The following is a 57671-nucleotide window of genomic DNA, read 5'->3' as shown; positions in this document are numbered from 1 at the left end:
TAGGCAACAACCTGGTCGAAGATGCTTTCCGCATCACGCATGGAGCCGTCGCCCTTTTTTGCGATGATGTAGAGCGCTCCCTCGGCGGCCGTTATCCCTTCCTGCGAACAGATCATGGCGAGCTGCCGCACGATGTTTTCGACGCTGATACGCTTGAAATCGTAGCGCTGGCAGCGTGAAAGCACTGTGGGCAGGAGATTGTGCGGTTCCGTGGTCGCGAAGATGAACAGCGCGTGTTTCGGCGGTTCCTCGAGCGTTTTCAGCAACGCGTTGAATGCGTTGTCGGTCAACATGTGCACTTCGTCGATCACGTAGAGTTTGTACTTGTCGCGCGCGGGCATAAAACGCACCGATTCGCGCAGCACACGGGCGTGGTCCACACCCGTGTTTGACGCTCCATCGATCTCCTGCACATCGATGTCGCGACCTTCAGCGATTTCCACGCAGGTATCGCAGGTGTTGCACGGTTCGCCGTCCTGCGCATTCGGGCAGTTGAGCGCCTTGGCAAAAATGCGGGCCATTGTCGTTTTCCCAACACCTCGCGGACCGCAGAACAGGTAGGCATGTGCGATTCGGTTCATTCGGATCGAATTCAGGAGCGGCTGGACCACATGCTCCTGCGCGATGATCTGATTGAACGACGATGGTCGGTATTTACGTGCGGTAACGAGAAACGACATGGACTTCCGATTAAGAACAAACCGCAAGATAGATACGGGGGATGTGGGGATCAAATGGGTGGTCCGAGTTCCCAGAACCGCCGGGGATTCGTATATTTCCCAATTATTCTCAAAGGAGTTGGAAATGGACATCAAGAAAATCTACCTGCTGATCGCCGCGGTTATTGTGGCGGGAGTGGCCATCGTGTTTTTATTGGGTGATTCGGAACCTTCCGCCGACGAACTCGCATCGCAATTGCCGCCGGGGCACCCGAATGTATCGGAGACGGAGCAGGGACAGGCGGCGCCCGGCGGGCCCGACAAAAGCAACGTCCGCGCCGATGTCATGGAACGCCTCGCCCAGATGCAGGCCCGCGTGGATGCGGCCCCGGAGAAGGACACCACCGACGTACTCACACTTGCGCAGATGCTCTACTTCTCGCATCGCATCGAGGAAGCGGTGAAGTATTTCGAGCGTTATCTCAAGGCCATGCCGGGGAACACCGACGCTATGTTCGATCTGGCGGTGGCATATTACGATCTGGGCCAGCACCCGAAGGCGTTCGCGATCACCGAAAAAATCCTCCAGAAGGAACCCTCGAACACAAAGGCGCTGTACAATATCGGCGCCATTCACGCGACGATGGGTGACAAGGTCAAAGCTCGCGCCGCGTGGGACAAGCTGAGAAAAATTGCTCCGGGGTCCGAAGATGCCAAGCGGGCGGAGGAAAGCGCGAAGCAGCTCTGAGCCTGCGGACCTCCCACGGTGAACAGCGAGCCGCATGTACTCGTCTTTCGCACCGACCGCATCGGCGACCTGATTCTGAGCCTGCCCCTTGCGGAGGCGGTAAAACGCGCGGTTCCCGCGGCACGTGTCACGTACTGTGTCCAGCGTCCGCTCGAGGCCCTGGCGCGTATGTCGCCCTTCGTCGATGGCACCATAACGATCGGCGGACGAGACCTCGATCCCGCGGACGGCAATTTTCGTGACGTGCTCGGCACTCTGCAGCCGGACATCGCCTTATTCGCCTATCCCCGCCCGAAGCTCGCCTTCGCCGTGGCGCGTGCGCACGTTCGTATCCGTGTGGGCACGGCTTACCGTTGGTACTCGCCGCTGTTTACACACAAGGTGAGGGAGCACAGGAAAAAAGCGACCCGGCACGAACGAGATTACACGCTCGCTTTAGCGGAGCGGCTCGGCATACCGGTGCGGCCGCTCCCTGATCCGAAGCTCGTGGTGCCTCCGGACGCGTCCGCGTCGGCCGAGGTGTTTCTGGAGGAACACGGCATAGGCACTGAAACCCGATTCGTTGTTGTACACCCCGGCAGCGGAGGTTCGGCCAAGGACTGGAACGCCGAAAACTTCGGGCTTCTGGCTCGCGAGCTCTCAGCACAGGATCCACGGCTCGTCGTGCTCGTCAGCGGCGTCGAGTCGGAAAAACAGCTCATGACACGCGCAGCCGCTGCTGCGGGGAATGCCCGCATCTTCCAGCGGCAACTTACACTCCCAGAATTGGCGGCAGTGTATGCGCGGGCGTCCTTATTCGCCGCCAATTCCACCGGTCCGCTGCATCTTGCCGCCGCGGTCGGCACGCCGGTACTCGGACTCTATCCCTTCGAGCGTGTCTGCAACCCGCGGAGATGGGGCCCGTTGGGGACACGCGCTCGCGTACTGACACCCGACATGGAGCGCGGGTGCGCGGCCTGCAGGGCTGAATCCTGCGGGCGGCACGATGTCATGGCGCGTATCACCGTGGACCGGGCTATCGAGGCGGCGGTGTCACTGCTTGGGTGAACTTTTGGCATGGAAATGGCGTAGTATTGGAATGAACGCACTCATTTCGGGCAGAAGAGGCAGAATTACCATGTTTACACGCGCATTGCACACAACACTCGTCCTTCTTTTAGGACTCGGTGTCCTTATCCCTGCCGCCGCGCAGAAACTGGGCGAGGGAGGCGAACCGGAATCCCCGGGTTCAAAAATTCCCTATCGTAAGATCGAACACAACGCCTTTGCCGTGGGCGAGGAATTGGTGTACGACGTGAATTACGGATTTATCACTGCCGGAACGGCGAAGATGTCGATTCCGCGCATGAGCACAATGGGTGGTCGCCCGTGTTATGCGGTGGAGTTCACCGTCACATCGAAACCCTTCTTCGACGCATTCTACAAGGTGCGCGATCGCTACGAATCCCACATCGATGTCGACGGCCTCTATTCATGGAAGTTCATTCAGCAGATCCGCGAAGGGGGGTACAAACGCGACTATCATGCGGGCTTCGACTATTGGCGCATGAAGGCCGTGACCCCGAACGGCGAATTCCCCGTCGAGCCGTTCACGCAGGACATACTCTCGGCGTTTTATTTCATGCGGACGTACGACTATTCGGGCTTCCGTCCAGGGCAGAAGGTGCAGCTCCGCAATTTCTACAAGGACAGCACCTACGGTCTTACAGTTAAATATCTCGGGAAGCAGACCGTCTCGGTTGAGGCGGGTGAGTTTCGCTGCATCCTGCTCGAGCCGATCATGAAAGAAGGCGGCCTGTTCAAGTCGTCGGGACGCATCATCGTGTGGGTTACGGACGACGACCGGAAAATCCCGGTGCAGGTCGAGGCGGAAATCCCGATCGGTTCGATCACCTCCGAGCTGCTGTCGTATAAAGGAGTCAAAGGTCCGATTCCATCAAAGGTGAAATAACGCGCGTCCCGCACCCGGGCCGGTGCGGACGCCGACGGTGTCGCGCCGTTCCTCCATGCGGGGAACGGCGCGGTTGCTTTCCAACCGGTGCATGCGCAATTTGCCCGTATGATTCTCCATACACTGGGCGGGGCGCATGTTTCCGCAGCTTGATTTTACGGGCATACAGACGCGTTCGGTTGCCGAACGGAGCAACAAGGTCACGCGGGAGTCGCTTGCGCGCGCAACCGGCGGTGGCGCCTCGTTCGAGGAGTTTGTGGACAACCTGCCGCGCATCCTGAAGGCCGGGGATCTTCGGATTCTTGCCGAGTCCGTCGCCAACGCGCGTCGCGCGGGTGCGCCCGTGATTTGGATGATGGGCGCGCACGTCGTGAAGGTGGGTCTGGCGCCTGTGCTTATCGACTTGATGGAACGGGGTTTCGTCACCGCCGTTGCCATGAACAGCGCCGCGGCAATCCACGATTCCGAATCAGCATTATACGGTGCAACCTCCGAGGATGTGGCCTCGAATCTGCGCGACGGAAGCTTCGGTATGTGGCGCGAGACGGGCGACTTCATCAACGGCACACTCAATGCAGCCGCGGCCGGAACGGCGATGGGTTATGGCGAGGCCCTGGGCGCGGCCCTTCACGAGAAGGGCGCGCCGCACATCGACAACTCTATCCTTGCGGCGGGTGTGCGCCTGGACCTTCCCGTATCGGTTCATGCCGCGATCGGCACCGATATCGTACATCAGCAGCCGGGTATGGACGGTGGCGCGACGGGCGAAATGTCGTTCCGCGATTTCCGTGTGCTTGCGCATGCCATTAAGGATCTGCGCGAGGGCGCGGTCGTGTTGAACATCGGATCGGCCGTGCTGCTTCCCGAGGTGTTTCTCAAGGCGCTCACGGTGGTCCGCAATCTCGGTTTTCCGGCCCACAACTTCATTGCCGCGAATTTTGACATGATACAGCATTACCGGCCCAATGTGAACGTTGTGTCGCGGCCCACACAGGGCGGAGGGCGCGGGTACACGTTCACCGGACATCACGAGCTCATGATCCCGTTGCTTGCCGCGATGATACGTCTCGCGGCGGGGAGGGCGGCGCAATGATTCCTTCGGAGCATATCGACGACATGGATGAAGGCGCATCCGCGGCAATGCCCGGCACCGCCTCCTCCGACACGCTCCCGCGTACCGAAGAACCCCGTTCAGACACACCGCTCCCGATTGCGCCGTGGCTTGCGGGCATTCTGTTTCTGGGCGCGATCTTTATTTCGTATCAGCTCATCGGCAGCGTCATCACCGTTCTCCTGATCGGGACATCGATCACACCCGACAATGTCAACGCCATGCGCATCGCCACGGTGTTCGCGCAGGTGGTCTTTCTGGCCGGCCCCGTGTTCGTCTTCACGCGGGTCTTCCGGTGGAATGTGCGCGCAGGCCTGCGCCTGCATCCCGTCTCGTGGCGTCCGGCGCTGGCGGTGATTCTCGCCGTTGTGGCGTTGCAGTTCGTACTGCAGGGGTACATGACCGCGCAGGAACACATACTCCGCACATACATTCTCACTCCGTCCTTGGAGAAGTTGTACGACGCCATCGAGAAGCTGATTGCGGGCGCATATAAAAGTCTGCTCCTGATGCAGTCGCCCTGGGAACTCGGCTTCGTATGGATCGTGGTCGCGTTCACACCCGCCCTGTGCGAGGAACTCGTGTTCCGGGGAGTCGTACAGCGTGCCTTCGAAAAGAGCATGCGGGCGCGATGGGCCATACTCCTCAACGCGGCGATCTTCGCGATGTTCCATCTGTACCCGACGCAGTTTGTGGCGCTCACGAGCGTCGGTCTGCTCCTCGGCTACGTCGTCTGGCGCGGCAATTCCCTGTATTACGGGATGATAGCACATGCGACGAACAACACGATCTCGGTGCTCAGCGTGTATTTTCTCGGCTACGAGGCGGCGTCACAGGAAGTTGCAGCGGCGGGCGCGGCACAGGACACGGCATATCTGGCGGGAGCCGGACTCGTCGTGTTGGTCGCCGCCCTGTTCGCGTTCCGTCGTTTCACCATGCACCGCGACACGACCTCCCCCCCGTTCACCATCGCATAGAGGTGTACCATGTCGTACTGTCCGCAGTGTTTCACCGAATACGTGGAAGGTGTTGCCGAGTGCAGCGATTGCCACGTGCCTCTTGAAGACGGCCCCCTCGTCCATTGCAAGAAATGTGAGGAACCGGTGCCCGCCACCGACACGTTCTGCGATCATTGCGGCGTTCTGCTGCTTGACGCGGAAACGGACGAGACACCTGAATGCGCCGAACATCCCGATTCACCCGCGATGGCGGGCTGCATCATGTGCGGCAAACCCGTGTGTTCCGAATGCGCGAACGAAATCGAAGGCAAGTACTTCTGCAACAACGACACGCACTATACCCTGCATCAGGATTACGCGGTGGTGTACCGTTCATCCGCGGAATATGAAGCCGAGATGATCCGTGCCAATCTCGAGAGCGCCGGTATCGACACGCAGCTATTTGATCAGCACGGCCACGTCTACTTCGTCGATATCGGAGAGATGGCGCTGGTGAGCGTGTACGTGCGTAAGGATGAGATCGAGCGGGCCGGAGAGATCGTGCAGGCGATACTGAATTCCCCGCCCTTGGAAGATGATGTGGATCCGACGGGAGCGCCCGCGTGAGCAACCTCTCCGCGCGTCTTCTCGTCGCAGCAGTCGCCATTCCAGTCATCGTGCTTCTCGCTTGGCTGGGAGGATATTTCTGGTTGTTTTTTGTCGGCGCTGTGCTGGTCGCCGCCATGCGTGAATTTTCAGACTTTGCCCGTGCGAAGGGTGCGGCGCCACAGACCGCGCTAATGACGGCGGCCGGGCTGGCGCTTCTTCTGGCTTTTATGCACGAACGGCTTGGCGCTGATATCGCGGCACTGTCGGGCGGTACGCTCCCGTATCCGCTGCATTGGCAGGCGGTAGTATGGATCGTCCTGCTGTTTGTCATTGTGGCGCCGCTCATCGAACTCTTCCGCAACCGCGGTTCAGCGCTCATGAACACCGCATTCAGTTTTCTCGGCTTTTTCTACATCGGTCTCTGCCTCGCCACGGTGGTGGGCATACGGGAGATCTTTTCCGTCGCGGAATTCCCCGTGGGCAGTGTGTTCGGTACTGCCGTGCTGAATGCAGCCCAGGCGGCGCAGCTCTCGGCATGGGGCGGCGCCACCGTCATCGCACTGCTCGCCACGATATGGATTTGTGACACCGCCGCGTACTTCGGCGGACGCACGATGGGAAAACACAAATTGTTCGAACGTGTCAGTCCCAATAAAACCTGGGAAGGTGCGGTCTGGGGATTTCTCGGAGCACTCGGCGCGATGGCCGGCGCAAAATACCTTGCGCTCGAATACCTGCCTCTGCACCATGCGCTCGTGATCGGCGCCTTTGTCGGCTCCGTGGGACAGATCGGCGATCTCGTGGAATCACTGTTCAAGCGTGATGCGGGTGTGAAGGATTCGTCGGCGCTTCTGCCCGGACACGGCGGAGTCTTCGACCGGTTCGACAGTCTGATCTTTGTCTCCCCCGTGGTGTTCCTGTATCTGGATTTTATCGTCTTCGCATAAGCCGCCCGCGCATCCGGTGCCCGGAAACGCGCATGTGACTCTGCCTTTTTTTGTGTATTATCGGACGGTTCCGTACGCCCGGCAGCACTTCACGCCGGGTGCTCCCTCCCATTCGTCCCACCGCCCAATCATCCGGAGAATCGTCCGTGTCCAGCGCGCGAAACACCAAATACGTGTTCATCACCGGCGGCGTCGTCTCGTCGCTCGGGAAAGGTATCGCTGCCGCATCGCTCGGCATGCTTCTGCAGTCGCGCGGCTTGCGCGTCACGATTCAGAAGTTCGATCCATACATCAATATCGATCCGGGCACGATGAGTCCGTATCAGCACGGTGAAGTGTATGTGACGGACGATGGCGCGGAGACAGATCTCGATCTGGGACACTACGAACGTTTCCTCGCCACGAGCATGACACGCGAGAACAACACGACGACGGGACAGATCTACAATACCGTGATTCAGAAGGAGCGTCGCGGCGACTATCTCGGCGCCACCGTGCAGGTGATTCCGCACATCACCGACGAGATCAAGCGCCATTTTGTGCGGCTCGCGCAACGCGAGTCCTACGACGTGATCATCACCGAAATTGGCGGCACGGTGGGCGACATCGAAAGTCTGCCCTTCCTCGAGGCAATGCGCCAGTTCATGATGTCGGTCGGGAAAAAGAACGCCATCAACATTCATCTCACGCTGGTGCCGTACATCAAATCCGCCGGTGAGTTGAAGACAAAACCCACGCAGCATTCCGTGAAGATGCTTCTCGAGCTGGGGATTCAGCCCGATATGCTGCTGTGCCGCTCCGACCGTCCGCTGCCTCTCAGCATCAGACAGAAAATTGGCCTGTTCTGCAACGTGCCTCCCGAGTACGTCATAGAGGCACGCGACGTATCCACGATTTATGAGTGCCCGATCGAATTTGCGCGGGAACGTTTCGACGAACGTGTGATCAAGCTCCTCAAACTGCGCACACAGCCGCCGGATCTCGAGCGGTGGACGAAGTTTCTCAAACGCGTGAAGGAGCCTCGGCACGAGGTCGAGATCGGCCTTGTGGGCAAGTACGCCGAGTATCACGACGCATACAAGAGCATCATCGAGGCCTTTGTGCATGCGGGCGCCGAAAACAACGCGCGCGTGAATCTGAACTGGATACACTCGGAGGACATCGAGAAGCACGGACCTGCCAAGTACCTGCGCAACATCGACGGCCTTCTTGTTGCGCCCGGTTTTGGGGAACGCGGTGTGGAGGGCAAGATCAAGGCGGTGCAGTACGTGCGCGAGAACGGCATCCCGTTTTTCGGAATCTGTCTCGGCATGCAGTGCGCCGTGATCGAATATGCGCGCAATGTGTGCGGGCTGAAGGACGCGAACAGCGCGGAGTTCGACGACACCGCGACGAACGTGATCGATCTCATGCTCGAACAGAAGAGCATACAGACCAAGGGCGGCACGATGCGGCTAGGCGCGTACCCCTGTGTACTCAAGCGCGGCAGCAAGGCCGCGGAGGCATACGGGCGCAGACAGATCGACGAGCGGCACAGGCACAGGTACGAAGTGAACAACCAGTACAGGTCCGTGCTCGAGGAGCACGGCCTCGTGTTCAGCGGCACGTCGCCCGATGAGATGCTGATGGAGATGATCGAACTTCCCGAGCATCCCTGGTTTGTGGGATGCCAGTTCCATCCTGAACTCAAATCGCGGGCAATCGATCCGCACCCACTGTTCCGCAATTTTGTGCGTGCCGCCGTGCTGCGGCACGAGGTGCGCGAACAGCAGGAACGCGAAACGTCCGCAGGAGCGTAAATCCCATGCCACGCCTGATCGGATCGACCGTGGTCCACTCCGCACTGCTTGTGGTTTTGTGCGCGGCCGTGCTGTGCTGCGTGCCGCGCGAACTCGCGGCGCAGCAGGACACGCTGCGCTACGACGGCATCGCCCTCCCCGCCGAGGGCCAGCTCTTCGCCTTCACCACGTTTCCGGGCGAACTCGACGTTGTGTACAACGTGCGCTTCACACCGACCGAACGCTGTATACTCGAGGGTGTGGAATTGGGATTCAGCGTGGTCAAATTTGAACCCGAGAGTGGCAGCGACACCCTCGTGGTGTGGGTGTATGAGAGCAGCGCCGTTCCTCCCGTGCCCGTGAATGTGGGGAAGACGTTCCTGTTCGATCTCGGCAACCAGGGCGTACCGGCCGGGAACATCGCAGTGCAGAATCCCCTCGCCTCGGGAGCGCGCGAGCTGCGTTTTCTGCCATTTAATCCGCCTCTCGTATTTGCGCCGAAGCGCGACTTCCTGATTGGAGTGAAGCTGCGGTCGAAACAGCGCTACGCGATAGACGCGGGACTCTGGAACGGTTTTGCCCTGCTCGTGCGACGTGACATCGCGGAGTTCGATCGTTACCGCCGCCTGATGATCACCGCCGATCCGGCGGGCGCGCGGAATCTGCCCTTTGCTGGTCAGAACAACGCCAGCATGTGCCTGCGCGCCATAGTGCGGTACGATGCGGGGCTGCCCGACACAAAACTCACCGGCACATCCGCCGTGCCCGAGCACGCGGCGCTTTCGATCGGAAGCACATATCCCGAGCCCGTGCGTGATGTCTGCACCATTACATTTTCCGCGCCCGCATCGAGCGCGGTGCGGCTCGCCGTGTACGACATCTTCGGCCGCGAGGCCGCGCTGCTCGCGGAGGGCCGGACGGAAAACGACGTGCGGTACGCGCGTTTCGATGCGGCGGGAGCGGGACTCGTGCCGGGACTGTATTTTCTCCGCCTTTCCTCGGACGCCGGAGTTGTGACGCGTCCGATCATCGTTTCCCGATGAGGATTCCGGAACACAAGATCGAAGAGGTTCGAGCGTCGGCGGACATCGTCGATGTGATCAGTGGTTTCGTGCGATTAAAAAAGGCGGGTCGCAATTTTATCGGACTCTGCCCCTTCCACCAGGAAAAGACTCCCTCGTTCAACGTCAATCCCGAACGAGCGATATACAAGTGTTTCGGCTGCGGGCGCGGCGGCAATGTGTTCTCGTTTCTCATGGAGACCGAGCGGATTTCGTTTGTCGAGGCCGTGACGGAACTTGCGGAGCGTTATCATATAACGATCGTGCCCGAAACTGGGCACACATCGACCGCGGCTGCGGACACGGAAGTATTGTATGAGACGACGCGGCAGGCGGCCCGCTTTTTCTACGACACCCTGCTGAAGCCGGAAGGCGCACCGGGCGCGGAGTACTTCAAACGGCGCGGTTGGACGACGGAAACACAGACGCGATTCGGCCTCGGGTACGCGTCGGATTCCTGGGACGCCTTCCTGCGCTTCGCGCGCGAGCGCGGCCTGTCCGACGACATTCTCGAAACCACCGGGCTCATCGTACGCCGCGAAGGCGGCCGGGTGTACGACCGCTTCCGCGGGCGCGTGATCTTCCCGATTTTTTCCGCGTCGCGCAAGGTGATCGGTTTCGGCGCGCGCACTCTCGCCGCGGGCGAAGAGCCGAAGTATCTGAATTCGCCCGAGACGCCGATTTACAACAAGAGCCGTGTGCTCTACGGTCTCTCGCATGCGATTCCGGCCATCCGCGCGCAGGACGCGGTGGTCATCGTGGAAGGATACGCCGATGTGCTGTCGATGAGCCAGGCCGGCATCACCCATGTTGTCGCAACCAGCGGCACGGCGCTGACGCCCGAACAGGTGCGCATGCTCACGCGCTACACGCGAAACTTCTTCTTCCTGTACGACGCGGATTCCGCCGGGTTTGCCGCCATGGAACGCGGTATCGATCTGATGCTGGAACAGGACTGCGATCCGCGCATCGTGACGTTGCCGCAGGGCGAAGATCCGGACTCCTACGTCCGAAAATACGGAGCCGACGGCGTCGGTGCGCGTCTGGCAGAGGCCGTGTCCTTTGTGGATTTCATCACGTCGCGTTATGAGCGCCAGGGGAAACTCGAGACGCCCGAAGGGAAGACCGAGGCCGTGCGACATGTCGTGGGATTGCTTGCAAAGATGGAAGACCGCATCCGTCGCGAATTGTACGTGCATCATCTCGCGGAAAAATATCGGATATACGAATCCGTTTTATATGACGAACTGGACACGCTGCTCCGGCGGCGCAAGGGCGACAGGTCCTCGTCGCAGCGGCCCGCGCGGCGTCCGGACATCGTGCCCGATGTCACAGGCCTCGCCGCCGAGCTTCCGCGGGCGGAGAAGGAATTCCTCGGGCAGCTTTTCCAGACTCCGTCCGAGGTTCAGCGCGAAGCGCTGCACTGTGTGCTGCCCGACGCCTTCACCGATCCGCGCAGCCGCGCGCTTGTCGGACTGCTCATCGAGATGGAGGAGGTGGAAGGTTCGGTGTCGCTCGGAGAAGTGCAGGCCCGGCTTGGCGACGACCTCTCGCTGCACGCGGCGTTGGCCGATGTGTTGCTCACGCCCGACACGAGTCCACGATGGACCGATGTACAGACTGTGAAACCGCGGGACTTTGCGCGCGGCCTCGTGCAGTCGTACGCATCGGTGCTCGTGCGCAGCATCGATGTCACACTGAAACGTCTCGAGACACTTTTCCGCTTGACACCTGACGACATCACGATGGCTGGCGACAAGGTGCAGCTCGAGAAACTCAGGAACGCGTTGATGCAATCCGAGGCGCTGGATTTTTCCGACATCGCGCGTTTTCAGACGGTGTTGTTCGACACCTGGGGCGCACCGCAGGCGGGGCCTTCCGCTCCGGGTCAAGTTTCATGACGATTGCGCCGGGCGTACCTTAACACGCGAGAGAACGGAGAAGACCATGAAGACATACACGGATCAGGAAGTGTCCACCCTCTGCGCAGAGCGCGCAGGATGGTCCGGCAACAGCGCGGGCATTACGCGCACCTACGAATTTCCCACGTTTCACAGAGCCGTCGCATTTATCGTGCAGGCGGGCATGATCGCGGACGTCGCCGATCATCATCCCGACATGACGATCAGGTACTCGCGTGTACGTGTCGATCTTTGCACACACAGCGCCGGCGGTGTGACAGGGAAGGACTTCGCACTGGCCGACGCGCTCGACGCGGCCGCGGGGAGTTGACGCCGATGCCCACGCGACGCGAAGCACTCGAGGCCTTCCTCGCCGCGGATCCGGACGATGCGTTCACCCGCTACGCCCTCGCACTGGAATACGCGTCAGCCGGCGAGACAAGTCGCGCCATCACGTGCCTGAACGACACCATCGCGCGCGACCCGCACTACGTGCCCGCGTATCACCAGCTCGGACGCCTGTATGCCGAGACCGGACGAGACGCGGACGCCGCAGACGCCTACACGCGAGGCATTGCGGAGGCGCGGCTGCAGAAGGACAATCATGCCGCATCAGAAATGACACAGGAACTCGAATCACTTTCGGAAGACAGATCATGACACTCACACCCGACACCGCACTCGACCTTTTCCGCGCCGCGGGCGCATTCCTCGAAGGGCACTTTATTCTGACGTCCGGACTGCACAGTCCGCACTACGTCGAAAAATTCCGCGTGTTGGAACACCCCGACATCACGGCGCGCCTGTGCGGGCAGATCGCGGAGAACTTCCGTGAGACATCGCCGACCGTGGTGATAGGCCCCGCAACGGGCGGCATCATTCTCGCGCACGAGACGGCGAAACATCTCGGCATCCGCGCGATGTTCACCGAACGTGTCGACGGCCGCATGCTGCTGCGCCGCGGATTCAGCATCGGTGCGCAGGACCGCGTGCTGTTGGTCGAGGACGTGGTGACGACTGGCGGTAGCATCCTCGAAGTGGTGGATGTGGTCCGCGCGACGGGTGCATCCATCGTCGGTCTGGGGTATCTTGTGGACCGCAGCGGCGGCCGTGCCGATTTTGGTGTGCCGGCCACGCCACTGATCACATTGGACGTCGTGACCTATCAGCCCGAGAGCTGTCCGCTCTGCGCGGGCGGTTCACCGGCGATCAAGCCGGGGAGCACGGGCAAGACCGCCTGAATCCGCGCTTGCGGCGCCGCGTTTCAGTACGCGAGCGCCGCGGTTACGGCGTCGTGCGACAGGTCCGAAAGCGGCAGTATGCCGTGGAACGCGCATGTCTCATCACGGAGCGATTCGGGATTGCCGTCGGTGGCGACACCCAGTATCGGACTGGTGGCGAGCTGTTCCATCAGGGCGAAACGCAGGGCCGCTGCGAGCGAATCGGTCGATGCGGCGTCGTGTTCGATGCATACGAGTCCGGGCGGGTTGCCGTCGGCGACGAGCGCAAGCGAGGCGCGGTTTTGCAGGTCGAACGACGTCACCTCCGCGTGCGGAAAGCGGCGTCGCAGCTCGTCGGCGAAAGCCGGCGAACGTCCAATCGCCGCCAGCCGGTCGAACGATGGTGACGGCACGGGCCTGTCCCGCAGGCCGAGACGTGTCAGGCGTTGCGCGCATTCGATCACGTCTTCGCGCATGACGGGCTTCTGCAGATAATCCGACGCGCCGCGCTCGTATCCCACAAGACGGTTCGGAAGCACCGTGATGAGTACCACGGGAATGCGCCGCGTTCTCTCGTCGGCCTTGAGCGTGTTGAGCACCTCGAGACCGTCCATGCTGGGCATCCACACGTCAAGTGTGATCAGATCGGGCACGTGTGTGCGTGCCTCCTCGATGCCCGATTCGCCATTGTACGCGTGCAGCGTCTGGAAGCCGGCGTGGTTCAAGTAGTATTCGAGCAGCGTGCCGATGGGAACAACATCCTCGATGACGAGCACAAGCGGGACCTTCCGTTCCACCTGCGCCATCATGCCGTAATCGTGTATGTACACGTTGAGACGGGCGATGAGGGGATCCTGGTCGAGCCACACTTTCATGCCGTGCGCGGCCGCCGTTTTTTGTGCGAGAGTGTAGAGGACAATATTGTCCGACATCGAAAGTATGCCCGCGGGTGTCGGTCGTTTTTCGATGATTCCCGGCGTGGTCTGAAACGTCAGATGCACGGCGGGACTCGGCGGAAAGTTGAACGCGACGTGTGTGCCGGTTGGAAGCGCGCGGGCCGTGATGCGGACGCGCTCGCCGTTGCGGACCGTTTCGAGACTGAGCCGTCCCAGCCACGAGAGAATGCGGCGCAGTGTGTCGGGGTTGCCGAATGCGCGCGGAAGAGACGGATCGGACTCGATGTCCAAACCGGTTTCCCTCGCGCGTGCAGCGTCCCCGTGCTGCGACACCACCTCGTCGAGCAAAGGTTTCAGGTCGAAATATGAACCGGGTTCATTGACGGACATTGAGAATACGGCGCTGGTGATGGTACGATTGTGGTGTGCCCCTGGCACCGGGATCAGGAATAAGGCCCCGTGTAGTAGAGCCGAAAGATAGTGAAGTTCAATCCTGAATTGCATCAGGTTTCTGGAATTTCATTGCAGTTTCTTCACGATATCAGGGCTGGCGGGCGCGGACGCGGGTGCTTGCATCTCCGTCTGCGCGATGATATTTTCTCTCGATATTCTCCGAATTCGGCAACTCTTGCGGGATGGTCCATGAGCCTTGCAGTACAGTTCACGACGATCGTGGAAATGTTCCACCACCTGTTCACGAAGTACGCCTCCCGCGAGCAACCGTATTTGATGCACAAAAAAAATGGCGCGTACGTCGGCATAACCTATTCCGAAGCACAGGACATGGTGACGCGATTTGCGTTCGGGATGATGGAGCTGGGCATCGAGGAACACGACCGTGTCGCGATCCTGTCGGAGAACCGCCCCGAGTGGGTCATCGCCGATGTCGCGTCGCTTGCGTTGCGCTGTGTCGACGTGCCCATTTTCCCTTCGCAGACCGCCAAACAGATCGAATTCATTCTCAACGACAGCGGTGCGCGCGCGATCATCGTATCGAATCAATTCCAGCTTGGAAAGGTGTTAAAGATCCGGGAGAGCGTTCCGTCGCTCCGGCATGTGATCGTGATGAACGAGAAGGTGGACAACGCTCCCGACGACGTGCTGCATTTCTCACGGGTGATGGAACTCGGAACCGCCTCCGTGCAGTTCGATCCGCATATGCTCTCAAAGGCGGCGCGTGCCGTGCGCCCCGAGGACCTGTGCACGATCATCTACACTTCGGGAACCACGGGCAACCCCAAAGGCGTGATGCTTTCGCACAGCAATTTTGTATCGAACATCACGGCCTCATCGCAGGTGCTGCCCATCACTCCTGACGATCTTCTGCTGTCGTTTCTCCCGCTCTGTCATGTGTTCGAGCGCATGGCGGGATACTACACCGCGATGGCCTGCGGCGCCGCGACCGCGTACGCGGAATCGATCGAGACCGTCGCCGACAACCTGCTGGAAGTGCATCCGACCATCGTGTGTGCGGTGCCGCGGCTCTTCGAGCGTATCCACACGCGCATCCTGCGCAAGGTGGAGAAGGATCCCGCATCGCGGCGCAAGATTTTCGCCTGGGCCGTATCCGTCGGCCGCGCCTATGCCAAGGCGCGCCGCGCGGGCCGCATATCCGCGGGGCTGCGCGCGCGTCATGCGCTGGCGGACCGCCTCGTCTTCAGCAAACTGAAAGCACGGGTCGGCGGACGCATCAAGTTTTTTGTGTCGGGCGGCGCGGCGCTGCCGCGTGAACTCGGCGAGTTCTTCGAGGCCGTGGGAGTGCTGATCATCGAAGGATACGGCCTCACGGAAAGTTCGCCCGTGATCGCCGCGAATCGTCCCGAGGCCTACCGCTTCGGCACTGTGGGTCATCCGATCCCAGGCGTCGAGGTGCGCATCGCCGAGGACGGCGAGATCCTGACGCGCGGGCCGCATGTCATGATGGGGTATTACAACAATCCCGAAGCAACGGCCGAGTCGATCGACAGCGACGGCTGGCTGCACACGGGTGACATCGGGACGATAGACTCCGAAGGGTACATCTCCATCACGGACCGGAAAAAGCACCTGTTTGTCAGTTCCGGCGGAAAAAACATCGCCCCGCAGCCGATCGAGAACCTTTTCTCCGGCACGGAATTCATCGAGCAGTTTGTGCTTATCGGTGATAAACGCATGTTTCTCAGCGCGCTCATAGTGCCCGACTACGACGCGCTGGCCGATTACGCCCGTGCACACGGCATCGCCTTCGGTGAAAAGAGCGAACTGGCCCAGAATCCCGAAATCCAGCGCCTGATCGAGGAGCGGATACAGGGCGCGCAGAAGGATCTTGCGAGCTTCGAACGTGTGCGACGTTTCACCCTTCTCGAAGAACCGCTGACAATCGAAAACGGCGGTTTGACACCCACGCTGAAGGTGAAACGCAAGGATGTCGAGGCCCGGTACAAGGACGTGATCGAGACCATGTACAAGACCTAGGCCCCGATCATCTTGGTTCGGTGTCCGAATTTCCCTACATTCGAAAGATAGCCGCAGCACATCCACTGACTCATGCTCGAAGCGTACATTCCCATCTTTCTCATCCTCGCAGTCGCCGTCATTTTCGGCGTCGTTTCCGCGAACCTCTCATGGCTGCTCGGACCGCAACGCCCGAACCGCGAGAAACACTCCACGTATGAAAGCGGCATGGAGCCCGTGCGTTCGGCGCACGAGCGCTTTTCCGTCAAATATTACATGGTGGCCGTACTGTTCATCCTCTTCGATATCGAAGTGGTGTTTATGTATCCCTGGGCAGTGCAGTACCGGAACCTGGGGCTGTTCGGTTTCGTTGAAATGATTGTATTCATAACCATCCTTATGGTTGGCTACGTGTACATTCTGAAGAAAGGAGCCCTGAGATGGGACTAGAATCCGCACTTGGTGAGGGATATATCACCACAAAAATAGATGCATTGGCAGCATGGGCGCGAAAAAACTCGCTGTGGCCGATGCCGATGGGAATTTCGTGCTGCGCCATCGAACTCATGTCGGCAGGAGATCCGCGCCACGATATTTCGCGTTTCGGCATGGAGGTCATGCGTTTTTCGCCGCGCCAATCCGACGTGATGATTGTGGCCGGCACCGTGACATACAAGATGGCGAAGGTTGTGCGAAAGATTTACGACCAGATGGCCGAACCGCGGTGGGTGATCGCGATGGGCGCCTGCGCCTCGTCGGGCGGCATGTTCCGTTCTTATTCCGTGGTGCAGGGCATCGACCAGTTTCTTCCCGTCGATGTTTTTGTATCCGGATGTCCGCCGCGCCCCGACAACCTCTTCCACGCGCTTATCGAACTGCAGAAGAAAGTGGGTGCGAGCAGCGTGCTCGACTACATGAACAGCGAGGAGACGAAGGCCGCCTGACCGGGCGGTTGTTCGCCTTGCACGATACAGCCCCGCAAGTCTCTCATGAAACCCATACTCGAAACAGTGATCGCGGGCCTGCGCGAAAGCTTCGGTGAGCGCATTCTCGACGTGAGTGAATTCCGCGACGACGTGACCGTGCACATCGAGAAAAGCGCCATCGCCGAAGTGGCCCTCTGGCTGCGCGACAACAGCGCCTGCCCGTTCCCGCTCTGTGAGGACATGTTCGCGATGGACGCCTTCACACGGCGCAACCGCTTTGAAGTGAAGTATCACTTCTTTTCGGTTCGCGAGAAGGTGCGCATTCATGTAAAGACGGCGGTGGATGAGAAGGACGCGCAATTGCCGTCCATCACGCCCATATTTCCCTCGGCCAATTTCGCCGAACGCGAGGCCTACGACATGATCGGCGTGCAGTTCACAGGCCATCCGGATCTTCGCCGCATGTACATGCCGGAGGACTACGAGTATTACCCGCTGCGGAAAGATTTCCCGCTGATGGGCGTCCCCGGTTCCATTCCTCTGCCGAAACGTTAACACCCCGACATGAGCATCGCGTCCGATCTCGACTTCAACGCTCCCATAAGCACCGCGGCGCTGCCCGCGCGCGAGAAGCGCTCGAAAATTCTGCAGGCGCTTCTTGACGCCGACCCCAATCTGTCGTTCGAGGATCCGCTCGAAAACGACATGGTGCTGAACATGGGGCCGTCGCATCCCGCCACACACGGGGTACTTCGCCTGCTTCTCCGTCTCGACGGCGAGACCGTCGTGCATTGTGTACCCGAACTGGGTTACCTGCACCGCGGGTACGAAAAGATCGCGGAGAACGAATCGTACCACGAGTTCATTCCGCACACCGACCGGCTCGACTATCTGCAGCCGATGCACAACAATGTGGCGTACATCCTTGCCGTCGAAAAACTTCTCGGCATCGAGGCGCCGCCGCGCGCGCAGTGGGTACGCACGCTGGTGTCGGAACTGGCGCGCATCTCGTCGCATCTTGTGGCCCTGGGCGTCATGGCGATGGACGTGGGCGCGATGACGCTGCTGCTGTGGTGTTTCCGCGAACGAGAAAAGTTGTACGACATTTTCGACCTCATTGCCGGAGCGCGTTTCACCACGAGTTACACACGTATCGGCGGAGTCGCCCAGGACGTCGACGACGAGGCCCTCGCCGCGATACGCGTCTTCCTCGATCAGTTCCCCGAGCGAGTGCGCGAATGTGAACGTCTGCTCAATCGCAACAGGATTTTTGTGGACCGTTGCCGCAATCTGGGTGTGATTTCCGGCGCCGACGCACTCGCCGCAGGATTCACCGGTCCGAACCTCCGCGGCTCGGGCATTGCGATGGATCTGCGCCGCGACACGCCGTACCTCGTATACGACCAGCTCGATTTCAAGGTGATCACCGAGGACGAATGCGACGCCCTCTCGCGCTACTACGTGCGCCTCTACGAGCTGTACGAAAGCGCCTCGATTGTGCGGCAGTGCCTCGACAAGATGCCTGCGGGTCCGGTGCACGCGCATGAACCCAAGAAGGTGCTTCCGCGCAAGGAGCGCATTTACACCCGCATGGAAGAGCTGATCCACGATTTTATGATCGTCAACTTCGGCGTAAATCCTCCCGCGGGCGAGGTGTATCACGCGGTCGAATCCTCGAAGGGGCAGCTCGGATTCCACATCGTCAGCCGCGGCGACGGACATCCCTGGCGCCTGAAAATCCGCTCCCCGTCATTTTACAACATCAGCGTTGTGCCGCGGCTCGTAAAGGGGCACCTGCTGTCCGATATCGTCGCCGTCGTCGGGAGCATCGATCCCGTGATGGGTGAAGCCGACAAGTAATCACATGGATGCCATGTTCACTCCGGAAGACCTCGCCAAAGTCGCAGAGATACGATCCCACTACCCCACCGGCCTCGCGGCGTTGATGGGTGTGCTGCATTTGTACCAGGATCGGCACGGCTGGGTTTCGGATGAAGGCGCCGCGTACGTGGCATCGCTGCTGGATGTGCCGGTCGAATCGGTGCTGGGCGTTGTTTCGTTCTACGAGATGTACCACCAGCACCCGCTTGGCAAGTACAACCTGCAGGTGTGCACGAACGTGTCGTGTCTGCTGTGCGGATCCGATACGGTGCTTGCCGTCCTGAAGGACAAGCTCGGCATCGGTCCCGGCGAAACCACGGCCGACGGCCTGTTCACCATTCACGAGGCGGAATGCCTCGGCTCCTGCGGCACAGCGCCGATGATGTCGGTGAACAAGGATTATTACGAGAAGCTCACGCCTGCAAACGTGGTCGAGGTCATAGACCGCCTCGCGGCGAAGGGCTGATGCCCGCGACACCGGAAGCGACAATTCAGAATACAGAATCCAGAATACGATGATTTGCCCGGCTGCCGCGTCTCTGGCCGGGTGAGACACGAGACACGGAAACAATGACGACCTACGAGCCCATCCTTCTGCCGCCGATCGAGAACCTGCACGACATCGCCGTGTACGAGGCGCACCGCGGATACCAGCATGCGCGCAAGGCGTTTCTGCTGGCGCCGGAGAACGTGACGGCGGAAGTGAAGGCCTCGGGCCTGCGCGGGCGCGGCGGCGCCGCGTTTCCCACCGGGCTGAAGTGGACGTTCATGCCCAAACAGACCGACAAGCCGAAATACCTCTGCATCAACGGCGACGAGAGCGAGCCCGGGTCGTTCAAGGACAGGCAGATCTTCGAATTCAATCCCCATCTGCTCATCGAGGGCATACTCATCGCCGGCTGGGCCATGGGCATACAGACCGCCTACATCTACATCCGCGGCGAGTACGAGAAGTGGGCACGCCTGATGGAAGAGGCGCTGGCGCAGGCGTACAACAAAGGATATGTCGGTCCGAAAATGCGCGAGACGTTCGGAATCGATTACGCGATCGACATCCATGTGCATCGCGGAGCGGGCGCGTACATTTGCGGCGAAGAGTCGTCGCTGATGAATTCGATCGAAGGCAAACGTCCCTACCCGCGCGTCAAGCCGCCGTTCCCGGCGCAGGTGGGCCTCTGGGGCTGTCCGACAACCATCAACAATGTCGAGACGATTGCCAACGTGCCGGCGATCATCGACCGCGGCGCGGCCTGGTTCTCGAAGATCGGGGCGGAGAAGCAGCCGGGTCCGATACTCTACGGAATATCGGGGCATGTGAACCGTCCGGGCGTGTACGAGCTGCCGACAGGCATGCTGCTCACCGAACTGATTTACGATGTGGCGGGCGGGGTGCCCGGAGGCAAAAAGATCAAGATGGTCATCCCGGGCGGATCCTCGATGCCGCCCCTGCGCGGGGATCAGCTTGACGGCGTTCGCATGGATGCGGAGTCACTAAAGGCGGTCGGATCGGCCATCGGCACCGCAGGCATCATCGTGATGGACGAAGACACCGATCTGCTGCGCGTTCTCGCGCGGATCACCCATTTTTACTGGGCCGAATCATGCGGGCAGTGCACCCCGTGCCGCGAGGGAACGGGTTGGATGCTCAAGGTACTCAACCGTTTGGCATCGAGTCAGGGTAGGGCGGGCGACCTCGACCTGCTCCTGAGTGTGGCTCAAAACATCGAAGGGAACACCGTGTGCGCGCTCGGTGACGCAGCCGCCTGGCCCGTGAAATTCACCATACAGAGGTTCCGTGAGGAATTGGAAGCGGAGATGTCCGCTGGCAGCCACTGACCTTTTCACTTGTGCGTGAGGCGTTATGCCGCACACGATTCGGATTGTTGGGGACCCGCCGTTAATCCTGGTCACGATTACAGACGACGTGACCCGTGAATCCGCGGTACGCTTCAACCTCGAAGCGATCGAGACCGGCGAAAAGCTGGGCATACACCGCTACCTCTTCGACGCGCGAGGGGCACGGAACGTGGAGCAGCCCTCGGGCAACTTCGCCTTCGCCAACGAGGATCTGACCAGCATCGGCGTGGACAGGGCGAACCGCGTCGCCATGCTTGTGGATGTCGACGATCATTCACACGACTTCGTCGAAACGGTGGCGCGCAATTCAGGACACCCGGTCACGATTTTCCGCGATCTCGAGGCCGCGCTGGACTTCCTGAAGGCGTGAGCATGTGACGGAGTGTTCGAAGCGCTGCAGCACGGGAGAAACATCTCACCTCGTACAGCGCCTCGTGTGATTCCCCCGCGGCATGCGTGGCGGCACGCTTGGAATTCGGAGAAACAAACACCAAATTCCCCGCTGCACTTTCACTTCCATAATCCCGGTTCCATCACGCGTCGGAAATCGTTTTGACGGCGCGGAGGGGCGGACGCGCATGACCGCATTCGAAACACACGCCCACGCGGTGGCCGGTTTCATTTCCTCTGAGGACATCCCCATGGACCTGTTTCAAATAGACGATCACGGCTGTCTGTACATCTCTCCCGACATCGACGATTGGGAACCTGTAAAACAGAATGAAATCCATGCGATCTTCGATCTGGACGGCAATCTCGACCTCGGGATTCCCGAGATACCCGGCCAGATGTTGTACGTATATTTTCCATTCGACGACAAGGGGCTGCCCGACCTCGAACGTCTGCATGCCATCGCGCGCCTTGGCGCAACACTGGTCAAGGATGGCGTCGGCGTGCTGTCACATTGTGGTATGGGACACAACCGGTCGGCGCTGCTCGCCGGTGTGATGCTGACCTACATGGGAAAAAGTGGTGCGGAGGCCGTGGAGCTGCTTCGTATGAAACGCCAGGGGGCGCTGTACAACAAGGTGTACGCGGAGTATCTCGAGAAACTGCCGGTGGCCGCGTCGAGTTAGATATGGTTACACCCGCGGTGCTGCCCGGAGCGCCGGGAAGCCCCCTTGCACGGTCCGCACGTCGACACTCCCACGGCTGAGGGTCAACCCATGGGTTCTCCGTTACGGGGTAGTGCTGGTGACGTGCAACAGCGGCTCTCGTTCCGGTGTAAAAAATCCCTTATAATGAAAGTTCGTTGCGCGATTGCGCGCGGCGCGTGGCTCGGCCGACGACCACGCGTCGGGTCACGTCATACCAGCAGAGGACCATGCCATGGCAACCCTGGAGCAGGCGGTACAGACACAGCTCGCAAACATACAGAAAAAGACAGGTCGTACATTGGACGAACTGGCGGCCGTCGCCCATAACAGCGGACTGACAAAACACGGAGCGCTGCGCGACATGTTCAAGACCCAGTTCGGGCTCGGCCACGGCGATGCGAACACCCTTGTGCACATGATCCTGAAGTCCGACGGCAGCTCGGCCGCACTGGACAAGGGGCTCTCGTCTGACGATGTCGTGGACGCCATCTATACCGGCCCGAAGGCCGCCCTGCGGCCGATTCATGATGCGGTGATGGCGCACGCGCGGAAACTCGGAGAATTCGAGATTGCACCGAAAAAGGGCTACATCAGTCTGCGCAGGAAGAAACAATTCGCGATGCTGGGACCCGCGACGAACACACGCGTGGAACTCGGATTGAACATGAAGGGCGCAGAGGGGACGGAGCGTCTTCTGGAGCAACCCGCCGGCGGGATGTGCTCGCACAAGGTGAAACTCACCGACGCCGCGGAAGTGGACGGCGACGTTGTCGCCTGGTTGAAACAGGCCTACGATACGGCGGGTTGACCACATACGTGCCCGGTCGACGCGCCATACCGTGTCTGTTTCTCGTCCTGCTCCTCGCGCAGTCAGCGGGCCCGTTTGTCTTTTTTGAAGGACGCATGTACCTGGCGAAGAAGGAGATGAAGCGTCTTCTCAAAGTCCAGGCCCCCGCATCCATGCTTCGGGTTTTCGTTTTCCCGACAGCGCCGGCGGTGCAGCAGCGGCTCGGCGTCCGTTGGATTGAGGATCACGAGTTCCGGCTCGACGGACGCATGTACGACATAGTCCGGTCTGAGCAGCGCGGCGACAGCGTGGTGTACACCTGCATCGAAGACGAAATGGAAACCCGGCTCTTCGCAGGGTTGGATGCGCTGATCCGCGCCCACATGAACTCCGAAACAAAACAGAAAGCGGCCGAATCGCGAGTGCAACGCCTGCTGGCGCAGCCCTTCCTCGAATCGGCACTATGGGATATACCGGATCTTGCATATCTCGGATCTGTGACGAGTGACCATGCTGCGCGTCCGTCTGAATGGATGCCGCAGCCAGCGGCCCCGCCGCCGAAGGTCTGATTCCGGCATTCACCTGATCAGATCTCCCGCCCGCACGCATCGACAGAGACCGGGGCATCTTCCATCCTGAACCCACCGGATGCGGAGGATGCTGCGCCGTTATACGCGGAGCGTGACGGCGGGCCATTGATTCCGATTCTTACGGCGCGGGGATGCTGTCGGCGCGGACTGCCGCGGCGATACTCCTACGCTAATACTGGACACAAGGAAGATTCATGCTACGAATTTCGATTTTCCTTTTCATAGTCATGTGCGTCTGGATCACAGCGGACGCGCAGCAGCTCACCGTGCGCGACCGCGCCTCGGGGCGCGGGCTTGAACATGTGATTGTGCGCGGCGGCGACGGACAGGTGCGCAGCACCGATGCTGACGGGCGCGCGGATCTTACCGGTCTCGCACCTGGCACACGGCTGCGAGTTGAGCTTATCGGGTACACGTCGCAGGACGTCGGCGTCGACGAATTGCACGAGCGCGGCTACATCGTCTATCTCGAAGAAAAACCCTTTCGCATGGAAGAAGTGATCGTCTCAGCAACACGCTGGAAACAACCGCAGCGGGATGTGCCGTCGCGGACCATCGCCGTCCGCGAGGGGGATGTGCTGCTTGCCAATCCTCAGACCGCGGCGGATCTGCTTGCCGCGTCGGGTGAGGTGTACGTGCAGAAGAGCCAGCTCGGCGGCGGGAGTCCGATGATACGCGGCTTCGCGACAAACCGCGTGCTCATCGCTGTCGACGGTGTGCGAATGAACACGGCGATATTCCGCACGGGCAACGTGCAGAATGTGATCAATCTGGACCCGCTCGCCATCGAACGCACCGAGGTTCTGTTCGGACCCGGCGCTGTGATGTACGGCAGCGATGCCATCGGTGGTGTGATGAGCTTCTCGACACTGGGAGCACGCTACGGCACTACCGATGGGCTTACCTTCAGCGGGAACGCCTACACGCGCGGCTCGAGCGCAAACGGCGAAAAAACCGGACATGTGGATCTTGAATACGAACTGCCCCGCTGGGGATTTGTCACGAGTTTCACGTACAGCGACTACGGCGATTTACGCATGGGCAGCCACGGTCCCGACGATTTTCTGCGCACGCGCTACATGGAGCGTATCAATGGCGTGGACAGCATACTGACCAACGGTGATCCGGAACTGCAGGTGCCCTCGGGATATTCCCAGTGGAATGTCATGCAGAAAATCCGCCACCGCCCCGCCGAGGGCTGGGATCTCTCGTATGGGTTCCATTACTCCCGGACGTCGGACTACGCGCGATACGACCGTCTGACGCGGCCGCGAGGCAGCGGGCTCCGTTCGGCCGAGTGGTACTACGGTCCGCAGACGTGGATGCTGCATTCCCTTGCGATCGGGAACAGCGGCGGGTCTGTTCTGTACGACAATCTCCGCGCGACGCTTGCGTATCAGCGCTTTGGTGAGAGCCGGCACGACCGTGACTTTGGCAAACCGACATTATTCCACCGGACCGAATCGGTGGATGCGATATCGGTCAACCTCGATGCAAGCAAGGCCCTGGCGGAGAAATACACCGTGTCGTACGGTGTGGAACTGCTCCACAACACCGTCGGGTCCACGGGCGAAAACGAGGACGTCCGGACCGGAGTTTCAATTCCAGGATCCACGCGGTATCCCGACGGCGCGACGTGGCAGGCGGCCGCACTGTACGCCAACCTCACATGGTCGGTGCTGCCGGCCCTGTCGTTGCAGGCCGGCGCGCGATATTCGTTCATTTCGCTCCGCGCGGATTTCGACACCACGTTTTTCCATTTCCCGTTCACAACCGCGGCAATGGACAACGGTGCAATGAGCGGGAGCCTGGGGGCGGTGTACCGTCCCATCGAAGCTCTCGCGTTGCATGGAGTGCTGTCGAGCGGATTCCGCGCACCGAATGTCGACGACGTCGGCAAGGTGTTCGACTCCGCACCCGGCGCCGTCGTGGTGCCGAATCCCGATCTACGGCCCGAGTACGCATACAATGCAGAACTCGGCGCGAGTTTGATCATCGACGAAGTGGTGAAGATCGACGTCACGGCGTTCTCGACGCTTCTGCGTGATGCGCTGGTCCGTCGCAACTTCACATTGAACGGGCAGGACAGCATCCTCTACGACGGCAGCATGAGCCGGGTTCAGGCGATACAGAATGCGGCCGAGGCACACGTGTCGGGTGTGCAGGCACGGCTCGAGCTGCGTCTCCCGGGTGGTTTTGGTCTGACGTCGCATTTCACCACGATGAGTGGCGATGAGGAACTCGACGACGGGAGCACAGGACCACTGCGGCATGTGGCGCCGTGGTACGGCACAACACGCCTTACCTTCACCATGTCGCGCTTCGATGCCGATGTTTCAGCGGTGTATAACGGCACGGTGAGCGCCGAGGATCTGGCCCCCGGCCTCGAGGGCAAGGACTACCTGTACGCGCTCGATGACAACGGCAAACCCTATGTACCCGGCTGGGTCACGCTGAATCTGAAGCTGCGGTATATGCCGACAGATTTCCTGCAGATCACTGCAGGAATCGAGAACATCGGCGACATTCGATACCGGACCTACTCCTCGGGTATTTCCGCCCCGGGAAGAAATTATATCGGCGCGATACGGTTGTCGCTGTAGGCCGGATAACGTACGTCTCAATCGCTTCTGAACGGATCGTGTGCAGTGTGGTGCTTCCGGATAGTCATTCGTGGCGTGATACCGGCACTCCCCGCAGTGGAAGGTTGTCGTGAATCCGGCTATTTTGTGAAGACCTTCGTTGTCCAATCCGGACACCCGCTGCACACCGTCCGTCAATCCCACCATCACCGACGGAGCGGACACGGAAGCCGCCTCCTCCCCGCCTTTCATACGCGGGAGCAAGGCGACAGCACGCTCCGCTCCCGGCCTGAAGAGGAACATACCCCACATGAGTTTGGAAGAGACCGCCGCACCTGAAACGTACGAATTACACTTCACCGTCCAGCCCGGCGACATCGACATGCTCGGGCACGTGAACAACATCGTGTATCTGCGATGGGTGCAGGACATCGCGATAGCCCACTGGGGCGCGCGCGCGCCACGGGAAGATCAGGACGCGCTGTACTGGGTTGTGACACGCCACGAGATCGACTACAAACGTTCCGCCATGCCGGGGGATACCATCCGCGCAAGAACCTGGATAGGCAAGGCATCACGCTTTGCCTTCGAGCGGCACACCGAGATTCTGCGCGCGAGCGACGGCAAGCTGCTCGTGAAGGCGCTTACACTGTGGTGCCCGATGAGCCGCGCGACCAACAAACCCGTGGACGTCCGTCCGGAAGTACGCGCGCTGTTTTCGGTCGGGATGCTCGACGAAGTTTCGCCTGCGGCAGCGACGGGTCGATGAAACACTACATCATCACGACCGCGTTGTTATGCTGCAGCAACGTTTTCATGACTTTCGCCTGGTATGGGCATCTGAAGAACATGTCGCACAAGCCGTGGGTGGTCGCGGCGCTTGTCTCGTGGGGCATTGCGCTCTTTGAGTACCTTCTGCAAGTGCCCGCGAATCGTATCGGCAATCAGGCAATGAACGTCGGGCAGCTCAAGATTCTTCAGGAGGTGATCGCGTTGACCGTCTTCATCCCATTCTCGCTCATGTATCTGAAGGAACGGCCGAGTTGGGATTACCTGTGGGCGGGGCTTTGTCTGCTCGCTGCGGCGTTCTTCATTTTTCGCAAGAAACTCATGGGCGGATGACGGGTCTTGCCTGACGTCCGCGGAGACTGTAGTTTCCGAGGTCACCACCAATCACACGGATGGCGCGCGGCAGCAGTGCCGCGAGTCTCGCCGCATCGTTTCCATACATCACGGAGGTATCCATGTTGCGTTCGATATCTGTTGCACTCGTAGCGCTGTATCTCTGCGCCGCGTCATTCGACGCTGTCGCCCAGAAGGAAAAAGGCGCGAAGGCGCCGAGTCAGGAGGAGATGATGAAACGCTGGCAGGTGTTCATGACACCCGCCGACGCGCATGCCCGCCTGATGAAGATGGCCGGAACCTGGAATGTCGAGAACAAGATATGGATGGGCGGGCCCGGGAGCGAAGCACAGACGTCCACCGGAACCGCCGTGTATTCCGAATACCTCGGCGGCAGGTATCTGAAACAGGAGATGAACGCCACCATGATGCAGATGCCGTATCATGGCTTCGGCGTCTTCGGATACGACAACTTCAAGAAGAAATACACCGGTTTCTGGATCGACGACATGAGCACCGCCATTTCAGTGATGGAAGGATCGTACGACGAGAAGTCTCGCTCCATAGTGTTCTGGGGGAAAATGGACGAGCCCATGACCGGGGAAAAGGACAAGAAGGTGAAATACATCGTACGCATCGAGAACGACGATACACATTACTTCGAGATCTACGATGTGCAGACATACGGCGAGAAACAGCCGGTCATGCAGGTGAAGTACACACGCGCAAAATAGCGTCGGTTCGCGGTTGGCAGGGGCGCCGGATGCGGCGCCCCTCTTCCGCCTCCATCACGCCGGTGCGCGGAAACCGGATCGCGCTTTCGACATTGTATTTGCGTGCCGCATTTAGTACCATAACGCTTTCAGCCACGGTCACACATGCTCGCACAGGAAATCATCCGGAACAAGCGCAACGGCGCCGCACTGCGCGAAGAAGAATTGCGCGGATTCCTCCGCGGATATGTGCAGGGCGACGTTTCCGACGCGCAGATGTCGGCGATGCTCATGGCCGTGTACTTCCGCGGGATGACCTTTGACGAGACGATCGCGCTGACGGGCGCCTATCTCGATTCGGGTGCCCGGCTCGATCTCTCGACGATACCCGGCGTCACGGTCGACAAACATTCGACGGGCGGCGTGGGCGACAAGGTGTCGTTGCTGCTCGCGCCCATAGTGGCCGCAGCGGGCGTGCCGGTGCCGATGATATCCGGACGAGGACTGGGTCACACCGGCGGCACGCTCGACAAACTGGAGAGTATTCCCGGCTTCCGCACGCGGCTGTCGGAGGCGGAGTTCACGGATGTCCTGCAGCGATGCGGCGCCGTGTTTGCGGGACAGAGCGAGACGCTCGTGCCGCTCGACCGCCGCATCTACGCCCTGCGCGACATCACTGCCACGGTCGACAGCCATCCACTCATCGCCGCGAGCATCATGAGCAAAAAGATCGCGGGTGGCGCGCAGGCGCTGGTGCTCGATGTCAAATGCGGCCGCGGCGCCTTTATGACATCACACGACGAGGCGGTGCATCTCGCGGCGCTGCTCTGCCGCGTGGGAGAACATTTTGGCCTCCGCGTAACGGGTCTAGTCACGCGCATGGATGAACCGCTGGGACGCGCGATCGGAAACCATCTCGAAATGATAGAGACCATCGAATGCCTGCGCGGGGAGGACCGTGCCGATCTGCTCGATGTCACACTGCGTCTCGCGGGCATGATGATCGCGGAGGGCCGCAAGGCGGCCGATGCGGAGGAGGGGAGTGTCATCGCGCGTGAAATGATACGCAGCGGCCTCGCCTTCAGAAAACTACTCGACATCGTCGAAGCGCAGGGCGGTGATCCAGCGTATATCGACGAACCGCTGCTGTTCCCCGTGCCCAAGTGCGGCATCGACGTGCTGGCCGAACGTGACGGCTACGTTGCGGACATTGACGCGCGGACCCTCGGGCTTGTTGCCGTGGAGATCGGCGCGGGCCGCCGCCATACCGACGACGTCATCGATCCCACGGCGGGCATCGTGCTCGATGCACAACGCGGGGACGCCGTCCATGCGGGCGACCGACTCTGCCGGCTCTATTCCTCCGCTCAAACGACACTTGCGCCTTTCCGCGATACCGCCGCGGCGGCCTTCACACTCACCCCCTCCGCGCCGCCGCCGGTGCAGCGTGTGTTGTCGTCGTTCGACGCATCGGGTGTGACACATACCGCGACAAACGCGCACCCATTGTGAGTCACATGCATACACCGCGCTCCCTGCTGCTGCTCCTGCTGGCCGGAATCATGCTCCTGCTTCCGTCACAGCGGATGCGGGCCGATGACGACACGCTGCGCATCGTCCGCATCGATACAAGCGGGTATCCCACGATCCGTGTGCACGTGCGCGCGTACTGCAAGGGCGTGCAGTACAGCGGATTGAACCAGGTCGACATCGAGGTGGTGGACGGCGTGGCGCGCACGTTCAAGGTCAACTGTCCGTCACAAACCGTACCCATGTCGGTGGCGCTGGTGCTCGACCGCAGCGGATCCGTCGCCGGAACCACCATATACCGCATACAGCAGGGCGCGGCGCAGTTTGTCAGTCTTTTCCAGCAGCATCCGACCGGCACCGACGAGGGCGCAATCATCAGCTTCTCGGAGGATGTCACCGTCGACCAGTCGATGACATCGGACCAGATGCTCCTCTATTCAGCCATCTCGAAGATTTTCCCGTGGGGGAACACGGCCCTGTGGGACGGCGTGATGTTCGGCATCAACGAAGTGGCGGTGAACGGCACCAATCCGATCAAGGCTGTGGTCGTGCTGAGCGACGGCGACGACAACCAGAGTACCGCGGATCTGCCCGACGCCATCCGGTTCGCGCGCCAGCACGGCATCCCCGTGTACACGATGTGCCTGATGTATCACACCACGCCGACGGCCGTCGCAAATATGCGCATGCTGGCCGATTCGACCGGCGGTCTCTTTTTCCCGATGTATCACCCCGACGATATCGTTCCGGCCTTCCGCGCAATACAGACGCTGATCACCGGAGGTGTGAACGACTGCGTGATCGAGTACAAGGTGGAATGTGCCGACGGATCGATGCGCACGGCGGTGGTGACCGCGCAGGCCTGCGGCAAGACCGTCACAGCCACAGCGCGCTACAGGGCGCCCATCGATCAGACGCTGCCTTCTGTGAACATCCGTTTCGAAACAGCCGAGGCCTACGAGAACGGCGACCTGTACATACCGGTGATGATCTCCGCCATCGGATCGCGCGCCGACATCTCCCGGCTCGATTTTAAGATACTGCATCAGGATTCGGTGGATTTTCACCGCGCGATCACGGATCCCTACTTCGCGAAGAACTTCACCGTCAGCACCAGCCGCAGCGTCGATACACTGCTCTTTCATCTCGACGGCTCGGCCTCGCTCATGGGCGAGGACACGCTGATGGTGTTGCATTTCAAAACGCGTTCCTTCGCGAAAGACAGCACCATGCCGCTGATGCTGTTCTACGTCGATAAAAACACCCAGCAGTGCATGCTGCTCCGTGTCTCCTCGTCGGATTACCGCGTGTACCGCCGACCCGTGCTCGGCATCACATGTATCGACACCCTTCAGGTTGCGTGGGACCCCAACGCGGCAATCTACGCGCCGAACGAACTCGTGTTCAGCACCGGGGTGCGCAACAGTTCCGACATTGTGGCGCGCAATACACGCGCATGGATAACGCTACCGCCCGGCATGGTCCTGACCTCGCCCAGCGATACCGTGCGCCTCTTCGGTGATCTGGGACAAAACGCGTTCGAGACCGTCACGTTCCGGGCGCAGATTGTTCCGACAGACACCGCGCGCGAGTACGTCGTGTGTGTGACCGTCAAGCCCGACAGCGGCGCAGCGACGGAGTGCTGCACGAGGATAGTGACCGAGGCCGCGCGTCCCGCGCTGCGTTGTGCGCTTGTGATGCCGCGCGAGGCGCGGTGGAGCGACAGCGCGCAGTCGTACATCCCGGCGGTGCTGCCGGTGACCCTCACCGTGCGGAATGTGAGTCCGATCACCGCGCGTCCCGCCGCCGCGTGGATCGACGTGCCCGACGGTTTCACACTCGATGCAGCAACGCCGCGCGAGACGGTTCTGACACCATCCGCGTTGGCGCAGTCCGACACCGGTCGTGTGACCTGGCTGTTGCGTGTGAACGACCGCATGACATCCGACACCGTGACCATTTGTGTGCGGGCTGCCGCCGGTGGTGACACGACGATATGCTGCGAGAAATTCTTCGTCACATCCTCGCCCGTGCGGGCGGCTCTCGTCTGTGGCAATCCCGTCTTTCTCAAGTACGACGAGGAGAAGGGCGTGTACGATCCCCCGCAATTCCTGGTCACCACCTCGGTGCGCAACATCTCCGGCATCGACATGGCACAGGCGCGGGCATCGATCACACTTCCGTCGTTTCTGACTCTCGCCCCGGGTGAGCGCCAGGTGAAGGACGCGCCAAACGGCGCGGTGGTGCAGGCCGGCGACAGCGTGACCATCGCCTGGGTTGTCGTGGCGAGCGCGCCGCCCGTCGATGGGGCCCAGGTGTGCATCGACGTGTTTGCATCCAACTACCCCGGCGGCCGCTGCTGCACACCCGTGCGGGTGCAGACCGACCTCGCGGCGCCCGTGCTCGCCTGCTCGCTGTCCGGTCCCGACACTGTGCGATCGGTCGACGGCTCGTACGTGCCGAATCCGATAACGCTCGATCTCTCGGTGCAGAATGTCGGCACATCGCCGGCGCGCACCGTCTTCGCGGCTCTCCTGCAGGGAGCGGATCTGTCGATTAACGCGGCGGACCGCGCGCTGAAGCAGCTCGTCGATTCACTGCCGGGCGGCGCGTCGGTGCAGGGTCGTTTCCTGATCGACGTGCTCGACCGGACCGTCTCACGCCACGACACCATCAGGGTCACGGTATACGCTGCCAACGGCGGCGCCATCGTCTGCGAGAAGATCATCTGGATCGAGGGTGTGCGCGCACCGCTGCTGGAACTCACGTGTACGGCCCCCGATTCGCTGTTCTACGTCGATTCGCTCGGCGCCTACGTGCCCACTCCCTTCATCCTGCGTCTCACCGCGCGCAATGTAGGCACTGCTCCCGCGGACTCCGTCACCGCCGAATTCCTGCCGCCCCCCGACATCACACTTGATGCAGGCGAGCAGCCGGTGAAACTTCTTACGCCGTCGCGGCTCACCGAGGGGCAGAGCGGCTTTGCCGAATGGCGCGTTGTCGCCGTGCCGCGAACGGTCGGGCGCATAGACACGCTCCGCGCGCAGGTCCGCTCTCGCGGCCGCGTACTCGCCATCACGCAGCCCTGTTTCACGCCCGTGTCTGTGCCCGCGACGCGCGCTCCGCGACTGACACTCTCGTGCGCACCCGTGTCCGAACTTGCGGTGAACGGCGCCGTGTACACACCCGATCCATTTGCGATACGTCTTGTTGTGCGCAACGACGGCGACGGCGAGGCCTTCGAGCTTGCCGCGTCGGTGTTGAGCCACGGCCGGCTGCAGCGCGGAGGCGACAGCGCGGTGAAACTCCGCGGGACTCTCGCCAAGGGTGCGCAGACCGAATTCCTGTGGAATTTCCACGCCACCCCCGGCGCCACGGGCGATTCGGTGGAGGTGTGCCTGCGGCTCGTGTCGCGTCGCGGAGGCGAACAGTCGTGCTGCACCAAGATCTGGCTGCCGCCGCTGCCCGGCGGCGGGATACTCGTCGCCTGCGCCGCGCCCGACACCGTGGCGTTCAGCATCCAGAATAACGGATATCCGAATCCGATTCTCGTCACCGCCGAAGTGCACAATCCCACACCACGCGCGATCGACTCGGTGCATGCGTTGCTTGTGTTGCCCGCGGGCCTGCAGCTTGCGGCGGGAGAAACGGCGGACAAACGGCTCCTGAATATCGCGCCCGCGGCGCGCGAGACCGTGCAGTGGCTGGTCGATGTCGTGCGGGACACGTCGACCGTGGAGAAGCTGCGCCGCGTGCGTGTGCAGTTCTCGAGCAGCGACGGCGTGCGATACTGCGACCGCGACATACTCGTGCTGCCGCCGCCTCCGTCGTTCGACACGACCGCATTCCGCGTCGCATGCACCGCACCCGATTCCATACGATTCGTGAACGCGCAAATTGGATTGCAGCCCTCGCCGTTCAGCGTGTCCGTCGAGATTGCCAATACCGGCACGATGCCGCTGCTCAATGTGCAGGCGACGATCAGTATGCCGGCCGGTGCGACGTTGAGTCCGGGCGAGAATCAGACTAAATCGCTCGGGGCGCCGCTGCCACCCTCGCAGCGGGCGACGCTCACATGGTCCTGCGTTCCGTCGCTGTCGGAAGAAACCCGCAGCGCGCGTTTCATCGTGCGTGTCGAAACACAGGGAGCGGCCGCGCAGACCTGCGAACCTGTCACGGTGATCGAGCGGGTGTACCGCGAGATACGTCTGTCCATACCTCGGGGCAATGTTGTGCGCAGCGGACAGGCGATCACCATCCCCTTGAACTTCACGAATCCCACGCAGGCCACGGTTGCGTATTTCCAGACATCCGTCGTCTATGATCCTGCCACAGTGCAGATCGAGGGGATACTGCAGGCAGGCACACTCACGGCGGCATGGCCCGCGCTGCAGTTCACGCTCGACACGTCCGGCCACGTCACGATAGGCGGGAGCGGGACGCAGCCGCTTGCCGGCGCCGGGGCCTTGGTGTTGTTGCGCCTGCGGGCCTTGTCGGGCGACGGCACCGAGAATCCCTTCGGCGTCAAACTGTCGGATCTGACCCTGACCGATCCGCTTGTCGCCGACGGTATCCGGGTCGAGCTTGAACACGGCGACGTGGTGACAACCGGCGACTGCCTCATCCCGCTCGCGGGCTCCGAACGCTTTGCACTGCGACCGAACCGACCGAATCCGTTCAATCCGGGCACCTGGATTCCTTTTGCCCTCGCACCCGGCATGGCGGGCGCACACGTGCGGCTCGAGGTGTTCGACTCGTTTGGTCGTCTCGTGCGGCGTGTGCTGGACGGTCCTTTCGCCGCGGGGGAACATGCAGCCTATTTTGATGCCACGGGACTCCCAAGCGGCGTGTATTTTGCGCGTCTCGCGGTGGGCGACCAGGTACACGTCAGACCGATGAGTTTGTCACGATAGAATTTCTCCGTTCCTCCCGCACGCTCCCGCAGGGGCACCCAATCACGGCCGATTATACCAACCTCGCTACTTGCAGGGGGGAACGGAGACCGGCCAGCCCCGCGGGAGCGTCGTATATTTTCGGGTCGGCATGGCCACCGCGGACAGGGAGCGGGCATGATGATTCAGGGCGGAAAAGGAAAATCTTCGCGGCGGGACACAAATTGCGCCGCGGCCTCTTTTCCCGTGTGTGCGGCAAGGTTACATTGCGCATCGATTTTTCCTTCTCCCCATGCCCACGATAACGCTGCACGGTCGCTCGGTTGAATACCGTCTATTGCGGACGCGACGCAACCGTTTTGTCCGATTGACGATCACAGTCGGGAAGGGTTTGCGCGTATCCGCACCGCCTCGTTTTCCCGAGCGCGAAATTCCGCGCATCATTCACGAACGCGCGGCATGGGTTCTGGAGAAGCTCGACGAATTCGCGAAACTCGAGCGCGCGATTCCGCGCCAGCGTTTCACTGACGGCGCGCCGATCATGTTTCTCGGACGGCGGCACCACCTGTGCATCGCGCAGGCCTCGAACGGCGCCGTGCATGTGCGTGTGCGCGAAAACACCATACACATCACGCTGCCCGCGGGAGTGCCCGCGGCCCGGCGAGAGAACATGCTGCGCGACGTGCTGCTGGCCTGGCTGAAACTGCAGGCGCAGCGCATCGTGCTTCCGCGCGTGGAGCATTACGCGCGGCAGATGCGTGTGTCGCCCTCGCGCATCAGCATCCGGCGGCAGAACACGCGGTGGGGAAGTTGTTCGGCGAAGGGCAATGTGAATCTGAACCAGATGCTCGTCATGGCCCCGCTCGCGGTGCTCGACTACGTGATCGTCCACGAGCTGGCCCACCTCTCGGAATTGAACCACTCGTCACGCTTCTGGGCCATCGTCGACCGGTACTGCCCGGAGCGAGCAAAACACCAGGCCTGGTTGAAGGAACACATCCACTACCTGGATCTTTGAACTGAGGAAGGGGCCGGTAGTGCCGGGCCGACCCGCCCGGAATCCGAAGCCCTGCAAGGCGCATCACATCCATGAGCATCGAAAACGAACCCGAGGTCATCGACCGCGCAAAACGCGGCGATCCCGACGCGATCACGCTTCTTGTGAACGAGTACGCAAACACCATTTACCGATTCGCCTTCAACGTATGCCGGAATCAGGACAGGGCAGAGCACACCACTCAGGAGACCTTCGTCAGTCTTCTGCGGAAGCTCGATCAGTTCGACAACCGATCGAAATTCTCGACGTGGCTGTACACGATCGTGTCCAATCACTGCCTGATGCTGGCGCGCGGTTCGAAGGCCGACCGCCACGTCTCGATCGACGACGAGGACAACGAGTTGCCGGAGTCCGCGTTGGGAGTAAGCGAGGCCGATCCGCATGTGATAGCGGAACAGTCGGATCTTCGGCGCTACCTCGACGAGGCGATCGGCAAACTCGCGCAGGAATACCGCGTCGTGTTTACGTTGCGCGACATCGAGGGGCTCAGCACCGAGGAGGTCGCGGAAATTCTCGACCTCAGCGTGCCCGCCGTCAAATCGCGGCTTCACCGCGCGCGCGCGTTTCTCCGCAACGAACTGGCGCCACTGTTTCAGGAGCATGACCATGACTGACTCTCATACCGGCGATCCCGTGACCTGCCGCAACGTCCTCGATTTTATCTGTGAGCAGTTCGGCGAAGACGACAACTCCGAACGCTGTCGCGCGGTCAAAGCCCATCTGGAACAGTGCCCCGACTGCACGACGTATTGTGATTCGATGGAAAAGATGATCGGCCTGTACAGGGCCGCCGCTCCGACGTTTCCCGAACACGCCCGGCAGCTCCTGCTCTCGTCCCTGGGCATCAAGGGGCAGTAAACACCCGTCGGCGGTGCCGCTCCGGACGTTGGTCCGAACGCCTGAATCCGAATGCGCGAATCGTGCATCGTATTACGGGAACGACACACCAGCCATTCGGAGCACACCCTCATGCAGCTCGATTATACAAAAACAACCACCCGTCCGCAGCCCGAGGTTGTTGAGGCGGTGCGCGCCGCCGCCGCGGCGCGGAATTTCCGCACTCTGCATGTGCACGATGTGCAGCAGACTCTGGCGGAAAAGGGCTTCACGATCGACCAATACAGCATCGTCGAGGTGTGTAATGCCGGCTTCGCGCACACCGTCCTCGGTATTCACAAGCCCGTGGGAATGATGCTGCCCTGCCGCATTGTTGTGTATGCGGACGCCGGTGCGACAACGGTCACGCTCATGAATCCCACGCTTATAGCCGACATGATGCCGGGAATCGACTTCGGCAGTGTTCCCGCCGATGTTGAAGCACTTCTGAAGGCGGTTGTTGACGAGGTCACACAGCCCCAAACGTGATCCTGATCGTCATGCGTGCGGATCGACCGACCGCGCCGCGGATTCACACAAACCATACGCGGAATCCGGTTCGGCACACGATTCGTACAATACACCACAAGAGATTTTTGTAGTATTCAACATACCACGTTTACGATATATCATTTTCGATCACACGATACCCTAGTCCTACACGGAGACACAATGCATCCCATCGATGTAACAGACGCAACATTCAAAACCGAAGTTCTTGACGCCGCAACATTGACCGTGGTCGATTTCTGGGCGCCCTGGTGCGGTCCCTGCCGCATGATCGCTCCCGTCATCGAAGAACTCGCGGGCGAGTATGCCGGCCGGGTTAAGTTTGTGAAACTGAACACCGACGACAACTTCGAATCGGCCACCCGTTATGGCATCCGCGGTATCCCGACAATCGGATTTTTCAAGGGCGGACAGCTTGTGGATACAGTTGTCGGAGCAGTTCCGAAACGCATGCTGCAGGCGACTGTCGACAAACACGCGGATGTGATCCTGGTGAACTGATCGGTCGCACAATCCTCTCTTCATGCGGCGGGCGGGCTCAACCCTCCCGCCGTTTGTATTTGTGCCCTTCCTAGAACGTGCCACTTGCTGCCGTGTGGCCAAAAAAAAAAGACCTTACCCGATACTTTGTTCTTGATTCTTGAAAAAAAATAGGATAAATACAGCTTATAATTGCTACACAGCACATCTGCACCTGAGGGACGACGCGTTTGCAGCCCTCGTATGTTACTCAATATCCGGTCTCGTGGGAGCGAGAGCCAGGATGCAGAGTGCGGGTATTTTGTATTCATGCGTTGTACTCGAAACCTGATATACGGTATTTCTGCTGGGGAACGGCATACGGATGAAAGCTCCACCTCGTCGGCAAATTCTTCTCCTCGTCCTGTTCGCATGTGCGGCTGCGGGCTCTGCATATCTGTTCTATCGATGGCAGCGCGATTCCGTGATGCATCAGGAACAGCAGAAATTGCTGGCGATCCATGAAAGTATTCTGGCCCAGCTCCATACCTGGCGCGAGAATCAGCTTGGCGAGGCCAGGGAATGGATGAAAGGACTGCATTTCCGTGAGGATCTCGCGCGCTGGCTGGAGCGGCGGGATCCCGCGTTGAAACAAGCGATGATGTCGCGTTTGGTTGCATTGCAGGAGCGGTATCACTACAGAAACATCCGCATCGTGGATACGACGGGCAGAATTCTTCTGAATCTGAACGCCGGCACAGAGGCAGCTATCCGGGCGGATGCGCGTGATTCTCTTTCCGCCGCCCTGCAACGAGGCGTCCCCGTTATTACGGATCTCCATGTGATCGACACGTTGCTGCCGCCGCATCTCGATGTCGTCACCCCTCTCGTGTGGCCGGGAGAAAACGGACCGCGGCACATGGCGGCGCTTTTACTTAGTGTCGGAGCGGAGAGGTCGCTCTATCCGATACTGGACGCGTATCCCATTCCAACTCGCACCGGGGAATGCCTGCTCTTCCGCCGCGACGGCAACGACATTCTGTACTTGAACAACTCGCGTATTCTCAACTCGGGGGCGATGCGACTCCGTGTACCCGTCTCGCGTCGTGACATGATCGCAGTCCGGGCAGTGTACGGGAAATACGGGCTGCAAACCGGCAAGGATTACAGGAACCACGACGTGCTGAGCATGGTGCGTCCCGTCTCGGGTACACCGTGGTATCTTGCCGTGGAAATAGACGAGGAAGAGGCCATGGCCTCGCTGGGAACACCGGTTCATTTCCTGCTTCTGGTTATGGTCTCGATCATCGCCATCGGTATCATCGCGTTCGGATTTCTGACGCAGCGTTCACAAAGGAAGCACTACGAAAATCTGTATTTCTCGCAGATGAAGCTTGTCGAAAGCGAGGAACGCTACCGCGCACTGTTCAGCAATATGCTGGACGCGTTTGCGCTGCATGAGATGGTACTTGACGAAAAGGGGAATGCCGTCGATTACATCTTTCTTTCCATCAATCCCGCGTTTGAAAAACAGACCGGATTACAGAGCGAACAGATCATCGGGAAGCGGGTTTCCGAGACGCTTGTTGGACTCGATCCGGCGTGGATCGAGAGATACGCACGTGTCGCTCTGCTGGGCGAGGAGCTCGAATTCATCGACTTTGCCGCGCCTCTCGACAAGTACTTCGAAGTGCACGCGTTCCGCACTTCCCCGGGCCGATTCGCGGCGAGTTTTCGCGACATCACCGACCGCGTGCGCAGTGAGCAGCAACTGCGCGAATCGGAGGACCACCTGCGTCGCGCCGTGCAGGAGGTGAACAATCTGAACGATTCATTGGAGCAGCGTGTCATGGAACGCACGCAGGAACTCATGGAAGCGAACCGCGATCTCGAATCGTTCACATACAGCGTATCGCACGATCTGCGGGCGCCACTGCGCGCCATCGACGGATTCGCCCGCATCATCGAGGAGGAACACTCGGATCGCCTCGATGTCGAAGGCCGTCGTCTATTGTCCGTGGTGCGCAATGAAGCGATTCGTATGGGGCAGCTCATCGATGACCTCCTGGCTTTTTCCCGGTTGGGAAAACAGGGGTTGCGTTGCAAAAGCACCGATGTGCACGCATTGGTGCAGTCGGTGTGTGACGACTTGTTGCGCGACATCGGCTCGCGCACCGTGGAAATATCATGCGCGCCCCTGCCACCTGCGCCTGTCGACGCGACGTTGTTCCGGCAGGTATGGGTGAATCTGCTAGGCAATGCGCTGAAGTTCACGCAGGAGAGGGAAGTGGCGCGCGTCGAGATCAACGGCGTGGTTGAGGACGGCTGGGCACGGTACACAATCAGCGACAATGGCGTCGGGTTCGACATGAATTACGCCGATCGATTGTTCGGCGTGTTTCAACGACTGCATTCGTTTCATGAGTATCAAGGGACCGGGGTGGGCCTGGCCATAGTCCGCCGCATCGTGCAGCGGCACGGCGGGATTATCAGTGTGTACGCCGAGGAGGGCCGCGGGGCGACGTTTACGCTACTGATGCCGCTCCATACACCCGACACACACACACCGCACGTGTGACATGCGAATGCGACCAGGCAATAACACCACGCCGCCCGCGATGTGTATTCAGGGCCTGCAGGCCACAGGTCGGCACGTGTCCGCCGCGTGTGAAGCACTCCCCATCGGATGGATGAAGCGATGATCATGGATGCCGGCATCCGCGGCGAGAGCGTCGACATTCTTCTCGTCGAGGAAAATCCCCACGACGCAGAACTGCTGTTCCATTCCCTGCGACAGTACCGCCTCACGAACGCGGTCGTGTGGGTGAAAGACGGCGATGAGGCGTTGAAAGTTCTTTTCGGAAAAACCACCGGTGCGGCGGCCGGGGTCACCATACATCCGAAGCTTGTGTTGCTGAACATGAAGCTCCCGAAGGTGGATGGACAGGAAGTTTTACGGCGGCTCAAGATGGATCCGGTGTTGCGGTCGATACCCGTTCTGATGCTTGCGTCCTCGCGTGAAGAAGTGGAGCAATTCCGGCGCCTCGGGAACGACGCCGACGGCCATATCATCAAGCCGGTCGAATTCAAGAATTTATTTTCCGCCATTCGTGATCTTGGTTTATACTGGTTACTTTTGGACGAAGCTCCATCCGGTCAACCAGACAACTAGGAGAGCATCAGATGGACACGGTACACGACGCAGCAGCACAAGGGAGCGGCATCCCGGTCCGCGTTCTGTTGATTGAGGACATGGAATCGGACGCCATCCTTATCCTGCGTGAACTTACGCGGTACGGATATGTCCCTGAGTGGGAACGAGTCGACACGAGAGAGGGTGTTGCGCGCTGCCTGTCATCGCGCGAATGGGATATCGTGTTCTCCGACCACTCGATGCCGCGCTTCAACAGCTCGGCCGCTCTGAGCTTCGTCAAGCGTGAAAGGCCCGATCTGCCCTTCATCATCATTTCCGGCGCCATCGACGAGGAGACCGCCGTCGATTCGATACGCGCCGGCGCATCGGATTATCTTCTCAAGGATCGTCTGACGCGTCTCGGTCCGGCCGTCGATCGTGCCTTGCGGGAAGCGGCCGAAACACGCGAACGCGCGCGGGCCGAGGACGCCCAACGCAAACTCGAAGCGCAGCTACGACACGCGCAGCGGCTTGAGACCATTGGACAGCTCGCGAGCGGCGTTGTGCACGACGTCAACACAATGTTGACCGTCATCGGCATTGACGGCAGATCGGCCCGGCGTTCATCCGATTCTCCACTTGTGGCCGAGCATCTCGACAGGATCATTGAAGCGGCGCAGCAGGCCTCCGACACGCTGCGACAGGTCCTGGTGTTCAGCCGCTCGGGCGAGATTACACGCACAGAGGGTGTGTTGTCGGATCCTGTGCGTGATGCCGTACGCCTGCTTGAGACAGTGAAACCCCACAATGTGCAGATCGAGCTCGAGGCACACGATGCGGGACACATGGCGTCGTATAACGCCGTTCAAGTCCAGCAGCTCGTCATGAATCTTGTCACCAACGCCTGGCAGGCGATGGGCGGCAGGCCGGGGCATATCGGCATCAGCGTGAGCGTGTCGGAACAGCAGACGGCCGCATCACGCGCGGCAGGAAACGGCCACACACGGCAGATACTTCTGCGCATCGCCGACGACGGTCCTGGCATGGAGGAGTCCACACGCGTGCGCATCTTTGAACCGTTTTTTACGACGAAGCCGGCCGCCGAAGGCACGGGATTGGGACTCGCCGTGGTACAAAAAATCGTGCAGGAGCACGGCGCGCGTGTGAACGTGCAGAGCGCGCCCGGCAACGGTACCCTGTTCGAAGTCGCTTTCCCGGAATGTGCCGTAAAGAATGAGGCGGCGGGGGACAGCTTCGAACGAGCCGGTGGAAAGGGTGAACATGTGCTGGTTGTGGACGACCATCCGGTCATACGCGAAGGTATGCACGAACTGCTCGAAATCGCGGGGTACCGCGTCTCGTCCTTTGGCGATCCCTTTGAGGCCATCACGATGCTTGAGAATCCGGATTGTGATGCGCGTCTGGTGATCACCGATTTTTCGATGAGTGAAATGAGCGGCGCCGAACTGGCCCGACGCATCCTCTCGCTCGGAAGCGGCATTCCCGTGATTCTCATGAGCGCGTATGACTTGTCGGCTGATCGTGACCGATGGAATACGCTGAACATCCGCCGCGTGTTGCCGAAACCCATACGGCTCGAAGAACTGACCGGCGCCGTCGCCGACGTGCTGACCGCAACAGCCCAGTGAGCCGTCGCAGCGCCTCGCGTGTTAGTCGTGAATTTGTGTCGAATGCGGGAACTTTGTGTACCGTGGAAGGACGCCGGAAAAAATAATTTGCTTTTTCGGATACGGCACATATAAATTAGATCCATTCACGGGTGACATCACCGCGGAGACCTCATCGGACGATCAGGTCGAAGCGCATCCGAAACCGCCTCACCGTTGTTGCAAAACGGCGGAACAGGCTTGGTCATTATCCGTTATTGCCACATGACGAATCGTCCATACATACATACACTTCTCCGCCACGCCCATCTCCGCATCGTATACACGGTGCTCGTGTCGGCGCTTCCCGCGCTGATTTTGGTGGGCTGTTACGCCTTCACTGGCGACGGGGAGCCGCCGGAATGGACGCCCGATCCGAAGGATGTCGCGCAACAAAGCGCGCAGCCGGGAGCGGGCGGCAGCGGCGGACCGGGCGCGGCCATTTTCAACCAAAAATGCGCCGTGTGCCATCAGATGACAGGCAAAGGTATACCCGCCGTGTATCCGTCCCTCGCGGGTTCGGAGCTGGCGACGGGCGACCCTACCCTGCCCATTCAGATTGTGCTCCATGGCTTCCAGGGGCCCATCTCGCGAGGCGGGCAGAGCTATAACGGTGTGATGCAGCCGTGGCAAAACGAGCTGAGTGATCAGCAGATTGCCGATGTGTTGACATACGTCCGTTCAAGCTGGGGCAACAGCGCACCTGCTGTGGATGCGGCCGCGGTGAAAACCGTCCGCGACGCCACAAAGGGCAAGGTCGGCGCCTATACCGAGCCAGAGTTACTCAAGACGAAATAATCACCTCTTCCATACGATAGACAGCACCTCTCTCCCGTTGCGCGGCCGGATTTCCGCCGCATACGGGACATGACGAGTCACCAAACGCGCACCACCCTGACCGGCAGGTCCAGGGCGGATTGTCCGAGACGTATCGCTCATTCACAGGATCCCTGTCCATGCTCGATTGGTTGCCTGAAAATATCTCCACATTCGGGGAAGGCGTTGATCACCTCTTCGCCCTGATCTACTACATCACCGTCGGCATCTTCGTGCTCGTCAACATTGTGTACGTGGTGTTCATCGTGAAGTACCGCCGTCGGCGCAAGACCGACCGCGCGTACCATCACCACGGGAACAACCTGCTCGAGTTTGCATGGACGGCGCTGCCCTTCGGACTCTTTCTTTTCCTGGCGTTCTACAGCGACGGCATCTGGCGCGACATCAAGTACGCGTCGCACACGCCGAATCCCGACCTCGAAGTGGAAGTGATGGGGCAGACGTACATGTGGCATTTCCGCTATCCCGGGTCCGACGGCATCTTCGGTCATCGCGAGCAGAAGTTCATCAGCGCCACGAATCCCTTCGGCATCGATGCCGCGGATCCGAACGGCAAGGACGACATCGTGGCCATCAACCGGCTCACCATTCCCGTGAACAAGACCGTGCTCGTGCATCTCTCGTCGATGGACGTCATCCACAGCTTTTTCCTGCCCAACATGCGTGTCAAACAAGACGCGATTCCCGGTCAGTGGGTGAATGTGTGGTTCAACGGCGCGAAGACCGGCGAGTACGAAATAGCCTGCGCCGAACTCTGCGGCAGCGGCCATTACCTCATGCGCGGCGTACTCGACATCAAGGCGCAGAGCGCATTCGACACGTGGATGGACGGCGAGAACGCGCGCCTCGCTGCCGCCAATGCCCCGAAGCCCTCGGTGCTCGACGAGGCGCCCACACCCGTACAATCTTCCAGCAGGTAGCAGAACATGGACGCCACACTCACCGCGCACGCGCACGAGACCACGGACCACACGCATCACGCCTCGTTCCTCCGCACGTACATATTTTCGACCGATCACAAGATGATCGCGAAGCAGTTCATGGTCACCGCGCTGCTGTTCCTCTTCATCGGCGGCGCGTTTGCACTGTTCATCCGCTGGCAGCTCGCTTATCCCGGCAAACCCATTCCCGTCATCGGCACGCTGTTGCCTTCGACCTGGGTCAGTCCCGAAGGCGCGGTCACCGCCGATTTCTACGCGCAGCTTCTGACCATGCATGGCAGCGTCATGATTTTTGCCGTGATCATTCCACTGCTTGTCGGCATGATCGGAAACTTCTGCGTACCCCTGATGATCGGGGCCGACGATATGGCCTTTCCAACGATCAACATGATCTCGTTCTGGATGTTCCCCGTGGCGGGAGCGCTCATGATGGCGGGATTTTGGGTTGAAGGCGGATCCGCCGCGGCAGGGTGGACCGGATATCCGCCCTTGAGCGCCCTGGCAAGCACAGGCCAGACTCTCTGGATCGTGGCGCTGTTTATCGTCGGTTTCTCATCGATACTCGGCGCACTGAACTACATCACCACCGTGCTCAATATGCGCGCGCCGGGCATGGGGCTGTTCCAGATGCCGATGACCGTCTGGGCGATTTTTATCACGGCCATCATCATCATCATCGGCACACCCGTCCTCGCCTCGGCGCTGGCCATGTTGTTCATGGACAATTTCCTGCACACGAGTTTCTTCCTGCCCGCAAATCTTGTGGCGCCCGGCAAGGACCTTGCGCGCACCGCGGGCGGCGGTCAGCCGCTTCTGTGGCAGCATCTGTTCTGGTTCTATTCGCATCCGGCCGTGTACATCATGATCCTTCCCGGGATGGGTGTGGTGTCGGACGTGCTGGCCGTGTTCTCGCGAAAGCCGTTGTTCGGATACAAGGCCATGGTGTTCGCCATCATCGCGATCGCTTTCCTCGGCATCATCGTGTGGGGACACCACATGTTCCAGTCGGGAATGAATCCGCTGCTCGGCACAACATTCATGATCAGCACCATGGTCATCGCTGTCCCTTCGGCGATTAAAACCTTCAACTGGCTCGGTACGATGTGGCGTGGCCAGATGGAATTCACCACGCCGATGCTCAACGCCGTGGCCTTTGTGTCGATGTTTGTCATCGGCGGGCTCTCGGGCATATTCATGGCCTCGACGCCGGTCGACGTGTACATACACGACACATACTTCATCGTCGGTCACATCCACTACGTGCTCTTCGGCGGAAGCCTGTTTGCGGTGTTCGCCGGACTCACTTACTGGTGGCCCAAGATGACAGGGCGCATGATGCACGAAGGACTCGGCAAGCTGCATTTCTGGATCACCTTCGTGAGCTTCAACTTCACGTTTTTCCCGATGCACATTCTGGGTGTGGGAGGAATGATGCGGCGCATCTATGATCCGACCGTGTACGATTTCCTCAAACCGTTTCAACCGATGAACGAATTCATCACGGTGAACGCGATCATACTGGGCTTCGCGCAGTTCATTCTCGTCGCCGCGCTGATCCACAGTCTTGTGAAGGGCCGCGCTGCGCGCCGCAATCCCTGGCGCGCGAACACGCTCGAATGGGAGGCGCCGTCACCGCCGCCGCACGGCAACTTCGACAAGCCGCTGCGCGTGTACCGCGGCCCCTACGAGTACAGTTCGCCAGAATCCGTGCAGGACTATCTGCCGCAGACGCTCCCGCCTGACGAAGTGACGCGCCGCATGGCCGAGCACCTGGCACGCGAGAAGCAGTCCGGAAGCGAAAACGGGTGAGGCAGCCATGAGCATCGAACGCATCACCTTTACCACATCACAGCGCTGGCTGCACCGCATCGCGGTAATCCTCGCCGTGGGCACCGTGTTGCTCATCGCGAAGGGCGGACTCGTCCACAGCGCCGGCGCGGGACTTTCCGTGCCCGATTGGCCGACCACTTACGGCGAGAACATGTTCACCTACCCGATTGAAAAATGGACGGGCGGAATCGTATTTGAACATGGCCACCGTCTCATAGCGTCAGGAATAGGATTCATCACCATCATCGTCGCCGTGATGGTGTGGTTTGTGGACAAGCGTCGCTGGATGAAAGTACTCGCAGGTGTGGCGCTGCTGTCGGTGATTGTGCAAGGCGTGCTGGGCGGACTTACCGTGCTCATGCAACTGCCCGCGGCGGTATCCATCAGTCATGCCATGCTGGCGCAGAGTTTTCTGCTCATGACCGTCGCCATGGCCGCGGCCACATCACGCGCATGGATGACGGGCAGCGCGGCGCAGCGCGTGAATGCCGGCGCGTCGGTACAGCGTCTGCTGCTGGCCGCCGTCCTACTCACCTTCGTACAGATCTTCCTGGGCGCGCTCACGCGGCATACATACAGCGCGCCGTTCATTCCCGACTTCCCGCTCTCGAACGGCCGCATCATACCGGTCTTTACCGACTCGCACGTGGTGATACATTTTGCCCACCGCGTCGGCGCGCTTGTTGTCACGATCGCGATATTCTGGGCCGGCATCGTGGTGCTGCGCGCGCGCGAACTCGCGCGACTTCGCACCGCAGTTATTACGGCCATGCTGCTCGTGCTTGTGCAGGCGACGCTCGGCGCCACAGTGATTTGGACGCGTCAGGCGATACTGCCGAACACCCTGCATGTCGCCTTCGGAGCTTTGACCTTCGCCACCATTTTTCTCGCTTGGCTCCGCGCGGCGCGCTGGTATCGGTTCAGCGAGACGCAGCCGTCCGGCGTTGCGGGCGTGGAAGGAGCGCGCGCATGATACAGGATATCGGCGGAACACGGCCCGCGGTTGCGGTCGGCGGACTGAGCTGGCGCGAGACTTTTGCCGCGTATCACGAGCTGACAAAACCCGGCATCACGCTGATGGTTGTCGTGAGCGCCGCCGCGGGCTTCTGGCTCGCGCTGCCGCGCAACACGGAACTTGTTTTGACCATGGATTATGCGATGCGTTTCCTCGTGACTCTCGCCGGAACGGCACTGGTCTCCGCGGGAAGCTGCACGCTGAACCACGTGCTCGAGCGCGGTTACGATCTGCGCATGAAACGCACGATGGACCGGCCCATCCCGTCGGGCCGCATCGCACCCGCGCACGCGGCCTTCTTCGGCATGGTGCTCAGCGCCGTCGGACTCGGTCTGCTCGCGGCGCATTCGGTTCTCGCGGCGGCGCTCGCGGCCGCAACGTGGTTCCTGTATCTCGGTGTGTACACCCCGCTGAAACGACGCACGTCACTCGCCACGCTTGTCGGCGGCATTCCGGGCGCTCTTCCGCCGCTCGGCGGCTGGGTAATGGGCAGCGGATCCATAGAGGCGGGTGGACTCGTGCTGTTCCTCGTCCTCTTCGTCTGGCAAATGCCGCACTTCCTTTCGCTTGCATGGATGTACCGCAAGGATTACGAGCGGGGCGGGTTCCAGATGCTGACGGTACAGGACGAGCGCGGCGTGCGTGTCGGGTTGCACGTCCTGGCCTACACCGCGGCGCTTGTGGTGTTCAGTCTTTCCCTCACGCCGATGGGCGAGACCGGGCCCTGGTATTTCGCGGTCACATTTGTGCTCGGCGCGGCCTTCCTCGTCGCCTCGGCGCGTTTCCTCGCGGAACGGTCGAATACACGCGCGCGGACCGTGCTGCTTTCGTCGTACATGTATCTTCTCGCTGTTCTGACCATGATGTTCATCGATAAAGTGTAGAGTCCCTCCATGTCCCACGAACTCGCAGCGGCTCCGTCCACACGCACGGGCATCGTCCACGCCAAACTCGGCATGTGGATTTTTATCGCGTCGGAAATCATGTTCTTCACGGGATTTTTCGGCGCCTTCCTCGTCCTTCGAAACCTTCACATCGACGTGTTCACGGAGAGCGCGCACGAGTTGAACAAGGTGCTTGCGACCATCAATACCGCCGTGCTCATCAGCAGCAGTCTCACGATGGCACTGTCGCATCTGGCGCTCGAGAAGGGCGACCAGAAGCAGTTCCGCCTATTCCTGTTCCTGACGCTGCTCTGCGGCTTCGGCTTCCTGATCATCAAGACCATCGAATACACCGCGAAGTTCGGGCACCACATCTATCCGTGGACCAACACCTTTTTCGCCACCTACTTCACGATGACAGGCTTCCATGCTGCGCACGTGATCGGCGGCATGATTCCCATGGCATGGATGCTCGGCAAGTCGCTGCTGCGCGGCTATCCGCAGTCGCAGCACCATCGCGTGGAGGCGCTGGGCCTGTACTGGCACTTTGTGGATCTCGTCTGGATTTTCCTGTTCCCGACCCTGTATCTGATTTTCTGACACCCGAGGAGCCGCGACCATGTCCGCAGAAAATTTCGACGCGATAAAAAAGAGCTACTTCAAGGTGTTCCTTGCGCTGCTCGTCCTGACGGCCCTTACCGTGGCTGTCACGACGCTGCATTTCGGCGACACGATGAATATCGTGGTAGGCGTCGTGATTGCGGCGCTCAAGGCCGCGCTGGTGGTGGCGATCTTCATGCATCTCAAGTTCGACAATCCCCGGCTGCGGTATTTTGTGACCGTGCCCGTCGCGTTTTTCCTCATCCTCGTTTTCACCTTGACGAAGCTGGGACTGTAACTCGTGTCCTACACCGCGTCAAATATCGAAGTGCTCCGGCCGGACACAGGCATGGTGCCGCACGTTTCCGCCGCCCGCGGAGTGTTTCGTGCGACCGCTGTGACGTCCCGTGCAGCCGCGAGAATACAGAACGCGGGGAAAATGCTGCGAACAATACTTGCAACGGCGCTGCTGCTCGCGAGTGCCGGCTGCGGCGGGAACGAAGCACCCGGCATCGATGCCGCCGCCCTGCCACTGATAAAGGACGCCCCGTCGTTCACCGTGCCCAACTACGACGGCACAGAGGTCAGCACCGAGACACTGGCGGGCAACGTGTACCTCGTGTACTTTTTCTTCACGAGTTGCGGCGGACCATGCCCCGTCATCAATTCCACCGCAAACGTGCTGCAGGCCGAGTTCGCGGACGAGGCGCACTTCCGTCTTGTCGGATTCACGGTCGATCCCGACACCGACACACAGGAGCGGCTGACCAAGTACGCGCGCCGCTACGCTGCAAAACCCGGACGCTGGTTTTTCCTCCGCACGTCAAAAGACGAGGTCGCAAAGCTGGCCGCAAAGGGTTTCCTGATGGGCGACGCGCGCACGCCGGCATTACACAGCACGCGGTTTGCATTAGTCGATGCGCGCGGTTCCATCCGCGGATATTACGACGCGCTTGATCCGGCGGCCATGGACGCACTGCGCCAGGCGATTCGTGCATTGCTCGCGGGAGGTCCGGCATGATCACCGACTGGCTGCCCGCCCTGAACGCCTCGCTGAACACAGTTGCGAGCATCTTCCTCCTGCTCGGATACCGCTTTATCCGCCATCAGCGCCGCGATGCACACCGCGCCATGATGATCGCGGCCTTTGTCACATCGGGCCTGTTCCTCGCCTCGTATATCGCGTACCACCTGTCCTCGCACCTGCTGACCCGTTTCCAGGGAGACGGCATCGCACGCATCGTGTATTTTACCGTGCTCATTTCACATTCGGTGCTTGCGCCCGCAGTGCCCGTGCTTGCAATCATGTCGCTGCTCCGCGCGTTGCGCGAGAAGTTCGATCTGCACCGCCGCATCGCACGCTGGACTTTTCCCCTGTGGCTCTACGTGTCGGTGACGGGTGTTGTCGTCTACGTCATGCTGTATCACATCTACGCTCCGTCCGCATGATCAGAACACACCTCCTCCGTTTCGCAGCCGTTGCCGCGATGCTGACGCTTGCCGGCGTTGCGGCCCACGCCTGTCCGAACTGCAAGGAAGCCGTGATGCCGGGCGGCGAGCCCGTGTCATCGGGCTTCAGTACCAGCATCTACCTCATGATGGTGGTGCCGTTTCTTCTGCTTGGAGGATTCGGCTACCGCATCTGGCACGCCGCGCGCAGGCAGCGCCTCGCGGAGGCGGCCGCCGACCTCGATTCACACACCTCAGCCTGATGCCCATGTTCAGCGCGAAACTCGATAGACAGATCAAACGAACCGTGCTCGCCGGACTGACCCTGCTCGGCGTCGGCGCCGTCGTCTTCTACTTCGGCAGGCATCCACAGTGGATGGATGTCGGATACCGGCCCCAGCAACCCGTGCCCTTCGATCACAGTGTGCATGCCGGCAATCTCAAAATCGCCTGCGTGTACTGCCACACCAGTGTGGAGACCTCGGCGCACAGCACCGTTCCCCCGACACAGACCTGCATGAATTGCCATGTGATCGTGAAGCGCGACAGCCCGAAGCTGAAGCTCGTGCATGAGAGCTGGGAGAAGAACATGCCCATCCCGTGGATACGCATACACAAGCTTCCGGACTACGCCTTCTTCAATCACAGCAGGCATATCAAGGCGGGCGTCGATTGCGCGTCGTGCCACGGTGAAGTCGAGAAGCAGGGCGTGATCGTGCAGAAGAAACCGCTGACCATGGGCTGGTGTCTCGACTGCCATCGCGACCCGAACGCGTACAGCGTGCGGACGCGTGAGATCACGGGTGCCGACGTGCGGCCGGAAGTGCTCGCGCGGCCCCTGAACCGTGGACCCGAGAACTGCTCGGCCTGCCACCATTGATCGCGCGGCGCTGCGCGGATTCCGTTTTCACGAGCCCTCACGGCAACAACGACGAAGCAGAATGAACGATACACGCGATACAGGAAAAACGTACTGGAAAAGTTTCCAGGAACTCGCCCGCGACCCCGCGGTGATGGAGCAACTCCATAACGAGTTTCCCGCCGACTACGATGCGCCTCTCGGTTCGGCCTCGGCCATGACGCGACGCACCTTCATCGGCCTGATGGGGGCCTCGGTCGCGCTTGCCGCCACCGGCTGCCGCAAGCCGGAGCAGGAGATCGTGCCCTACGTGCGCAAGCCGGAATCGCTGGTGCCGGGTGTCTCTCAGCACTACGCCACAGTGTTTGCACTCGGGTACGCCGCGCAGCCGCTTCTGGTGCGCTCGCGGGAAGGGCGTCCGATAAAAGTCGAAGGCAACGACCGCGACACGACGACGGGCGGGGCCTCGAGTCATTTCGCCCAGGCGTCGCTGCTCGCGCTCTACGATCCCGACCGCATATTGCGGCCGACCGTGCAGAACAGCGACTCAACGCCGCACAACGCCGTCACACGTATCGCGGCGGCGTTTGCCGATACGGCAAAAAAAGGCAAGGCGGTCCGAATTCTTGTCGACGAACACGCCTCGCCCTCGATGGCCCGGCTGTACGAGGCGCTCGAGCGAGCAATTCCGAACTGCAAGGTGGTGACCTGGCCCGCGATGAGCGCCTGGAACGCGGCCGAATCGAACAAAGCGCTGCTTGGCATCGACGGCCTATTTGCGGTCGACCTCGCCAAGGCCGACGTCATTCTGGGCATTGAAGCGGATTTTCTTGGCGCGGACCCCGACGCCGTGAGGAACATCCGCGGCTTTGCATCCCGCCGCAAACCCACGCGCGCGGCCGCATCCATGAGCCGTTTTTACGCGGCCGAATCGGTGATGACACTCACGGGTTCGAACGCCGACCACCGTCTTGTGCTGGGCCCTTCCGAATTCGAGTCGTTTCTGCACGCGGTGCTGCACGAGGTGGCCGTGGTGCGCCGCCGCGGCGCCCTGGATGCCGCGGTGCTCGCGGAACTCTCGAGGAAGGCGCCCGCGTCCTTCCCCATGATCGGCGCCATCGCCGACGATCTGCTCCGCGGCTCCGCGGTGGTGATGGTCGGACGGCATCTGTCGATGCGGGCCCAGGCCTACGGCGTTCTGCTCAATCTTGCCATAGGCGCGTATGGCGCGAACCGTCCTCTCGATCCCGCGCACGTGTATCCGTACAGCGGATCCGCAAAGACCGCCGTCGAATCCCTGCGTGCGGAACTCCGCCGCGGGGACGTCGGCGCCGTGCTGTTCGCGGACGTCAACCTCGCGCACGCTCTGGGCGAGAAGGAGTTCCGCGGCCTTCTCTCGAAGGTGCTGTATCGTTTCGCATGCTCGCAATACGCGGACGAGACGTCGAAGGCGTGCACAATCTTTCTGCCCGTCAATCACGCTCTCGAGTGCTGGGGCGACGCGGAGCTTCCCGACGGCACACAGGTGGTGCAGCAGCCGCTCATCGCGCCGTTGAACGACGGACAGTGGTCGCTCGGCGACACGTTGCTGCGCATCGCGCAGTTGAGCAACGCGGCCGCGGCGCCGGTCGAGAGCACGTGGTACGACTTCGTCCGCGCGCGCTGGCGGCGCGACGTGCAGACGGCTGCGGGCGCCTCCGCCGGAGGGTTCGATGCCTTCTGGCAGAACGCTCTCCGCGAGGGGCTCGTGTCTATCACCGCCACCCGGCGCCCGCTCGCGATCAACATGGCGCAGGCACTGCCGCTGTTACGCGCGCAAACATCCGCGGGCGGCTCGTTCACGGTGTGTATTGCGCCCTCGAACACCGTCTACGACGGACGTTTCGCAAATCTGGGCTGGCTGCAGGAGATGCCCGATCCCGTCACCAAAGTCACCTGGGGCAACGCCGCATTGCTGGGTCCCGCCACCGCAAAGGCGCTCGGCGTAAAAAAGGATGATGTGATCCGAATAAAGACGGCCTCGGGCGCGGTGGAACTTCCCGTGCTTGTGCAGCCGGGTGTTGCCGAGAATACCGTCGCGGTCAGCACGGGATATGGACGCAGCGAGGGCGGGCGCGTGCTTGCCGGTGTGGGAGTTGATACGGCCGGGCTGCTGCCCGCGCAGGGTCCGTCGCTGGGATTCGCCGCGTGTTCGGTCGAGAAGACCGGTGCCGTTGCGCCGCTCGCCTGCACACAGGACCATCACTCGCTGGGTGGTGATGAGTTGTACGACATCGACCGCAGCGACATCGTGAAGGAGGCGACACTCGCCGATTTTACGAAGAATCCGTCGGTGCTTTTTGCACGCGAGCTTCCCGTGCTCGGAGCCGAGAAGCAGCACGATCGTCCGATCAGTCTCATGGAGCCACACGACTACTCGAAGGGGCATCGATGGGGCATGACCATCGACGCGTCGGCCTGCGTCGGATGCAGCGCATGTATGATCGCGTGTGTGTCGGAGAACAATATCCCCGTGGTCGGCAAGGAACAGGTTATGAAGGGCCGCGAGATGCACTGGCTGCGCATCGACCGCTACTACAGCGGCGACGAGGCGGCGCCGGAAACGCTCGTGCAGCCGATGCTGTGCCAGCACTGCGAGAACGCGCCCTGCGAAAACGTCTGTCCCGTCGCGGCGACGACGCACAGTCCCGAAGGACTGAACGAGATGACCTACAACCGCTGCGTGGGTACGCGCTATTGTTCGAACAACTGCCCCTACAAGGTGCGCCGCTTCAACTACCTCGACTATCACGGCGACGACCGCGATCCCCTGGGCATGGTGTTTAATCCCGATGTCACCGTGCGTATGCGCGGCGTGATGGAGAAGTGCACGTTCTGCGTGCAGCGCATCAACGACGCAAAATTCCACGCGAAGAACGAGGGCCGCGACCGGCTCGCGGACGGCGAGGTGGTCACCGCATGCCAGCAGGCATGTCCGGCCGACGCCATCGTCTTCGGCGATCTCAACGATCCCGCCAGCGCCGTGTCCGCGTCGCGCGGTTCCGAGCGCGGCTATCTCGTGCTGCGCGAATTAAACGTGCAGCCCTCCATCACCTATCTCGCGAAGATCCGGAACACCAACGGAGGAAAGGCATGAGCCCGACACACGACCGCACACGGCACGATTCCTGGAACGTCGACGGTGGAGGAAGTGTGTCGCTCGACACCGCCTCCCGGCATCGCGAACCACTCGTGCACGGCACCCCGAAGGCCGCGGACGTCACCGACCTCGTGGCCGGGATCGTCGAGCGGAAACCCTCGAAGGCCTACTTCCTGGCGCTCACCATCACCGGCTCGATGGCGGGCATCGGCATTCTCGCGATTCTCTACACCGTGTTCACCGGCATCGGCGTGTGGGGCAACAACCAGCCGGTGGGCTGGGCGTGGGACATCACCAACTTTGTGTTCTGGATCGGTATCGGCCACGCGGGCACGCTGATCTCGGCCATCCTCTTTCTCTTCCGGCAGAACTGGCGCACGGCCATCAACCGCGCCGCCGAGGCGATGACGATTTTCGCCGTCATCTGCGCCCTGATCTTCCCGATCATCCACACCGGCCGCCCGTGGGTGGCCGTGTACTGGCTGCTGCCTCTGCCGAATCAGATGCAGATGTGGGTGAACTTCCGCTCGCCGCTGCTGTGGGACGTCTTTGCGGTGTCCACCTATTTCACCGTGTCGCTGCTGTTCTGGTTTGTCGGACTCGTGCCCGATCTCGCCACCCTGCGCAACCGCGCAAAGAATAAAATCGCCGCGTGGGTGCTCACACTGCTCAGTCTGGGATGGACCGGCGCAAACCGCCACTGGCACCGCTACGAAAAGGCGTATCTGATCCTTGCCGGACTCTCGACACCGCTCGTGTTGTCGGTGCACACCATCGTGTCGTTCGACTTTGCCGTGTCCATCATTCCCGGATGGCACACCACGATCTTTCCGCCCTACTTTGTGGCGGGCGCCATCTTTTCCGGATTCGCGATGGTGCTGACGCTCATGATTCTCGCGCGCACGCTGCTGGGACTCGAGCAGTTCCTCACGCTCAAACACATCGAAAACATGAACAAGATCCTCATGGCCACGGGCCTGATGGTCGGCTACGCATACGGCGTCGAGTTCTTCATCGCCTGGTACAGCGGCAATCCCTACGAGAAGTTCATCTTCATCAACAGGGCGTTCGGACCGTACGCATGGGCGTACTGGACCATGGTATCGTGCAACGTGTTTATTCCGCAACTCTTCTGGTTCAGGCGCATCAGGCGCAATCTGGCCATCACATGGGTCATCTCGATCTTCGTGAATATCGGCATGTGGTTCGAGCGCTTCGTGATCATCGCCACATCGCTGCACCGCGATTTTCTCCCCTCGAGTTGGGGATACTTCATTCCGACCTGGATCGATGCCTCGATCTTTATCGGCACCATCGGCATTTTCCTGACCCTCTTCCTGCTCTTCGCGAAATGGCTGCCCGTGCTGGCGATTTCGGAAGTGAAGGCCATCCTGCCCGGCGCGCAGCCGTCGCACGGGAAACATTGAGGACCCGCGCATGAACACGACGAAACTTGCCGGCATCACCGGCATCTTCACCGATCCCGACACCGTGCTTGCCGCCGCTGCCGCGCTGCGGTCGGCCGGCTACCGCCGCTTCGATTTTCACACGCCGTATCCGTTACACGGACTCGACGATGCGATGGGTATCAAAAAAACGATACTCCCGTACATCTCGCTCATCGCCGGCGTCACCGGCGCGCTTGTCGCGCTGCATCTGCAGTGGTACACCGGCGCGGTGGACTATCCGCTTGTCATCGGCGGCAAACCCCTGTTCGCGCTCGAACCCTCGATTCCGATCACCTTCGAACTCACGGTGCTGCTCAGCGCCATCGCGACCGTCGTGGGCATGTTCGGGCTCAACGGACTTCCGCGCTGGTTTTCGAAATGGCAGAAAGATCCGCATTTCCTCCGCTCCACCGACGACGCCTTTGTGGTGACGATCGACGCGGAGGATCCGCTGTACGATTCCGAGAAAACGCGCGCCCTGCTGCAGTCCGTCGGCGCCGATCAGATCCGCGTGGTGGAATACAATGAAGAATAAACGTCTCCCCGTCGTCCCGGCCCTCGTGGTTTTTGCGGCGCTGGCGGTGTTTGTCGGACTCTGGGCCGGCAACGATTTCCAGCCGCTGCGCAGCACCGAGCCGCCGTTCCAAATTCGATTCGACATGCAGTATCAGAAAAAAGTCGGCGCGCAGCAGCCAAGCACATTTTTTGCCGACAGAAAATCGATGCGTGAACCCGTGCCCGGCACCGTTTCGCGCGAGAGCTACGTGTTCACCGACACGAGCTATCAGCAGACCGAGGCCCGGCTCGTGAATCCGTTTCCCTCGCCCACACCGGCGATGCTCGCGCGCGGGAAGAACCGCTTCGAGGCCTTCTGCGCGCCGTGCCATTCCTCGACCGGGCAGGACACGACCGAGGTCGTGCGCAAGGGCATGCAGAAGCCGCCCAATCTCGCCGCGACGAACGCCAAAGGATATTCGGATGCGCGACTCTTTTATGTTGTGAGCAAGGGGCAGAACGTGATGCCCGGGTATGCCGACAAACTCACGCCCGACGATCGCTGGGCGGTGATCGCACATGTGCGCGCGCTGCAGAAGCAGAAGCTGCGCTATCCGGATCCCGCCGCGGCGCCGCCCGCGGCCCCGGCTCCGGCACAGACTCAGGCAGGGAGGTAACCATGCACATCGGCACCGTCAAACTCGCCGACACCGTATTTGTCAAACGCATGACGATGGCGGGACTTGGTCTCGCGGGTCTCGGAATCGTCCTCTCGGTCCTTTCGGCTTTCGGAGACTGGGACCGCTTTCTTTTCGGGTACCTCATCGGTTTTGTCTTTTTCGCGGGTGTCGCCATCACGGGCGTCTTTTTCAGCATGCTGCAGTACCTCGTCCGCGCGGGCTGGAGCGTCTCCATCCGGCGCATACCCGAGTTCATGGGCGCCTTTGTGCCCTTCCTGCTGGTGCTGATGGTTCCCGTGGCTCTGGGTGTCGGCACACTGTATCACCATTGGGTGCATCCGGAGCATGGCGACGTCATCATGGCGGGGAAAAAGGCCTGGCTCAACACGCCGTTTTTCCTCGCGCGTCTCGGCGCGTACTATCTGATCTGGCTCGCGTTGTACTATGTGATCGTGGGCAACTCGTACCGTCAGGATACGACGACCGATCTCAAGTACACCGAGCGCAACTGGAAGCTCAGCGCCCCGGGCATGATCGTCTTCGGCGTCACCATCACCTTCGCGGCCTTCGACGTGATCATGTCGCTCTCGCCGCATTGGTACAGCACGATCTACGGCGTGTACTATTTCGCGGGATCGCTGGTGGCGACACTCGCCATGCTGTGCATCATCGCTGTGGCTCTGCGCAGGGCCGGCCTGCTCACCGAGTGGCTCACACCCGCGCGCTTCCACGATCTCGGCAAGCTGCTCTTCGCCTTCAACGTCTTCTGGGCGTATATCGCGTTTTCGCAGTACCTGCTCATCTGGTACGCGAACATTCCGGAGGAAGTGGTCTTTTTTAAGGCGCGTTTCGAAAACGGCTGGCAATACGTCTCCTACACCATTGTCTTTGCGCATTTCTTTGTGCCGTTTATCATTCTGCTTTCACAGGAGGCGAAGAAGAATCTCAATGTGCTTCTCACCGGCGCGGTGATTCTGCTTCTTTCACATTTTATCGACGTCTACTGGCTCATCATGCCCAACCATTCGCCTGAAGCTGTCGTTTTCGGCTGGCAGGAGCTGGCGCCCTGGCTCGGCATCGGCGGGCTCTTTCTCCTTGTTGTGGCCTGGCAGTTCCGTCGCCGTAATGCGATTCCGGTGAATGATCCGTTCCTTGCGGAGGGGGCGCATTGATGGGTAGTTGGTAGTTGGTAGATGGGTAGATGGTAGATCTATCTGCTCTGTTCGTGTGAGGAGGCAGGATGCAGGAGACAGGAGTTGTGGAGGGGGAGAGGGGTAGATGGTAGACGGTAGACGGTAGATGGTAGTTGGTAGGGATTGAAGGGGTGGGATCTGCGTGTGAGCGAAATTTATCGGATAGCCCCGTCTCTTTTAAGAGATCATAAACGGACAACCCCCTCTTTTTAAGAGGGGGAAGGGGGAGTTCTCTCCCGCTGTCCCGCTGTCCCGCTGTCCCGCTGTCCCGCTGTCCCGCTGTCCCGCTGTCCCGCTGTCCCGCTGTCCCGCTGTCCCGCTGTCCCGCTGTCCCGCTGTCCCGCTGTCCCGCTGTCCCGCTGTCCCGCTG

General features: G+C 60.7%; 56 protein-coding genes (1 of these 56 running past the window's edge). 54 read left to right on the top strand and 2 right to left on the bottom strand.

Going from position 1 to position 57671, the window contains the following annotated elements:
* Positions 1-680, bottom strand: partial view of a DNA polymerase III subunit gamma/tau gene (dnaX, locus tag HY962_17300; protein MBI5648692.1) — the 5' portion only. It extends 820 nt beyond the left edge of the window; only the first 680 of its 1500 coding nucleotides appear in the window; it begins with the start codon at positions 678-680; its stop codon lies beyond the left edge, outside the window.
* A 124-nt stretch (positions 681-804) separates the two neighbouring features.
* Between dnaX and HY962_17295 the strand changes: the two genes are divergently transcribed.
* The 13 genes from HY962_17295 (at position 805) to HY962_17235 (ending at position 12944) form a co-directional block, all read left to right on the top strand.
* On the top strand, positions 805-1407 hold the full coding sequence (locus tag HY962_17295; protein MBI5648691.1) for a tetratricopeptide repeat protein: 603 nt from the start codon (positions 805-807) through the stop codon (positions 1405-1407).
* 18 nt (positions 1408-1425) lie between these two features.
* Entirely contained in the window at positions 1426-2454 is a 1029-nt protein-coding gene (locus HY962_17290; GenBank protein ID MBI5648690.1) for a glycosyltransferase family 9 protein, read from the top strand.
* 31 nt (positions 2455-2485) lie between these two features.
* Positions 2486-3358, top strand: a complete 873-nt coding sequence (locus HY962_17285; GenBank protein ID MBI5648689.1) for a DUF3108 domain-containing protein — start codon at positions 2486-2488, stop codon at positions 3356-3358.
* Between the two features lie 136 nt (positions 3359-3494).
* Positions 3495-4451: a hypothetical protein gene (locus tag HY962_17280; protein ID MBI5648688.1), complete on the top strand. Its 957-nt coding sequence runs from the start codon at positions 3495-3497 to the stop codon at positions 4449-4451.
* A complete protein-coding gene (locus HY962_17275) occupies positions 4448-5446 on the top strand; it encodes a CPBP family intramembrane metalloprotease (GenBank protein MBI5648687.1) in 999 nt (332 codons plus the stop codon). The genes HY962_17280 and HY962_17275 overlap by 4 nt, the downstream gene beginning before the upstream one ends.
* Before the next feature lie 9 nt (positions 5447-5455).
* Complete coding sequence (locus tag HY962_17270; protein ID MBI5648686.1) at positions 5456-6034, top strand: DUF2007 domain-containing protein; 579 nt, start codon at positions 5456-5458, stop codon at positions 6032-6034.
* On the top strand, positions 6031-6963 hold the full coding sequence (locus tag HY962_17265) for a phosphatidate cytidylyltransferase (GenBank protein MBI5648685.1): 933 nt from the start codon (positions 6031-6033) through the stop codon (positions 6961-6963). Before HY962_17270 ends, HY962_17265 begins: the two co-directional genes overlap by 4 nt.
* Before the next feature lie 146 nt (positions 6964-7109).
* Positions 7110-8762 carry a CTP synthase gene (locus tag HY962_17260; GenBank protein ID MBI5648684.1) on the top strand — a complete coding sequence of 551 codons (1653 nt, stop codon included), beginning with the start codon at positions 7110-7112 and terminating at the stop codon, positions 8760-8762.
* A gap of 5 nt (positions 8763-8767) precedes the next feature.
* Positions 8768-9784: a T9SS type A sorting domain-containing protein gene (locus HY962_17255; protein ID MBI5648683.1), complete on the top strand. Its 1017-nt coding sequence runs from the start codon at positions 8768-8770 to the stop codon at positions 9782-9784.
* The gene (locus HY962_17250; protein MBI5648682.1) at positions 9781-11703 is read left to right on the top strand and encodes a DNA primase; all 1923 of its coding nucleotides are present in this window, start codon (positions 9781-9783) and stop codon (positions 11701-11703) included. Before HY962_17255 ends, HY962_17250 begins: the two co-directional genes overlap by 4 nt.
* Before the next feature lie 46 nt (positions 11704-11749).
* Positions 11750-12034 (top strand): 4a-hydroxytetrahydrobiopterin dehydratase, encoded by a 285-nt coding sequence (locus HY962_17245; protein MBI5648681.1) that lies wholly within the window; start codon positions 11750-11752, stop codon positions 12032-12034.
* Positions 12035-12039: 5 nt separating this feature from the next.
* Positions 12040-12363: a tetratricopeptide repeat protein gene (locus tag HY962_17240; protein ID MBI5648680.1), complete on the top strand. Its 324-nt coding sequence runs from the start codon at positions 12040-12042 to the stop codon at positions 12361-12363.
* A complete protein-coding gene (locus tag HY962_17235) occupies positions 12360-12944 on the top strand; it encodes an orotate phosphoribosyltransferase (GenBank protein ID MBI5648679.1) in 585 nt (194 codons plus the stop codon). The genes HY962_17240 and HY962_17235 overlap by 4 nt, the downstream gene beginning before the upstream one ends.
* Positions 12945-12967: 23 nt before the next feature.
* Here HY962_17235 and HY962_17230 read toward each other — a convergent pair whose 3' ends face one another.
* Positions 12968-14209: a response regulator gene (locus HY962_17230; GenBank protein ID MBI5648678.1), complete on the bottom strand. Its 1242-nt coding sequence runs from the start codon at positions 14207-14209 to the stop codon at positions 12968-12970.
* A gap of 252 nt (positions 14210-14461) precedes the next feature.
* Here HY962_17230 and HY962_17225 point away from each other — a divergent pair, with 252 nt between their 5' ends.
* From HY962_17225 to HY962_17025, 41 genes are all read left to right on the top strand, one after another.
* Positions 14462-16273 carry a long-chain fatty acid--CoA ligase gene (locus HY962_17225; GenBank protein MBI5648677.1) on the top strand — a complete coding sequence of 604 codons (1812 nt, stop codon included), beginning with the start codon at positions 14462-14464 and terminating at the stop codon, positions 16271-16273.
* 72 nt (positions 16274-16345) lie between these two features.
* A complete protein-coding gene (gene ndhC, locus HY962_17220) occupies positions 16346-16702 on the top strand; it encodes an NADH-quinone oxidoreductase subunit A (protein ID MBI5648676.1) in 357 nt (118 codons plus the stop codon).
* Positions 16693-17196, top strand: a complete 504-nt coding sequence (locus tag HY962_17215; GenBank protein ID MBI5648675.1) for an NADH-quinone oxidoreductase subunit B — start codon at positions 16693-16695, stop codon at positions 17194-17196. Before ndhC ends, HY962_17215 begins: the two co-directional genes overlap by 10 nt.
* A gap of 45 nt (positions 17197-17241) precedes the next feature.
* Positions 17242-17733: an NADH-quinone oxidoreductase subunit C gene (locus HY962_17210; protein MBI5648674.1), complete on the top strand. Its 492-nt coding sequence runs from the start codon at positions 17242-17244 to the stop codon at positions 17731-17733.
* Positions 17734-17742: 9 nt separating this feature from the next.
* Positions 17743-19038 (top strand): NADH dehydrogenase (quinone) subunit D, encoded by a 1296-nt coding sequence (gene nuoD / locus HY962_17205; GenBank protein ID MBI5648673.1) that lies wholly within the window; start codon positions 17743-17745, stop codon positions 19036-19038.
* A gap of 13 nt (positions 19039-19051) precedes the next feature.
* Positions 19052-19525, top strand: a complete 474-nt coding sequence (locus HY962_17200; protein ID MBI5648672.1) for an NAD(P)H-dependent oxidoreductase subunit E — start codon at positions 19052-19054, stop codon at positions 19523-19525.
* Positions 19526-19629: 104 nt separating this feature from the next.
* Positions 19630-20895, top strand: a complete 1266-nt coding sequence (gene nuoF, locus HY962_17195) for an NADH-quinone oxidoreductase subunit NuoF (GenBank protein MBI5648671.1) — start codon at positions 19630-19632, stop codon at positions 20893-20895.
* Positions 20896-20983: 88 nt separating this feature from the next.
* Positions 20984-21286, top strand: a complete 303-nt coding sequence (locus HY962_17190; protein ID MBI5648670.1) for a hypothetical protein — start codon at positions 20984-20986, stop codon at positions 21284-21286.
* A 208-nt stretch (positions 21287-21494) separates the two neighbouring features.
* Positions 21495-21992, top strand: a complete 498-nt coding sequence (locus tag HY962_17185) for a dual specificity protein phosphatase family protein (GenBank protein ID MBI5648669.1) — start codon at positions 21495-21497, stop codon at positions 21990-21992.
* 253 nt (positions 21993-22245) lie between these two features.
* Positions 22246-22821, top strand: coding sequence for a DUF4287 domain-containing protein (locus tag HY962_17180; protein ID MBI5648668.1), 576 nt, complete (start codon positions 22246-22248; stop codon positions 22819-22821).
* On the top strand, positions 22818-23369 hold the full coding sequence (locus HY962_17175; GenBank protein MBI5648667.1) for a hypothetical protein: 552 nt from the start codon (positions 22818-22820) through the stop codon (positions 23367-23369). The genes HY962_17180 and HY962_17175 overlap by 4 nt, the downstream gene beginning before the upstream one ends.
* Before the next feature lie 215 nt (positions 23370-23584).
* Positions 23585-25993 carry a TonB-dependent receptor gene (locus HY962_17170; protein MBI5648666.1) on the top strand — a complete coding sequence of 803 codons (2409 nt, stop codon included), beginning with the start codon at positions 23585-23587 and terminating at the stop codon, positions 25991-25993.
* A 289-nt stretch (positions 25994-26282) separates the two neighbouring features.
* Positions 26283-26741, top strand: coding sequence for an acyl-CoA thioesterase (locus HY962_17165; protein ID MBI5648665.1), 459 nt, complete (start codon positions 26283-26285; stop codon positions 26739-26741).
* Entirely contained in the window at positions 26738-27094 is a 357-nt protein-coding gene (locus HY962_17160) for a DMT family protein (protein MBI5648664.1), read from the top strand. The genes HY962_17165 and HY962_17160 overlap by 4 nt, the downstream gene beginning before the upstream one ends.
* Before the next feature lie 122 nt (positions 27095-27216).
* Entirely contained in the window at positions 27217-27828 is a 612-nt protein-coding gene (locus HY962_17155) for a DUF1579 domain-containing protein (protein MBI5648663.1), read from the top strand.
* Between the two features lie 144 nt (positions 27829-27972).
* A complete protein-coding gene (locus HY962_17150; GenBank protein MBI5648662.1) occupies positions 27973-29319 on the top strand; it encodes a thymidine phosphorylase in 1347 nt (448 codons plus the stop codon).
* A 5-nt stretch (positions 29320-29324) separates the two neighbouring features.
* Positions 29325-34250 carry a VWA domain-containing protein gene (locus HY962_17145; GenBank protein MBI5648661.1) on the top strand — a complete coding sequence of 1642 codons (4926 nt, stop codon included), beginning with the start codon at positions 29325-29327 and terminating at the stop codon, positions 34248-34250.
* A gap of 271 nt (positions 34251-34521) precedes the next feature.
* Positions 34522-35247, top strand: coding sequence for a M48 family metallopeptidase (locus HY962_17140; GenBank protein MBI5648660.1), 726 nt, complete (start codon positions 34522-34524; stop codon positions 35245-35247).
* 71 nt (positions 35248-35318) lie between these two features.
* Positions 35319-35900 (top strand): sigma-70 family RNA polymerase sigma factor, encoded by a 582-nt coding sequence (locus HY962_17135; GenBank protein ID MBI5648659.1) that lies wholly within the window; start codon positions 35319-35321, stop codon positions 35898-35900.
* Positions 35893-36144 carry a hypothetical protein gene (locus tag HY962_17130; GenBank protein ID MBI5648658.1) on the top strand — a complete coding sequence of 84 codons (252 nt, stop codon included), beginning with the start codon at positions 35893-35895 and terminating at the stop codon, positions 36142-36144. The genes HY962_17135 and HY962_17130 overlap by 8 nt, the downstream gene beginning before the upstream one ends.
* 111 nt (positions 36145-36255) lie before the next feature.
* A complete protein-coding gene (locus HY962_17125) occupies positions 36256-36651 on the top strand; it encodes a DUF302 domain-containing protein (protein ID MBI5648657.1) in 396 nt (131 codons plus the stop codon).
* A 183-nt stretch (positions 36652-36834) separates the two neighbouring features.
* The gene (gene trxA, locus HY962_17120) at positions 36835-37173 is read left to right on the top strand and encodes a thioredoxin (protein ID MBI5648656.1); all 339 of its coding nucleotides are present in this window, start codon (positions 36835-36837) and stop codon (positions 37171-37173) included.
* Between the two features lie 343 nt (positions 37174-37516).
* Positions 37517-39709 (top strand): PAS domain S-box protein, encoded by a 2193-nt coding sequence (locus HY962_17115; GenBank protein MBI5648655.1) that lies wholly within the window; start codon positions 37517-37519, stop codon positions 39707-39709.
* 108 nt (positions 39710-39817) lie between these two features.
* Positions 39818-40303 (top strand): response regulator, encoded by a 486-nt coding sequence (locus HY962_17110; GenBank protein ID MBI5648654.1) that lies wholly within the window; start codon positions 39818-39820, stop codon positions 40301-40303.
* An 11-nt stretch (positions 40304-40314) separates the two neighbouring features.
* Positions 40315-41913 carry a response regulator gene (locus tag HY962_17105; protein ID MBI5648653.1) on the top strand — a complete coding sequence of 533 codons (1599 nt, stop codon included), beginning with the start codon at positions 40315-40317 and terminating at the stop codon, positions 41911-41913.
* A 243-nt stretch (positions 41914-42156) separates the two neighbouring features.
* On the top strand, positions 42157-42729 hold the full coding sequence (locus tag HY962_17100) for a cytochrome c (protein MBI5648652.1): 573 nt from the start codon (positions 42157-42159) through the stop codon (positions 42727-42729).
* Positions 42730-42887: 158 nt separating this feature from the next.
* A complete protein-coding gene (gene coxB, locus HY962_17095; GenBank protein MBI5648651.1) occupies positions 42888-43688 on the top strand; it encodes a cytochrome c oxidase subunit II in 801 nt (266 codons plus the stop codon).
* Between the two features lie 6 nt (positions 43689-43694).
* Positions 43695-45518 (top strand): cbb3-type cytochrome c oxidase subunit I, encoded by a 1824-nt coding sequence (locus HY962_17090; GenBank protein ID MBI5648650.1) that lies wholly within the window; start codon positions 43695-43697, stop codon positions 45516-45518.
* A 7-nt stretch (positions 45519-45525) separates the two neighbouring features.
* Positions 45526-46512: a heme A synthase gene (locus HY962_17085; protein MBI5648649.1), complete on the top strand. Its 987-nt coding sequence runs from the start codon at positions 45526-45528 to the stop codon at positions 46510-46512.
* Positions 46509-47438, top strand: a complete 930-nt coding sequence (gene cyoE, locus HY962_17080; GenBank protein MBI5648648.1) for a protoheme IX farnesyltransferase — start codon at positions 46509-46511, stop codon at positions 47436-47438. Before HY962_17085 ends, cyoE begins: the two co-directional genes overlap by 4 nt.
* 9 nt (positions 47439-47447) lie before the next feature.
* Entirely contained in the window at positions 47448-48038 is a 591-nt protein-coding gene (locus HY962_17075; GenBank protein MBI5648647.1) for a cytochrome c oxidase subunit 3, read from the top strand.
* Between the two features lie 19 nt (positions 48039-48057).
* The gene (locus HY962_17070) at positions 48058-48336 is read left to right on the top strand and encodes a cytochrome C oxidase subunit IV family protein (protein MBI5648646.1); all 279 of its coding nucleotides are present in this window, start codon (positions 48058-48060) and stop codon (positions 48334-48336) included.
* Between the two features lie 51 nt (positions 48337-48387).
* Complete coding sequence (locus HY962_17065) at positions 48388-49059, top strand: SCO family protein (protein MBI5648645.1); 672 nt, start codon at positions 48388-48390, stop codon at positions 49057-49059.
* Entirely contained in the window at positions 49056-49487 is a 432-nt protein-coding gene (locus HY962_17060; GenBank protein MBI5648644.1) for a DUF420 domain-containing protein, read from the top strand. The genes HY962_17065 and HY962_17060 overlap by 4 nt, the downstream gene beginning before the upstream one ends.
* A complete protein-coding gene (locus HY962_17055; GenBank protein ID MBI5648643.1) occupies positions 49484-49750 on the top strand; it encodes a hypothetical protein in 267 nt (88 codons plus the stop codon). Before HY962_17060 ends, HY962_17055 begins: the two co-directional genes overlap by 4 nt.
* Positions 49751-49755: 5 nt before the next feature.
* A complete protein-coding gene (locus HY962_17050) occupies positions 49756-50367 on the top strand; it encodes a cytochrome c3 family protein (protein ID MBI5648642.1) in 612 nt (203 codons plus the stop codon).
* 61 nt (positions 50368-50428) lie between these two features.
* On the top strand, positions 50429-53482 hold the full coding sequence (locus tag HY962_17045) for a TAT-variant-translocated molybdopterin oxidoreductase (protein MBI5648641.1): 3054 nt from the start codon (positions 50429-50431) through the stop codon (positions 53480-53482).
* Complete coding sequence (nrfD, locus tag HY962_17040; protein ID MBI5648640.1) at positions 53479-54912, top strand: polysulfide reductase NrfD; 1434 nt, start codon at positions 53479-53481, stop codon at positions 54910-54912. The genes HY962_17045 and nrfD overlap by 4 nt, the downstream gene beginning before the upstream one ends.
* Positions 54913-54922: 10 nt before the next feature.
* Positions 54923-55468 (top strand): DUF3341 domain-containing protein, encoded by a 546-nt coding sequence (locus tag HY962_17035; protein ID MBI5648639.1) that lies wholly within the window; start codon positions 54923-54925, stop codon positions 55466-55468.
* Entirely contained in the window at positions 55458-56105 is a 648-nt protein-coding gene (locus HY962_17030; GenBank protein MBI5648638.1) for a cytochrome c, read from the top strand. The genes HY962_17035 and HY962_17030 overlap by 11 nt, the downstream gene beginning before the upstream one ends.
* A 2-nt stretch (positions 56106-56107) precedes the next feature.
* Complete coding sequence (locus HY962_17025; protein MBI5648637.1) at positions 56108-57280, top strand: hypothetical protein; 1173 nt, start codon at positions 56108-56110, stop codon at positions 57278-57280.
* The last annotated feature ends 391 nt before the right edge of the window (positions 57281-57671 follow it).

The sequence above is a fragment of the Ignavibacteriota bacterium genome (assembly GCA_016218045.1).
Lineage (GTDB): Bacteria > Bacteroidota > Ignavibacteria > SZUA-365 > SZUA-365 > JACRFB01.
This window is presented reverse-complemented; position numbering and strand designations above follow the sequence as displayed.

Coding starts and splice junctions, on each gene's coding strand:
- HY962_17100 (MBI5648652.1), top strand. CDS start 42,157: ATGACGAATCGTCCATACATACATACACTTCTCCGCCACGCCCATCTC.
- HY962_17200 (MBI5648672.1), top strand. CDS start 19,052: ATGTTCACTCCGGAAGACCTCGCCAAAGTCGCAGAGATACGATCCCAC.
- HY962_17075 (MBI5648647.1), top strand. CDS start 47,448: ATGTCCCACGAACTCGCAGCGGCTCCGTCCACACGCACGGGCATCGTC.
- HY962_17145 (MBI5648661.1), top strand. CDS start 29,325: ATGCATACACCGCGCTCCCTGCTGCTGCTCCTGCTGGCCGGAATCATG.
- HY962_17030 (MBI5648638.1), top strand. CDS start 55,458: ATGAAGAATAAACGTCTCCCCGTCGTCCCGGCCCTCGTGGTTTTTGCG.
- HY962_17295 (MBI5648691.1), top strand. CDS start 805: ATGGACATCAAGAAAATCTACCTGCTGATCGCCGCGGTTATTGTGGCG.
- HY962_17285 (MBI5648689.1), top strand. CDS start 2,486: ATGAACGCACTCATTTCGGGCAGAAGAGGCAGAATTACCATGTTTACA.
- HY962_17255 (MBI5648683.1), top strand. CDS start 8,768: ATGCCACGCCTGATCGGATCGACCGTGGTCCACTCCGCACTGCTTGTG.
- cyoE (MBI5648648.1), top strand. CDS start 46,509: ATGATACAGGATATCGGCGGAACACGGCCCGCGGTTGCGGTCGGCGGA.
- HY962_17215 (MBI5648675.1), top strand. CDS start 16,693: ATGGGACTAGAATCCGCACTTGGTGAGGGATATATCACCACAAAAATA.
- HY962_17130 (MBI5648658.1), top strand. CDS start 35,893: ATGACTGACTCTCATACCGGCGATCCCGTGACCTGCCGCAACGTCCTC.
- nrfD (MBI5648640.1), top strand. CDS start 53,479: ATGAGCCCGACACACGACCGCACACGGCACGATTCCTGGAACGTCGAC.
- HY962_17105 (MBI5648653.1), top strand. CDS start 40,315: ATGGACACGGTACACGACGCAGCAGCACAAGGGAGCGGCATCCCGGTC.
- HY962_17270 (MBI5648686.1), top strand. CDS start 5,456: ATGTCGTACTGTCCGCAGTGTTTCACCGAATACGTGGAAGGTGTTGCC.
- coxB (MBI5648651.1), top strand. CDS start 42,888: ATGCTCGATTGGTTGCCTGAAAATATCTCCACATTCGGGGAAGGCGTT.
- ndhC (MBI5648676.1), top strand. CDS start 16,346: ATGCTCGAAGCGTACATTCCCATCTTTCTCATCCTCGCAGTCGCCGTC.
- HY962_17070 (MBI5648646.1), top strand. CDS start 48,058: ATGTCCGCAGAAAATTTCGACGCGATAAAAAAGAGCTACTTCAAGGTG.
- HY962_17155 (MBI5648663.1), top strand. CDS start 27,217: ATGTTGCGTTCGATATCTGTTGCACTCGTAGCGCTGTATCTCTGCGCC.
- HY962_17055 (MBI5648643.1), top strand. CDS start 49,484: ATGATCAGAACACACCTCCTCCGTTTCGCAGCCGTTGCCGCGATGCTG.
- HY962_17180 (MBI5648668.1), top strand. CDS start 22,246: ATGGCAACCCTGGAGCAGGCGGTACAGACACAGCTCGCAAACATACAG.
- HY962_17250 (MBI5648682.1), top strand. CDS start 9,781: ATGAGGATTCCGGAACACAAGATCGAAGAGGTTCGAGCGTCGGCGGAC.
- HY962_17110 (MBI5648654.1), top strand. CDS start 39,818: ATGGATGAAGCGATGATCATGGATGCCGGCATCCGCGGCGAGAGCGTC.
- HY962_17185 (MBI5648669.1), top strand. CDS start 21,495: ATGACCGCATTCGAAACACACGCCCACGCGGTGGCCGGTTTCATTTCC.
- HY962_17050 (MBI5648642.1), top strand. CDS start 49,756: ATGTTCAGCGCGAAACTCGATAGACAGATCAAACGAACCGTGCTCGCC.
- HY962_17150 (MBI5648662.1), top strand. CDS start 27,973: ATGCTCGCACAGGAAATCATCCGGAACAAGCGCAACGGCGCCGCACTG.
- HY962_17280 (MBI5648688.1), top strand. CDS start 3,495: ATGTTTCCGCAGCTTGATTTTACGGGCATACAGACGCGTTCGGTTGCC.
- HY962_17065 (MBI5648645.1), top strand. CDS start 48,388: ATGGTGCCGCACGTTTCCGCCGCCCGCGGAGTGTTTCGTGCGACCGCT.
- HY962_17140 (MBI5648660.1), top strand. CDS start 34,522: ATGCCCACGATAACGCTGCACGGTCGCTCGGTTGAATACCGTCTATTG.
- HY962_17230 (MBI5648678.1), bottom strand. CDS start 14,209: ATGTCCGTCAATGAACCCGGTTCATATTTCGACCTGAAACCTTTGCTC.
- HY962_17045 (MBI5648641.1), top strand. CDS start 50,429: ATGAACGATACACGCGATACAGGAAAAACGTACTGGAAAAGTTTCCAG.
- HY962_17165 (MBI5648665.1), top strand. CDS start 26,283: ATGAGTTTGGAAGAGACCGCCGCACCTGAAACGTACGAATTACACTTC.
- HY962_17275 (MBI5648687.1), top strand. CDS start 4,448: ATGATTCCTTCGGAGCATATCGACGACATGGATGAAGGCGCATCCGCG.
- HY962_17245 (MBI5648681.1), top strand. CDS start 11,750: ATGAAGACATACACGGATCAGGAAGTGTCCACCCTCTGCGCAGAGCGC.
- nuoD (MBI5648673.1), top strand. CDS start 17,743: ATGAGCATCGCGTCCGATCTCGACTTCAACGCTCCCATAAGCACCGCG.
- HY962_17210 (MBI5648674.1), top strand. CDS start 17,242: ATGAAACCCATACTCGAAACAGTGATCGCGGGCCTGCGCGAAAGCTTC.
- HY962_17240 (MBI5648680.1), top strand. CDS start 12,040: ATGCCCACGCGACGCGAAGCACTCGAGGCCTTCCTCGCCGCGGATCCG.
- HY962_17125 (MBI5648657.1), top strand. CDS start 36,256: ATGCAGCTCGATTATACAAAAACAACCACCCGTCCGCAGCCCGAGGTT.
- HY962_17160 (MBI5648664.1), top strand. CDS start 26,738: ATGAAACACTACATCATCACGACCGCGTTGTTATGCTGCAGCAACGTT.
- HY962_17115 (MBI5648655.1), top strand. CDS start 37,517: ATGAAAGCTCCACCTCGTCGGCAAATTCTTCTCCTCGTCCTGTTCGCA.
- HY962_17170 (MBI5648666.1), top strand. CDS start 23,585: ATGCTACGAATTTCGATTTTCCTTTTCATAGTCATGTGCGTCTGGATC.
- HY962_17135 (MBI5648659.1), top strand. CDS start 35,319: ATGAGCATCGAAAACGAACCCGAGGTCATCGACCGCGCAAAACGCGGC.
- HY962_17035 (MBI5648639.1), top strand. CDS start 54,923: ATGAACACGACGAAACTTGCCGGCATCACCGGCATCTTCACCGATCCC.
- HY962_17225 (MBI5648677.1), top strand. CDS start 14,462: ATGAGCCTTGCAGTACAGTTCACGACGATCGTGGAAATGTTCCACCAC.
- trxA (MBI5648656.1), top strand. CDS start 36,835: ATGCATCCCATCGATGTAACAGACGCAACATTCAAAACCGAAGTTCTT.
- HY962_17060 (MBI5648644.1), top strand. CDS start 49,056: ATGATCACCGACTGGCTGCCCGCCCTGAACGCCTCGCTGAACACAGTT.
- HY962_17085 (MBI5648649.1), top strand. CDS start 45,526: ATGAGCATCGAACGCATCACCTTTACCACATCACAGCGCTGGCTGCAC.
- HY962_17235 (MBI5648679.1), top strand. CDS start 12,360: ATGACACTCACACCCGACACCGCACTCGACCTTTTCCGCGCCGCGGGC.
- HY962_17090 (MBI5648650.1), top strand. CDS start 43,695: ATGGACGCCACACTCACCGCGCACGCGCACGAGACCACGGACCACACG.
- HY962_17025 (MBI5648637.1), top strand. CDS start 56,108: ATGCACATCGGCACCGTCAAACTCGCCGACACCGTATTTGTCAAACGC.
- nuoF (MBI5648671.1), top strand. CDS start 19,630: ATGACGACCTACGAGCCCATCCTTCTGCCGCCGATCGAGAACCTGCAC.